The following is a 57671-nucleotide window of genomic DNA, read 5'->3' on the forward strand; positions in this document are numbered from 1 at the left end:
CCGCATCCTGCCACGCGCTGAGCGCTTCGAGGTTGTCATATTGACCGGGGCCGGAGGTCAGCAGTGTCTCTTCGCCAAGCGCAGGCGCGGTGAGGTTAAAGCTGCGGATGCGGCTGCGAAACCCCAGCGGCGTGATCGTCCGCTCCAGCAGGTAAAGCGTGCCGTCCTCGGCAAAATCGGCATCCACCGGCAGGAACGGCCCCCGGCGCGGGATCTCTGCGGTGATCGTCCAACTGCTGCCGTCAAAGGCATAGAGCGGGAAATCACCCGAGGCCGGGCCGCCGCCTTCGGGGTCGCAAAGAGCCGCCCATCGGGGTGGGCGGCCAAAGTCTCCATCCCCGCGTTTGGCTCGAACTTGGCGAAGTCGTCATGTCTGGGCAGCGGGGTGGTGACGCCGCTCTCGGGCGACAGCCGCGCGACATGGTGGTCGTGCTCGAATGAGACGTAGAGTTGCCCGCTGCCGTCAAGCGCCAGCGCTTCGGCATCGCGCATCTTGTCGCGCAGGGGCTTGCCGTCGGCATCTTTGAGCGGAGCATCCTCCACAATCTCAAGCGCGACCAAACGGCCCGCCTCGCGCAGCATGCGCGCTTGCACCACGCGGCCCCGGTCCGACACCGCCGTGAGGCGGGTGCCATCGGCATTCACCTCGACCCCGGAAAAGCCGCCGAACCACGGCGCCGGATGGCGCCATGTCAGCACGCTGTCCACCTGCACCACCGGCCCTGTCTGCGCGGCGGGGGCCACGCAGGCGATGAGCAGAAAGAACGGGAGGCAGGCGCGGATCAGTTTGCGTTCAGAACGGCGTTGCATTGGGCAGGCAGGTCCGCAAGCAGGATATCGCGCTTGGGCTTGGGTTTTACTTTGGGCGCGTTCGGATCCGGTTTCGGTGGGTTCAGGATGTTGGCCTGCCACTGGCGCGCATCGGCGCAGCCGTCACCGGGCGGGGGCGGGGCCTGATCCACACAGCCGCGCGCGCCTTTGGGGCAGCTGATGCGGATGTGGAAGTGATAGTGATGCCCGTACCAAGGCCGGATTTTGCGCAGATAGCTGCGGTCGCCTTTCTCATCGGCGCACATCTGCACCTTGGCGCCGGGGAAGACGAAGATACGCGCGGTGCGGGGGTCTTGGGCCGCAGCCTTGATCACCTCGTGATGCGCAGGGGTCCAAGAGGAATTCACATAGGCCCCGCTCGCCCGGCGCATGGAGATCGAGGAGATATTCTCGCGCTGCGCCCGGCTGAGGTTCAGGGATTTGGGCGGCAGCATCCAGATGTCGGCATCAAGCCCGATCTGGTGGCTGGCGTGACCGGTCAGCATCGGCCCGCCGCGCGGCTGGCTCATATCGCCGACATAGACGCCTTCCCAACCGGGCTGCTGCGCGGCCTTCCGGCTGAGCTTTTTAACCATGTCGATCATCTCGGGGTGGGCCCAGTTGCGGTTGCGCGACAGGCGCATGGCTTGCCATGTCGGACCCGTCTCGGGCAATTGCTCGGCCCCGGCAAGGCAGCCTTTGGAATAGCTGCCGAAAGCCGCCGGAGATTGCGCGGAGGCAAAGCTCTTGGCCCCGAAAAGCCGCTTGGCCTCGACCGTGCTCAATGCGCCGCCCGAAGAGCCGATGGTCGGCAGGGCGACCTTCTCACCGCTGATGTCGGTCTCGGTCCGGCCGCCCCCGCAAGAGGCAAGCGCAAAGGCCAGCGCCACGGAGGTGAGGGTGCGAAGCAGCGTCATGTGGCGAAATCTCCCTTGGGTTTGACCCAGGCTAACAGGATCACACCGACGATGAAAAGCCCTACGACAGGGGTGATGCCAAGCCGTTGGCTGCCGGTGAGGTCGCTGGTCAGGGCAATCAGCGCCGGTGCGAGAAAGGAGGTGGCTTTGCCCGAGAGGGCGTAGAGGCCAAACGCCTCGGTCATCCGATCGGGGTTTCCCTGCCGGGTCAGCATGTTACGCGATGACGCCTGGAGCGCCCCACCCGCCGCCCCGATAGAGGCCCCGGCGACGTAGAACAGAATATCGGGCAGGGCGGAGCCTTCGGGCAAAGAAACGCCCATGACCGAATTCGGCCCCAGCGAGATGATCAGGCAGGCGGTGGCGATGAGGATGACGCAGCAGGCCACGATCACCGGCATCGGCCCGATGCGCCGGTCGATCCGCCCGCCCAACACGCAGAACACCGCGCCCGAGATGGCCGCGAGGATGCCGAAGATGCCGATCTCTTGGATCGACCAATCCAGCACCCCAAGCGCATAGACCCCGCCAAAGGTATACATCCCGTTCAGCGCGTCGCGGTAGAACATCGACGAGCCGAGATAGGCCAGCAGAGACGGATGCTTCGGCAGCCCCCGCAGGGTGCGCGCCAAATCCGCAAGACCCGCGCCCACGCGATACTGCACGGCCCCGGGTTTCGGCCTGTCGCGCACATAAAGAAAGAAGGGGGTCATAAAGACCGCGTACCAGATGGCCGTCAGCGGCCCGACGATGCGGGTGTCGGCCTTTGTCGCCGGGTCGAGCCCGAAAAGCGGCGTCAGCCCCGCCATGGTGCGCCCATTCGCGCCGCTTTGAAACAGGGCGATCATCGCGATCAGCGCCAGCACCCCGCCCGCATAGCCAAAGGCCCAGCCATCGCCGGAAATGCGCCCCCGCTCATCCGCGTCGGGGTGCAGCTCGGGCAGGTAGGCATTGGTAAAGATCGTCGCGAACTCCATCCCGACCAAGCCGATGCCGAAAAAGAACAGCGCCCAAAGCAGAGAGAAATCCGCCGGGGCCGTCCACCACAGCGCGCCCGCGCCGACCACATACATGGCCGAGAAGAGCCGGATCCAAGGCATCCGCCGCCCCGAGGAATCCGCCACAGCGCCCAAGATCGGCGCCAGCACCGCAATCGCGACGCCCGCCAATGCCAGACCATAGCCCCAGTATGCCTGCGCTTGGGCTTTCGCGGCGCCAAGCTCCATCCCGCCTTCGACCAGCGCATTGGTCGCGGTCTGGGCAAAATAGGGGCCGAAGATGAAAGTCAAAAGCAGGGTGTTGTAAGGCTGGCTGGCCCAGTCAAAGAAATACCATCCCCAGATGCGCTTGCGCCCGCCTGTCTGTGCCATGTTGCGCCCCTTCGCGGCCTGCCCTTTTTCAAGTTAGAGCAGGGCAGGGCGCAAGGCGCAAGCGTCAGTAAGGGCAGGGGGCGAGGCAGAGGAGGGCGGTCGGCTCAGGCCGAAAGCGGCCCTGCCGCATCGGGGGTCGGGGCCGCGTCCTGCATTGGCGGCCAGGGGCGGTGCGCATCGGCGCGGATCCATTCGGCCACCCAGCCCGGCACCTCAGGCGAAGCTTGCTGCCGTCCCATCGCTTGCAAGACCTTTTCCGGCGGGATCAGCCCGTTACGATCGGTCACGGCGGAACGGTAGAGCACATGGCTCGCGCATTCGCCGTTCTTCTTCCACATGGATTGCTCAAGGTAGATGAACTTGTCGTCCCAACACAGGGTCCGGCTGCGCATCTCGAACTTCTCGAACATGCGGATGCGGCGGCGGAACCGCGTGCTGGATCCCGCGATGGTGATCGCCCATTTGTTCTGCCGCAGCAGCGTGATCAGCCCGGCCCGCTGCGCCATGGCGGTGCGGCCCAGATCATAGAGCGACAGCGCCCGCCCGTTGTTCAACTCCATCCAGATATCGAGGTCATGCGGCCAGCAGATGTGGTGGCTGACATGGGTGTCGGTCAGATTGTCCAGCGGCGCCTGCCGCGCGGCGACGATGACGTCTTTGGCCATGCGGATGATCGGGAACATGGGGCTTTCCTTTGTCGTGACGCCGCGGATCTGCGGCGGAAGCGCTGCGCGGTCAAGCATATACGTCGCGGCACTCTTGCCCTTTGAGGGCGGGGCGCTTAACTGTCTTGCGTCAAACCAAGGGGATATTCCATGACGTCGCTGTTCCAGATCCTGATGCTGCTTTTGAACATCGTTTGGTTCATCGTCATCGCCCATGTCATCATGTCTTGGTTGATCAACTTTCAGGTGCTGAACCTGCGCCAGCCGCTGGTGGCGCAGATCTGGGACGGGCTGAACCGCATTCTTGAGCCGGTCTATAGCCGCGTGCGCAATGTGATCCCGCCGATGGGTGGCCTGGACCTCGCCCCCCTGATCGTGCTGATCGCCGTCGCCATGGCGCGGATCGTGCTGACCAACAACGCAGCGGCCTTCTACTGACGCGTGGCTCGGCCCGCCCGCGCGCCGATGTCGCGGGCATCTGGCCTTGTTCACGCTTTGTTAGTGTGGGAGTCTGCATAAAAAGAGCAGACAATCTTACAGGTTCTCCATGACAGGCGCTGCCACGCTTCTTCGTGATGTATTCGGTTTCGACGGGTTCCGCCCCGGCCAGCAAGAGATTGTTGAGGCCGTGACCGAGGGCGAGAACGTGCTGGCCATCATGCCCACAGGCGGCGGCAAATCCCTGTGTTTCCAATTGCCTGCCCTGATGCGCGAGGGGGTGACGGTGGTCATCTCGCCGCTGATTGCCCTGATGCGCGATCAGGTCCGCAGCCTGCAAGAAGCAGGCGTTGCGGCAGGGGCGCTCACCTCAGGCAACACGCCCGAAGAGACCGATGCGGTTTGGGAGGCGTTGGAAGCTGGCACGCTCAAACTGCTCTACATGGCGCCGGAACGGCTGGCGGCAGGCTCCGCCATGGGGATGCTGCGCCGGGTTGGCGTGAACCTCATCGCCGTGGACGAGGCGCATTGCGTCAGCCAATGGGGCCATGACTTCCGCCCCGATTACCTCCGCATCGGTGAGCTGCGCCGCACGCTCGACGTGCCGCTGGCGGCCTTCACCGCCACGGCGGATGCCGAGACTCAGGCCGAGATCGTTGAGAAGCTGTTTGACGGCACCCCGCCGCGCGCTTTCCTGCGTGGTTTCGACCGGCCCAATATCCACCTCGCCTTTGCCGCCAAGAACAAGCCGCGCGACCAGATCCTCGCCTTCGCCGGGGCGCGGCGCGGCCAGTCGGGCATCGTCTATTGCGGCACCCGCGCCAAGACCGAGGGGCTGGCCAAGGCGCTGCGCGATCAGGGGCAGGAGGCGCTGCATTACCACGGCGGCATGGAGGCTGAGGACCGCCGCATCGCCGAGCGCCGCTTTCAGCAAGAGGACGGGCTCATTGTCTGCGCCACCGTGGCCTTTGGCATGGGGGTCGACAAGCCCGACATTCGCTGGGTCGCCCATGCCGATCTGCCCAAGTCGATCGAGGCCTATTACCAGGAGATCGGCCGCGCCGGACGCGACGGCGCGCCCGCCGAGACGCTGACGCTTTTCGGCCCTGACGACATCCGTCTGCGCCGCGCCCAGATCGACGAGGGGCTGGCCCCGCCCGAACGCCGCGCCGCCGACCACGGGCGGCTCAACGCGCTTTTGGGTCTGGCCGAAGCGCTGGAATGCCGCCGCAAGACCCTGCTGGGCTATTTCGATGAGACCGAGGTCACCTGCGGGCGCTGCGATCTGTGCGACAATCCGGCGGAGGTTTTCGACGGCACCACGGCGGTGCGCAAGGCGCTCTCGGCCATGTTGCGCACCGACGAATGGTTCGGCGCGGGCCATCTCATCGACATCCTCTTGGGTAATGAGACCGAGAAGGTCCGCCAGCGCGGCCACCAATCGCTGCCGACCTACGGCGTGGGCGGGGAATACAGCCGCAACGAATGGCAGGCGGTGTTCCGGCAGATGATGGGCCATGACCTCGTGCGCCCGGATGCCGAGCGTCACGGCGCGCTGCGCATGACCGACGCCGCCCTGCCGATCCTGCGCGGCGAGGCCAGCATCAACCTGCGCCGCGATACGATCAAGGCGGCGGGCGCGAACCGGCGGCCCGCGGTCAAGGCCATGGTCAGCGACGAGGATGCGCCGCTGCTCTCGGCGCTCAAGGCCAAGCGTCGCGCGCTGGCCGAGGCGGCCCGCGTGCCCGCCTATATCATCTTCACCGACCGGACATTGATCGAAATGGCCGAGGCGCGTCCGCAAGACCTCGACGCCATGGCGCGGATCGGCGGGGTGGGTGCCAAGAAGCTGGAAAATTACGGTGCAGCCTTCCTCGAAGTCATCAACGGCGAGGCGCAGCCGATGCACAAGGCGCGGCGCAAGCTGGCGGGGCGCGAGGCGGGCAATGTCTATGACCAACTCTTGCAGGTGCAGGCCGACCTCGCGCGCGGCGCGCAGGGCACCGAAAAGCCGCTAAGCTGTTCTGCCGCGATGCTGGCAAAGGTGGCGCAACTGCGCAGCGCCGACCCTTCGGCCATCGAACGATTGCTCGGCGACAAACGCGCCGAACGCTTTGGCCCCGCCTTTCTGGACGTTCTGCGCGACGCGGGCTAGATCACCCCGAAACGCCCCAAGGAGACTGCCATGCTCGTCGTTATTTCCCCCGCCAAACGCCTTGATTGGGCCGCGCGCGATGTCGCCGTCACCCAGCCTGATTTTCAGGAAGACGCCGTCCGGTTGGCGACGACTGCGCGCAATCTCAGCTTGGGCGATCTTAAAAGCCTGATGGGGCTGAGCGACGATCTGGCGCGGCTCAACCGCGACCGCTTTCAGGCGTTCGAGGCTGAGCCCACAGCCGAGGTCACCCGCCCCGCCGCGCTGGCCTTTGCCGGCGACACCTATCAGGGGCTGGAGGCCACGAGCCTTGATGCCGATGAGATGACCTATGCCCAAGATCACCTGCGCATCCTGTCGGGCCTTTACGGCGTGCTGCGCCCGCTCGACGCGATCCAAGCCTACCGGCTGGAGATGGGCAGCAAGCTGAAAACACGCCGTGGCGGCACCCTCTATGACTACTGGCGCGACAGTCTATCCAAAGCGCTGAATGCACAGGGTGAGGCGACCGGCAGCGATGTTCTGGTGAATTGCGCCAGTCAGGAATACTTTGGCGCGGTGGACCTCAAGGCGCTGAAACTGCGGGTGATCACCCCGCAATTCATGGAAGATAAGGGCGATGGCAAGGGGCCGAAGATTGTCAGCTTCTTCGCCAAGAAGGCGCGCGGTGCCATGGCCCGCTACATCGTGCAGCACCGGGTGAGCGACCCAGAAGGCTTGCAGGATTTCGACAGCGGCGGCTATGCCTATCAGCCCGATGCCTCGACGCCCGAGCGTCCAGTCTTTGTCCGGCCCTACCCGTCGAACTGATCCGCGGGCGGGGCGGCGATGCGCGCCTTCCCGCCGTGCGCCGCCCGCCGGGCGATTGCCGCGCTTGGCGAAGGGGCGTAGACCTAGCGCCATGAAGTACCCGCTCGTCACCGCCGCTGTCATCGCCTGCGCCACGCCGCTTGGCGCGCATCCGCATATCTTCGTCGATACCGGGTTCGAAGTGATCGTCGATGCCGAGGGACGGTTGACCCATCTGCGGATCACATGGGCCTATGACGAATTCTACTCTCTCCTGGTGACCGAGGATCGCGGCCTCGACCCCGATTACGACGGCGTGTTGACGGAGGCGGAAGTCGCCTCTCTCAACGGGTTCGACATGCAGTGGATCGAAGGGTTCAACGGCGATACGGTCTTGCTGGAGGGGGGCGAAGAGGTCGCGCTCTCGGGGCCGCAGGACGTGGAAACCCGCTTTGCCGAAGGCCGGATCATCACCAGCCATCTGCGCGCGGTCGAAGACCCGGCACCGGCGGCGGATGGGTTGGTCATCAAACCCTATGATCCGACCTATTACACCGCCTATGAGGTGACCCAGAAAGTGACCATCCAAGGCAGTGACACCTGCCGTGCGCGGGTCAAGATGCCGGATATGAATGCCGATCTGCGCGCCCTTCAGCAGGACTTGAGCGCGTTGGACGCCAATACCGACCCAAGCGATGTGGGCCTCCCGGAGATCGGCGAAGCCTTGGCCAATGAAGTGGTGATCACATGCGACGCATCATAGCGCTGGCGGCATTGGCGACCCTTCTGGCGCTGGCGGCGCTGTGGTGGTCGGGCGGGTTCAACGCCCTTGCCCATTGGGCCGCAGGGCAGCAGCGCGGGTTTCAAAACAGCATCGCCAGCGGGCTGCGCGCCACGCGGGGCGGCGATACGGCGGCGTTCTGGACGGTGCTTTTGGCGTCTTTTGCCTATGGCGTCGTCCATGCGGCGGGGCCGGGGCACGGCAAGATCGTGATCGGCGGCTATGGGTTGGCGCGGGCGGTGCCGGTGCTGCGGCTCTCGCTGATCGCGCTCGCGGCGTCCTTGGGCCAAGCGGTGACCGCCGTGGTTCTGGTCTATGCGGGGATCCTCCTCTTGGGTCTTGGGCGGGAGGCGCTGGTCGGCGTGACCGAAGACATCATGGCCCCGGCGAGCTATGGCGCGATTGCCCTTATCGGGCTTTGGCTGATCTGGCGCGGGCTGCGCCATGCGCGGCAGGACAGATCGGCGCATTCCGGTGAAGTATGCAGCCATTGCGGCCATGCCCATGGGCCCAGTCTGGCGCAGGTTCAGCGCGCGGGCAGGCTGCGCGACGCGCTGCTCTTGATCGGTGGGATCGCCATCCGGCCCTGCACCGGCGCGCTTTTCGTGCTGGTGATCACTTGGCATATGGGGATCGGCGGGGTCGGCATCTTGGGGGCCTTTGCCATGGCGCTCGGCACCGGCTTGATCACCATCGCCACCGGCTTGGCCGCAACGGGGCTGCGCGCCGGGGTCTTGGGCGGGCTGGCCGGATCGCCGAGGCTGGCCCAAGCCGCGGCGGTGGCCGAGCTGACGGCGGGCTTGGTGGTGGTGACACTGGCGGGCGGTTTGCTGCTGCGGGCGCTTTAGCGGCGGCCCTCGCGCAGCCATGCGGCGGTGATGAAGAGCGCCGAGAGCAAGAGCACCAGCCACCCCGGCAGCAGCGGCGTTTGCCGCACATCGCGCGTCTCGTAAGCGCCGCGCGGGGTCAGCCCCAGCCAGCCGCGCCCGGCGGCGGGGCGGCCAAGGCGCACGTCGCGCAGACGGGGGAGCCCATCCTCCACCCGTGCCACCCCACCGCGCAGGCTGTCGATTGCCGGGCGCAGGGCCGCATCGCTGGCGATGGTCTCGACAAACTCGCGCGGGGCGGCGGGGCCGAGGCCGATGACGGTCACTTCCTCGCCGTTCTCCAGCCGGTAGAGGCCGATCTCTTCGCCGGTATATTCCGCCTCGAACCGGCCCGGCCCGGCGGGGGCGAGGGGCAGTTCGGTCGTGCTGCCATCGGGGGCGGTGATCGTGACGGGGGCACGGTCTCGTCCAAGGTGCGTCGGGTGATGCGCATGGTCCGGCCTTGGGCAGAGGCCATCAGCGCCTCTTCCTCAAGCTCGGGTTCCTTCATCATCCAATGGGCCAGACGGCGCAGCAATTCCAACTGCGGGCCGCCGCCCTCATAGCCGCGGTTCCACAGCCAAGCGTGGTCAGAGGCGAGCAGCGCCACGCGCCCCTCATCCACCCGGTCCAGCACCAGAAGCGGGCGGTCGTCCGCGCCGGTCATGACCACGTCACCGCTGTCAGTCGTCACGTCGATCTGGCGTAGCCAGCGGCCCCAGTCGCCCTTGCCGGGCAGGTCGGCGGTGACGGGATGGCGCTGGCCGATGTCGGTGACGACCGGGGGAAGGCTTCCTCCAACACCCGCGCGGTGGGGGTGGCGGGCAGCACCGTGCCGAGCGGCGACCGGTAGAGACTGTCGGCACTGGCGAAATCCGGCCCTGCCGCGACCAGCACCGCCCCGCCCTTGCGCACATATTGCGCCACATTGTCGAGGTAGAGCGCAGGCAGGATGCCGCGCCGTTGGTAGCGGTCAAAGATGATGAGATCAAAGTCGTCGATCTTTTCCATGAACAACTCGCGCGTCGGAAAAGCGATAAGCGACAGCTCGTTCACCGGCACCCCATCCTGTTTGTCGGGCGGGCGCAGAATGGTGAAATGCACCAGATCGACCGCGCTGTCGGACTTCAGCAAGTTGCGCCACGTGCGCCCGCCGGGATGCGGCTCGCCTGAGACCAAGAGCACGCTGAGCCGGTCGCGCACGCCGTTCATCTGGATCAGCGCGGCATTGTTGCGGTCGGTCAACTCCCCCTCGGCTTCGGGCAGGGAGAAGCGGATCACGTTGCGCCCGCCGTGGGGCAGGGCCACGGGCAGTTCGAGGTCTTGGCCAATCGGCACGTTGAAGCTTTGTGGTTCTTCCCCATCGACAGAGATATCAAGCTGGGTCAGCCCGCCGCCCTCGGGCGCGGCTCCCAGATCGTCGATGCGCAGCGTCAGGGTCACCGGCTCTCCGATGATGGCAAAGGCCGGGGCGTTGCGCACGGTCAGGCGGCGGTCCCAATCCTCGGCCCGGCCGGTTTGCAGCAGATGCAGCGGCGCGGGCAGGTCGAGCGGCAGGTCCGCATCATGCACCCGGCCATCGCTAAGCGCCAGAATGCCCGCGATCCGCGCGCGTGGCTCTTCGGCCAGCGCATCGGCCAGCGTGGTCATCAGCCGGGTGCCGGCATCCTCGGCCCCATCCGGCACGGTGATCCGACGCAGCTCGGTGTTGGGGCGGGCGGCGATGCGGGCAGAGAGCGCCTCTGCCGCCGCGTCGGTCTGTGCGGCGCGGTCGGAGAGCCGCTGGCTGGCGCTTTCGTCTTCCAAGAGCAGCACGATGTCCGACAGCGGCGCGCGGTCTTCGGTCTGGTAGGATGGCCCGGCGAGCGCGGCCAGAACCACCGCCGCCGCCAAGCCCCGCAGGGCCCAGCCCGACAGGCCGCGCCACAGCGCCAGTAGCAGGCCGAGCGCGGCCAGCACCGCAAGGCCAATCAGCAGCGGCAATGGGATCAGCGGGTCGAAAAGCACGGTTCCGGTCATTGGCCCAACCTATCCAGCAGCGCAGGCACATGGACCTGATCGGATTTGTAGTTGCCGGTCAGCACATGCATGACAAGGTTCACGCCAAAGCGGTAGGCCAGTTCGCGCTGCCGCTCTCCGGCAAAGCCGCGCCCGATGGGCAAAAGCGGCGCGCCATCGCGGCGCACGGCCCAAGCGGCGGCCCAGTCGTTGCCCCGATCACCACCGGCGTCACCCCGTCATTGAGGTTGCGAAAGGGCATCCCCTCGATCCGTTCGGCATCGGGCGGCGCGGCCTCGACCCAGACATCGCGGCTGCTGTAGCGTCCGGGGTAATCTTGCAGCAGATAGAAGGTGCGCGTCAGCACATGGTCGCCGGGCAGCGGCTCAAGCGGCGGAATGTCGAGCGGCGCGGCCAGTTCCTGCAGCTTGCGCCCATTCGGGCTGGCGGCACCGTAGCTGGCGATATCCGCGTCCCGCGTATCGAACAGGATCAGCCCGCCCGAGCGGAGGTAGTCGTTCAGCTTGCCATAAGCCTCGGACGAGGGCTGTGGTTGGTCGGGGGTCACCGGCCAATAGAGGATCGGAAAGAAGGCCAGTTCGTCCTGCTCAAGATCAACGCCGGTGGGCAGGTCAGGCTCCACCGTGGTGCGGAAATAGAGCGTGTCCGACAGGCCGATCAGCCCGGCGCGGGCGATTTCGTCAACGTCGCTGTTGCCGGTCAGCACATGGGCCAGCGTCACCTCCGAGGCCGAGCGTATGGCAAAGCTTTCGGGGTCATTCTCTTGCGCGTCGCCCATTTGCGGGGCGATGGCCAGCCCCAAAGCCAGCGCCAAGCTGCCGGTGGAGCGGCGCAGCAGCAGCCCCGAAAGGGCGAGGGAAGCCAGCACATCGGCCACGAGCAAGAGGATGGCGAGGCTCAGAAGCGCCCCGGCGAGTGGCTGTTCCGGCGGCAGGGCAAGGCCGCGCAGCGGCACATCGGCGGGCCATGTGGCGGGGGTGAGGGCAGTCTCGGCGGTGAGCACATTGCGCGCAAGCCGCCGGTCTTCGGCGCCGTAGATGCCGGGCGGCAGGGCGGGGCCTGCGGGGGCCGAGATCAGGTCAGGCCCCGCAACGCCCGGCAGGTTGCCCGCGTCCGACAGGCTGCCGAAACCGTCCATCACCCGCATCGGGGTCCAGGTGGTGCCCTCAAGGCTCTCGGCCTCGGGGCGCTGGCACCCGATGACACGGCCAGTCGTTCCATCATCTGCACGAAAAGACCCGAAAGCGGCAGGGTGGACCATTCCGCCGTGGCGGTGACGTGGAACAGCACGATCTGCCCCTGACCCACGGCTTTGCGCGTGACCAGCGGGGTGCCATCGCTGAGCGCGGCGATCACGCGGTCAGCCAACGTCGGGTCGGGTTGCGCCACGACTTGGGCCGAAACGGTCACGTCATCGGGCACCGTCAGCCCGAAGAAAGGCGACCCGTTGCGGAAGGGGGCCAGCGCCTTGGGCTCCCCCCAAGACATCGCGCCGCCGACACTGCGGCCCCCGGCGCGCAGGCGCACGGGCATTAGCGGGTCTTCGTCGATGCGGCTGACATCGCTCGCCGCCACGCGCGGCCCGGCGAAACGGATGAGCATGCCGCCCGCGTCGATCCACTCTTGCAGCGGCTCGGCCTCAGCAGGGGCAAGGGTGGCCACATCCGCCAGCACGATCACATCGGGGTTGGCGGGCAGCACCTCGGTCAGGGTGCCGTCAATCAGATCGGCGCTCGGGGCCAGCGCCTGTTCGATGTAATGCAACGGCGAGAGCAGTTGCAGCCCCTCCTGCGCCCCGCGCCCCCGGATCAGCGCGACTTCGCGGCGGCGCAGCCCGTCATCGACCAAGCTGCGCGCCCCGGCGGAGCGTTGGCCCGCAATGTCGAAAGAGGTGAGCCGCGCGCGCATTTCGGCCGGCAGCGAAAGGGAGGTGCGGGCCTCGGTCGCGCCCGCTTCGAACGTCGCATTGGCGGTGGCGAGCACGCGGGCGTTGCCCGCCGGATCGCGGCCATGGGCTTGCACCACCGCCGCCCGTTCCGGTCCGGGCGCGGCGCGGCGCAGGGTCAGGTCGATCGCGCCGTCTTGGTAGACTGCGGGCGCGATGCCGATGACATTGCCCGCGGATTGGTGCACCTCGACCGCGCCTTTGGATTGCAGCGCGGCAAGCAACTCATCGCGGCCCGGATAGTCCAACCCGTCGCTGAACCACAGGGTGTCGAAGGCGGGCAGGGCCGCCATGATCTCGGTCGCGCGGGTCAGCTCTGCCGGGGCCGGTTGCCACGGCGCGGGGGTGAACCCGGCCAGACGGCTGCGCCACGCGTCGGCGGATTGGAAGGTCGGCACCTGCGGGTCGGTGAGGCTGAGGATACCCACCGTCCGCTCGGCCCGCCCGGCGCGGGTGAGTTGCGCGTCAACGGCGGCCATCTGTCGGTCCCAGCCGCTGGCCCCGGCCCATGAGCCGTCGAGCAGAATCAGCAAGGGGCCGCTGCCCTCTTCCGCCTCGGCCTGCGGGTTCAGCACCGGCCCGGCAAGGCCGATGATGATCGCGGCCACGGCCAGCATCCGCAGCAAAAGCAGCCACCACGGGGTGCGGTCGCTGGTGCTGTCGTCATCCGCCAACCCCAGAAGCAGCGCCACCCCGGGAAAACGGCGGCGAACCGGCGCGGGCGGCACGGCCCGCAGGATTAGCCAAAGGATCGGTAGCGCCAGCAGGGCCAGCAGCAGCCAAGGCGCGGTGAAACCGATGCCGCCAAAGACGCTCATGCCGCACTCCCCTGCCGCGCGTCCAGCGCGCCATAGAGCCAGAGCAGCGCCGACTGCGCCGTGGCGTTGGTGTGGTGCAGCCCATAGCGCCAGCCGGTCCGGGCACAGAGTTGCTGCAAGGCGCCTTTGCGCGCCGCCAGCCGGTCGAGGTAGCGATCACGCAGATCGTTCGCCTTGAGCGTCTCATGTCGCAGACTGCCGCCGACGCTTTCGAAGATGGTACGGCCCGCAAAGGGGAAAGCCTCCTCCGCCGGGTCGAGCAGGTGATAGAGCACGCCACGCACGCCGCGATCGGCGGCCTTGGTCAGGGCGGTCTGCACCGGGTCGAGATCGCCCATGAAGTCCGAGATGAAGACCGCCCGCGCATGGGGGATCATGCCGCGATGTTCGGGCGGGGCGTAGTCTTGGCCATCGTCTTGGCAGAGCAATTCGGCCAGTCGCAGCACCTGCGGATTGCCGCGCCGTGGGGGCAGGGCGGTGCCGGTCAGGCCCACACGCTCCCCCCGCGCAGCAGCAGGATTGCCAGCGCAAGGCCCAAAAGGCGGGCGCGGTCGGCCTTGTCAGGCAGCGCCTTGTCCGAGGCAAAGCGCATCGAGGCCCCTGATCGACCCAGAGCATGACGGACTGCGCGATCTGCCACTCGCGCTCGCGCACGAACTCCTGATCGCCGCGCGCCGAGCGGCGGTGGTCGACCATGCGGCGGCTGTCGCCGATCTGTGCCGGGCGGTATTGCCAGAAATCATCCCCGTCCCCGCGCGGCGGCGGCCATGGGCACCGGGCAGAACGGCACCGGCCAAATGCTCGGCCCGCGCCAGCAGGGCGGGCAGCCGGGCCGCTTCGCCCTCGGCGCTGGCTCTGAGGGACAGGGGGCTATGGGTCACGCGGCGGCCTTTTTCCCGATCAATTGACCGGCGGTGGCGTCGATCAGGCTTTGCAGGCTTTCGCCCCTCGCGCGGGCGGCAAAGTTCAGCGCCATCCGGTGGCTCAGCACTGGGCGGGCCATGGCGAGCACATCTTCGGCGGAGGGGGCCAACCGCCCCTCCAGCAGCGCACGGGCGCGCACGGTCAGCATCAGCGCCTGCGCGGCACGGGGGCCGGGGCCCCAAGCGACGCTGTCGCGCACGGGCTGGGTGGCCTCAGGCTCATCGGGGCGGAAGGCGCGGACAAGATCGAGGATCAGTTCCACCACGCTGTCGCCCACGGGCATCCGGCGCAGCAGGTTTTGGGCAGAGAGCAGATCTTCGGTGGTGAAGACCGGCCGCACAGTGCCCTCTTCGACACCGGTGGTGGCCAGCAGAATGTCCCGCTCTGTCGCGCGGTCGGGGTAGGCCACGTCGATCTGCACGAGGAAACGGTCAAGCTGCGCTTCGGGCAAGGGGTAGGTGCCTTCTTGCTCGATCGGGTTTTGCGTGGCGAGCACATGGAAGGGCTGGCCAAGCGGGCGGTCTTGCCCCGCGACGGTCACGGTTTTCTCTTGCATCGCCTGTAACAGGGCGGATTGCGTGCGCGGGCTGGCGCGGTTGATCTCATCGGCCATCAAGAGCTGACAAAAAATCGGCCCTTCGACAAAGCGAAAGGCCCGGCTGCCATCAGGCGCGGTGTCGAGCACTTCGGAGCCCAGAATATCGGCGGGCATCAGATCGGGGGTGAATTGCACGCGGTTGCCGTGCAGGCCCATGACCGTGCTCAATGTCTCAACCAGCCGGGTCTTGCCTAAGCCCGGCAGCCCGATCAGCAGGCCGTGCCCACCACAGAGCAGCGCCGTCAGCGCAAGGTCGACGACCTGCTCTTGCCCGACGAAACGCCCGGTGATCGACTGTTTCGCCGCGGCGAGCTTTTCGGTCAGCGCTTCGATTTGCGCGATCAGATCATCCGCTTCGGCCATGACATTTCTTTCCCCGGAGTTATATCTTTCAGGTGTAAGTGTATCGCGACCAAAGGGAATGGCAAAACCAATGAGCGGACAAAATACCGTGACACCCACGGCAGACAGTTTGATCGAAGCCGCCAAGGCCGCAAAAGCGCGCGGAACCCCGCCGCTTGAGAAGTGGAACCCGGAATTTTGCGGCGATCTGGACATGCAGATCAAACGCGATGGGACGTGGTTCTATCAAGGCACACCCATTGGCCGGATCGAAATGGTCAAATTGTTCGCATCGATTCTCTGGCGCGAGGGGGATGATTATTTCCTGAAAACCCCGGTGGAAAAGGTCGGCATTACCGTCGAAGATGCCCCATTCGTCGCCGTGGATTTCGAGGCCGAGGGCGCAGGCGAGGCGCAGCAGTTGCGGTTTTTGACCAATCTGGGCGATGTGGCCGAGGCAGGGCCGGCCCATCCGATCCGCGTGGTCCGCGATGAAGAGACGGGCGAACCTGCGCCCTATGTGCTGGTGCGCCGCAATCTTGAGGCGCTGATCGACCGCAAGAGCTTTTACCGCTTGGTCGATCTGGGCCAGCACCGCGATGGCTGGTTTGGTGTCTGGTCGGGTGGGGAATTCTTTGGCATCATCCCTTCGGAAGACCTGCCGTAAGTTCACCGAAAGACCCGAATGCCGATCACCGCCGCCGCCAACCTATCGCTGCTTTGGTCCGAACTGCCCTATCTGGACCGGTTCGACGCGGCGGCGGAGGCGGGGTTTGGCGCGGTCGAGGTTTTGTTCCCTATGACATGCCCGCAAAAGAGACGCAGCGCGCCTTGCTGCGCAATGGATTAGCGCTCGCCCTGATCAACGCGCCGCCGCCGAATTACACGGGCGGTCCGCCCGGTTTCGCCGCCCTGCCGGGAGGGGAGGCGCGTTTCGCCCATGATATGCGCCGGGTCTGGCGCTATGTGGAGGCGCTGCGACCCAGAATGGTGCATGTCATGGCCGGGGAGGCCGAGGGGCCAGCGGCGGCAAAGGCTTTCGTGGCGAACCTGCGCCATGCCGCGGCAGAGACGCCGCCGGGGGTCACCTTGATGATCGAACCGCTCTGCCCGCAGGCCAAACCGGGGTATTTCTTGAACGACTACGCCCAGGCGGCGGAGCTGCTGGCGGCGGTAGATGCGCCAAATGTAGCACTGCAATTCGACAGTTTTCACGCGCAGATGATCCATGGCGATGCCGTGGCGGTTTTCGAGGAATATCGCTTCCTTATCCACCATGTGCAGCTAGGCGACGCGCCAGAGCGCGGGGCGCCGGGCAGCGGTGATGTCGACTTCGACGGGCTCTTTGCCGCGCTGCGGGCAGGCTATGACGGTTTTGTCAGCGGGGAGTATTTTTCGGGCGGCCCGACGGAGCAGTCCTTGGGGTGGGTGTCCGCCTTAGGGGAATGACACCGGCGTATCTTCGGGCTGCCATTGGGGGTATTTGTCCATCACGCTTTCAAAGCGGGGCGAGGCGAGGAAGCGGTCGAGCCAGCCGCGCAGCGCGGGCCAGTTCTGCGCGTCGAACCAAGCGCGGTCGATAAAGGCGAACTGCCGAACGAAGGGCAGGATCGCGTAATCCGCCAGCGTGGGGCGGTCAAAGATCCAGTCCCCCAGTTGCGCGTCGAGGTCATGGAGGAAGGTTGCCGCCTTGGCGCGTTGCTCTTCGGGGTCCGCCTCGGGGTAGCGGGTGGCGTATTTGGTGCGGTCCAGCGCGTCTTTGAACGGGCCGTCGGCGCGGGCGATCCAGTCGTGGCCTTCGGACGGCATGTCGCGCCAGCCTTCGGGATCGTTCTGGGCCAGCGCCCATTTCATGATGTCGAGGCTTTCGTCGATGGGGCCGGTTTCGGTGACGAGGCAGGGCACGTGGCGGTGGGCGAGGCGTCGAGGAAGGCTTGCGGTTTGTCGCGCAGGACGACTTCGCGCAGGTGGACAGGGGTTTGCGCGGCAGCAATGGCGAGGCGGGCGCGCATGGCATAGGGGCAGCGGCGGAAGGAGTAGAGGATCGGGGTCATGCTGCATGATCTAGCGCATGGGGGACGCGTGTACAAAGGGCCATCGCCCGAGAATGGAGGCGGCCCGGAATCAAGCCGCAGGCGCCGGGCCATCGCCTGCCCGCCCCACCGGGTAGGCGATTTGGTGAGGCTGGGCGTAACCTTGAGGCCCCACATCATGGCTGAGAGATAAAGTGGCAGGAACTGAGCTTGGATCGCCAACCCGCGGGCAGGCGATGGCCCTCCACCCTACTGAAACGGCGTCGGCGGCAGCCCCTTGCCGGCAAAGCGCGCCACGTCATCCACCCGCTTTGACCGCGCCGTCGTGGTCCGCGCCGCGTCGATCCACGCCAGCGCATCGGCGCGCAGCGCGTCGCTGTAGCTGTCCCAACCGGCCTGCGCGCCGGTCTCTTCCAGCGCTTGGGCGAGGTCTGCGGGAAGGGCCGCGTCTTCCATCAATGCGCCTCCGCCCAATTGGCACCCACACCGGCGTCGACGATCAGCTTCACGTCGAGCTTCACCACCGGATCGTTGGCATTCTCCATCACCTCGCGCGCGGCGGCGATCAGCGCATCTTCGGCACCCTTTTCGACCTCGAACAGCAGTTCATCGTGCACCTGCAACAGCATGGTCGCAGGCAGATCGGCGATCGCCTCGGGCATCCGCACCATGGCGCGGCGGATCACGTCGGCGGCGGTGCCTTGGATCGGCGCGTTGATCGCGGCGCGGGCGGCGAAACCGGCCTGCGGCCCCTTGGCGCCGATGTTGGGCGTGTTGATCTTGCGGCCAAAGAGCGTCTGCACATAGCCATGCTCTTTCGCAAAGGCTTTGGTGTCGTCCATATAGGTCCGGATGCCGGGGAAACGCTCGAAATAGCGGTCGATGAAACCCTGCGCCTCGGCCCGCGGAATGCGCAGGTTGCGCGCAAGGCCGAAGCCCGAGATGCCGTAGATCACGCCGAAGTTGATCGCCTTGGCGTTGCGGCGGATCTCAGGGGTCATCTGATCCATCGGCACGTCGAACATCTCGGACGCCGTCATGGCGTGGATGTCATCGCCACGGTGGAAGGCTTCCTTGAGCGCGTCGATCTGGGCGATATGCGCCAGAATCCGCAGCTCGATCTGGCTGTAGTCCAACGCCACCAGCACCTTGCCCTCGGGGGCGACGAAAGCCTCGCGGATGCGGCGGCCTTCTTCGGAACGGATCGGGATGTTTTGCAGGTTGGGGTCTGTCGACGCGAGCCGTCCCGTCGCCGCCCCGGCGATGGAATAGCAGGTGTGCACGCGGCCCGTCTCGGCGTTCACATGGTCTTGCAGCGCGTCGGTATAGGTCGATTTCAGCTTGGACAGCTGCCGCCAGTCCAGCACCCGGCGGGCGAGGTCATGTTCGGTCGCCAAGTCTTCCAGCACATCCGCGCCGGTAGAGTATTTCCCGGTCTTGCCCTTCTTGCCGCCCGGCAGCCCCATTTTGCCAAAGAGGATTTCGCCAAGCTGGGCGGGGGAGCCGACGTTGAAGCTCTCGCCCGCCAACGCGTGAATATCCGCCTCCAGCCCGGCCATTTTCTGGGCGAAGGCGTTGGACATGCGGCTGAGCGTATCGCGGTCGACCTCGATGCCTGACCGCTCCATCTGCGCCAAGACCGGCACCAGCGGGCGCTCCAGCGTTTCGTAGACCTTGGTCACCTCGGCGCGGTGCAGCTGTGGCTTGAAAAGCTGCCAGAGGCGCAGGGTGACATCGGCATCCTCAGCGGCATAGGGTACGGCATCGGCCAGCGGCACCTTGTCGAAGGTCACGGCGGATTTGCCGCTGCCCAAAAGCGGTTTGATCGGCATCGGTGTGTGACCGAGGTAGCGCTCAGACAGCGTATCCATGCCGTGGCCATGCAGGCCCGCGTGCATCGCATAGGACATCAGCATGGTGTCGTCGATGGGCGCGACTGCGATGCCCAGTTGGGCGAAAATCTTGCTGTCGTATTTCATGTTCTGCCCGATCTTGAGGATCGCGGGATCCTCAAGCATCGGGGTCAGCAGTTGCAGCGCCTCTTCGACCGGCATCTGACCGGGGGCCAGCCCCTCTCCGCCGAAGAGGTCATCGTCGCGGCTGGCTTTGTGGGTCAGCGGGATGTAGCAGGCCTGCCCGGGCTCCACGGCCAGCGAAACGCCGACCAGTTCCGCGGTCATCTCATTGAGGCCGGTGGTCTCGGTGTCCACCGCGACATAGCCCCGCTCGTAAATTCGGTTGAGCCAGACGCGCAGCGCTTCGGCGTCGCCGACCTGTTCGTACTTGCTGTGGTCAAAGGCCACGTCGGCCACCTGCGGCGCATCGGCCACGGCGGGGGCGGGCGCTTCGGGGATGGCCGGGGCCTCGCGGCCCAGCACCTCGGCCACGCGTTTCGACAGGGTGCGGAACTCCATCTCGGACAAGAACCCCAGCAGGCGGTCCGCATCGGGGTCGCGCACTTCGAGATCGTCGATGGTGAAGTCGAGCGGCGTGTTCTCATCCAGCAGGACAAGATTGCGGCTCAGGCGGATTTGCTCGGCGTGGTCGATCAGGGTCTGGCGGCGCTTGGGCTGTTTGATCTCGCCCGCGCGCTCAAGCAGCGCATCCAGATCGCCATATTCATTGATCAAAAGCGCCGCCGTCTTGATCCCGATGCCGGGCGCGCCGGGGACGTTGTCGACCGAATCGCCCGCCAGCGCTTGCACGTCGACCACGCGTTCGGGATAGACGCCGAACTTCTCGAACACCCCATCGCGGTCGATGGTCTTGTTCTTCATCGCGTCGAGCATTTCCACCCCGTCGCCTACAAGCTGCATCAGATCCTTGTCGGAGCTGATGATGGTGCAACGCCCCCGGCGGCGCGGGCCTGTACGGCGAGGGTGGCGATGATGTCATCGGCCTCATATCCCTCAAGCTCTTTGCAGGCGATGTTGAAGGCTTCGGTCGCGGTGCGGGTCAGCGGGATCTGCGGGCGCAGGTCTTCGGGCATCGCATCGCGGTTGGCCTTGTACTGATCGTACATGTCGTTGCGGAAAGTATGGCTGCCCTTGTCAAAGATCACGGCAACATGGGTGGGCGCGTTGGGGCCGGTGTTACCCTCTACATAGCGGTGCAGCATGTTGCAGAAGCCCGCCACGGCGCCAATCGGCAAGCCGTCGGATTTGCGCGTCAGCGGCGGCAGGGCGTGATAGGCGCGAAAGATGAAGGCAGAGCCGTCGATCAGATGCAGGTGGTGGCCTTTGCCGAATGTCATAGGAATGCTCCGCTGGGTTGGCGACCCTTTTGCCACGAAGCATGGCCCACGGCCAGACGCCAATGCGCCGCGCGGGCAGGTTCGTGCCGTCGGTTCAGATGTTCAGATGGGGGCCGGGAAGGCTCAGACTTTGCCTTCGAAATCCGCATGGACGAATTTGCAGTCGCAATAGCCGCATTCGACCCAGCCGCGATCCTGGGGGATTTGCAGCCAGACGCGCGGGTGGCCAAGCGCGCCTTCGCTGCCGTCGCAGGCCACGCGCCAAGTGTTCACGATGCGGGTTTCGGGCGCTTGCAGGGTCATGGAGTTGGTCCTCGGCTCAGGCGAAAGTTGCCACTCGTTATGACCAAAGCAGCCGCGCGGGGCAAGGGCTCTGCGCGGGAATGGGGGGCTTGTGCACAAAGTGGTTCAAGTGCCAGCCCACAAGGGGTAAAAGGCGCTGAACAGCCACCAATCCGGAGCAACAGTCTGATGAGCGCCCCCAAACCTGTCGTATTGTGCATCCTTGACGGTTGGGGCTTGAGCGAGGTGCGGGAAGGCAACGCGCCCCTGCTGGCCAAGACGCCAAATTTCGACCGGATCATGCAGGCGGGGCCGCAGGCGCAGTTGATCACCCATGGCCCCGATGTGGGGCTGCCGCGCGGGCAGATGGGCAATTCCGAGGTCGGCCACACCAATATCGGCGCGGGCCGGGTGGTGGCGATGGATCTGGGGCAGATCGATCTGGCCATCGAAGAGGGCAGCTTTGCCAAGAATGAGCGCCTGCAAGATTTCATCGCCAAGCTCAAGGAAACCGGCGGCACCGCGCACTTGATGGGCGTCGTCTCGGACGGGGGGGTGCATGGGCATCTCAGCCATATGATCGCCGCCGCCTGCGCGCTGGATGCGGCAGGGCTGCCGGTGGTGATCCATGCGGTGACCGATGGGCGCGACGTGGCGCCGTCCTCAGCCCTTGGCTATTTCGAGACGCTGAAGGCGGCGCTGCCCGAGGCCGTGAAGGTTGTCACCGTGACGGGGCGCTATTTCGCGATGGACCGCGACAACCGTTGGGACCGGGTCGGCAAGGCTTCGGCGGCGATCCTGCATGGCGAAGGGGAGAGGTTCCCCGATCCCCGCGCGGCGGTTGAGGCGGCCTATGGGCGGGGCGAGACGGATGAATTCATCACCGCCAGCGTGATCGAGGGCTACGCGGGGGCGGCTTCTGGCGACGGGTTCTTCTGCCTCAACTTCCGCGCTGACCGCGCGCGGGAGATTATGGCGGCTTTGGGCGATCCGGGCTTTGACGCCTATGACACCGGCCCGCGCCCCGATTGGGCGGCGCAGATGGGCATGGCGGAATACTCCAAAGACCACGCCGCCTATATGACCACGATGTACCCCAAGCCGGACATCAAGAACACGCTGGGCGATTGGGTGGCGCAGCAGGGGCTGCGGCAGTTCCGGCTGGCCGAGACCGAGAAATATCCCCATGTGACCTTTTTCCTCAATGGCGGGGTTGAGACTCCGGCCACGGGGGAGGACCGCAACATGCCCAAATCGCCTAATGTGGCGACCTATGACATGCAACCGGAAATGTCCTCTGCCGAGGTGACGGATCAATTCGTACAGGCGATCGAGGCGGGCTATGATCTGATCGTGGTGAACTACGCCAACCCCGATATGGTCGGCCATACCGGCGATCTGGAGGCGGCGATCGCGGCTTGTGAAGCGGTGGATGCGGGGCTGGGCCGGGTGCTCAAGGCGCTGGAGGCCGCAGGCGGCGCGATGATCGTCACCGCGGATCACGGCAATTGCGAGATGATGATCGACCCCGAGACCGGCGGGGCGCATACGGCCCATACGCTCAACCCCGTGCCGGTGGTGGCGGTGGGCGCGCCCGAAGGGGCGGCGCTGCGCAATGGGCGGTTGGCCGATCTGGCACCCACGGTGCTTGATTTGATGGGCCTGCCGCAGCCCGAAGAAATGACCGGGAAAAGCCTGCTTTCATGAAACATCTTGCCGCGGCTGTCCTTTTTGCCTGTCTGCCCCTGATGGCACAGGCACAGGCCGATGAGGCCGCCGCGGAGGCACGCGCAGCCGCGACCGCCTTGGAGGCGGCATCGGCGCGGCTGGACCAAGCCGATGGCGCGCGCGACCGGGTCAAGGCGCTGACCGAGACGATTCAGGCGTTTGAGGCAGGTCTGGCGGCGATGCGGGCCGGGCTGCGGCAGGCGGCGATCAACGAGGCGCAGCTCAGCCGCAAGCTACAGGCGCGCGAGGGTGAGGTGGCGCAGTTCTTGGGCGTCTTGCAAAGCATCGGCGGTGACCCGTCGCCCGTGGTGCTGCTGCACCCCGATGGCCCGATGGGCACCGCCCGCGCGGGCATGTTGCTGGCTGAATTGACGCCTGCGCTGAACGCCCGCGCCGATGCGCTGCGGCAGGACTATGAGGACATCAAGACCCTGCGTGCGCTCCAAACCGACGCAGCGCAGCGCCTGCAAGACGGGCTGACCGAGCTTCAGGCCGCGCGCACCGCGCTCAATCAGGCCATGGCCGCCCGCACCGATCTGCCGATGCGTTTTACCGAAGATCCGGTGCGCACTGCGATCCTTATCGCCTCGACCGAGACGCTGGACGGCTTTGCCAGCGGCCTGTCCGAGATCACCACCGGCGCGGTTGAGCCTGCGCCGGTGAACCTCGACGGGCAGGTGGGCGATCTGCCCTTGCCCGCACAGGGGCTGGTGATCCGCAAGGCCGGAGAGACGGATTCGGCGGGCGTGACGCGGCCCGGTATGATCCTTGCCACCCGCCCGCGTGCCATCGTCACCAGCCCCTCGGCGGCGACGATCCGCTATGTTGGGCCGCTGCTTGATCTGGGCAATGTCGTGATCCTTGAGCCGCAGGTCGACACGCTTTTCGTGTTGGCGGGGCTGGATGTGGTTTACGGCCAAGCCGGGCAGGTGATTGCCGGTGGCACCCCCATCGGGTTGATGGGCGGGCCGGAAAGCGGCACAACTTCTCAGATGTCACCAAATGGTGAAGCCACTGGCACTGACCGGACGGAAACGCTCTATATAGAAGTCAGGCAAGACAACACACCTCAGGATCCGGCAGACTGGTTCCGCACCGACAAGGATGGATAGCAGATGAAGAAATTCGTGATGGCAGCCGTTGCAGGCACGGTGGCGGGGGTGGTCGCCACCACCCAGATCGCCGGGCCGCTGCTGGCGCAAGAGGCCGAGAAGACGACCAATGTTTACGAACAACTCGATCTTTTCGGTGATATTTTCGAACGCATCCGCGCCCAATATGTCGAAGATGTCGATCCCGGCGACCTGATTGAAGCGGCCATCAACGGCATGCTCACCTCGCTTGATCCGCATTCGTCCTACCTCTCGCCGAAAGACGCCGAGAAGATGCGCGAACAGACGCGTGGGGAGTTTGGCGGCCTTGGCATTGAGGTCACCCAAGAAGAGGGTTTTGTCAAAGTCGTCTCCCCCATCGACGGCACGCCGGCTGCTGAGGCCGGGATCGAAGCGGGGATTTCATCACCCATGTCGATGGCGAAAGCCTGCTGGGTCTTGGCCTCGACGATGCGGTTGAGATGATGCGCGGGCCGGTCGGGTCCGAGATCCTGATCACCGTGGTGCGGGAAGGGGAGCCTGAGCCTTTTGACGTCTCCATCGTGCGTGACACGATCCAATTGACCGCCGTGCGGGCCCGCACCGTGGGCGATACCGCCGTGCTGCGCCTGACCACCTTTAACGAGCAGACCTATCCGAAGATGAAGGAAGGGTTGGAGCAGCAGATCGAAGAGGCGGGCGGCATTGAGAATCTCAACGGCATCGTCATCGACATGCGCAACAACCCCGGTGGCCTGCTTAATCAGGCAATTGCCGTCTCGGATGCCTTTCTTGAGGAAGGCGAGATCGTCAGTACCCGGGGTCGGGATATCGAAGACGGTGACCGGGTGAACGCCACGCCGGGTGATCTGGCGATGGGCAAGCCGATTGTCGTGCTGATCAACGGCGGTTCGGCCTCGGCTTCCGAGATTGTCGCGGGCGCTTTGCAAGACCACCGCCGCGCCATCGTCATCGGCACCAAGAGCTTTGGCAAAGGCTCGGTCCAGACCGTGATGCCGTTGCGCGGGGACGGGGCCATGCGCCTGACCACGGCGCGCTACTACACGCCCTCGGGCCGGTCGATCCAAGCGCTTGGCGTATCGCCCGATATCGTCGTGGCCCAGCCTCCGGTCACGCCAGAGACTGAGGAAGATGACGACGCATTGTCGGCACGCCCCCTCCGCTCCGAAGCCGATCTGCGGGGCCGGTTGAACAACGACAGCCTGACCGACGATCAGATCAAGCAGATCGAAGACGACCGCGAAAAGGCCCGCAAAGCGGCAGAGCTGCGCGAAGAGGATTACCAGCTGGCCTATGCCATCGACATCCTCAAAGGTCTGTCGGCTCTGGGTCCGAACGAGTGATCTCTTTCACATAGATGCACAAAGCCCCGCTGGAGACAGCGGGGCTTTTTGTTGGGTGCGGTGCCTGCGGGAGGGCGTTTCGCTTATTCCGTCTCGCGGCAATGCCGCCGAAAGGCGCGTTTCAGCATGTCGAGTTCGGCGCGCAGCAGGTCCATCTCGGCCCGTATGTCATCGCCGAGCGCTTCATCCGCGATCAGGGTCACATGACCCAAATGCGCTCCGCTGGCCATTTCGGTAATGACGAGGGTCTGGACCCCATCGGCAATCGCCTCTGCCGGGACCGGGAAGGAAAGATGCCAGCGCCCATCGGACCCTTCGGCCTTTAACGTGATATCTGTCACCTCCTTGCCTTCATGGGTCACGCTGATCTGCGGCGTGTCTGCCCCCTCTTTGGCGGTCAGCAGGCCCTGCCAGACGCCTTGGCGCAGCACGGTTTTGGTCAGGTCATATCGGCTCATCACGGGGTCCTAGATCTGGGCGCGGGGGGAGCGGGAAAAAGTGAGGTCGCGCAGCACGACTTGGTTCATCTCCGGCCCTTCAAAGATCAGGTCGACCCATGCCGCCTCGATCCGCTTCTCGTTGAGCTTGCTATAGGCCAGATCGAATTCGACGCTGATGCTTTCCTGACCGGCGGGCAGTTCGCGGACGATCTGTTCGGTGTTCGGCCCGTGGCGGATGTTGAGCCGGGCAAAGATCTCCAGCGGGTGCTCCAATTCCACAATCGTATCCATGCGGATCAGGTGGCGGCGTTTCAATCCGGTGATCGCCTCGGTCGGCAGATCGACCACCAGCGACAGGAATGACCCGTCGAATTTGAACACGTCGAGTTGCAGGCCAAAGGGGGCCAGATCGGCCTCGCGCAGGTTGCGCAGTTGGCGCAGGGTCAGTTCCGACTGCGCGCAATCGTGGAACAGGGTCACCTCTTCGCCCAGTTTGGATTTGGTCGCGACCGAGGACAGCCCCGGCGTGGCAAGCGGGCCGCGCCACAACTCGGGCCGCCATGCCCAATCGGCGTTATGTGGTTTCGGGAAGCCGCTGGCCCCGATGGCAGGCAGGGCAAGGCGGTCTTCGGCGCGGTGGATCAGCCGGTTCAGTTCGGCGCGCAGCAGCCGGGCGCGGCTGCGTTGGCGGCGCAGGGTGGCAAGGTCAGCCGTGGCCGCTTTGCGGGCCGCAACCGCCCAGCGTTGCAGCGCGCGGGCAAAGAGCTTGCCCTCAAGATAACCGCTGCGGAAGTTGACCATGGACCTGCGCCTCTCGTTTGCTCGCAGTCTATGCAAGGCGGGGATTTCGTTCAAACGAATAGCCCCCGTGATTGTTTCCGGCCCCGGGCAGTGTTGCCGATTTGGAAACAAAGGCCGGTCAACTGCCGGGGGCGGTGGGCGTTGCGCTTTTGCTGCGGCTTTGCTGGATCAGCTCTGCCACCAGCGCGCGGCCCTCTTCGGAAATGGCGCGGCTTTGCGGCGCGCCATAGAGGGTGACGCTGGCGACATGGCCGCCGATCCGCGCTGTGCCGCGCCAATGGCGGGGGGACATGCCCTCGGCGGGCACCGGCCCTTGAGCCACAAAGATTGATGCCCCTTCGATGCGACCGGCCTCTTGCAACTGGCTTAGCCCCGCCGCTTCGGCAACCTGTTGCGGGGTCGGCAGGGGCGCGTCGGCCTCGGCTTCGATCAGCGCGAGGGTGAGAATGCCGCGCGGCGCGGCGCTGACCGCATCAGGCAGGCCAAGCGCATCGCAACGCGCCATCAGCGCAAAGCGACGTTTGAGGCTTTTGGGGTCGATGCAATAGCCCTGCGGCGGCACCACCTGCACCGCGCCCCCGGCCAAAGCTGTTTGCAGCAGCGGTTTCTCAGGTGTGGCGGGTCTGCCGCCAAAGGAAAAACCCTGACCGCCTTCGCAGGCGGACAGGGTGAGCATCGCAAGCGCCGCAAGCGGGCTTTTAGAGGTCCATGTAATCATGGGTCTCCGCCTTGGCGCCGGGATGTGTTACCGCGCCAAGGTAGGTGGGGCCGACGAGTTTCGCGTATTTCCACAGCGCGCCGCTTTCGTAGTTGGTGGCACGCGGGCCAGCCCATGCCTTGCGGCGCTCGGCCAGTTCCTCGTCCGAGAGGTCCACGGTGATGCTGCCCTTGACCGCGTCGAGGGTGATCATGTCGCCGTTCTTCAGCAGCGCGATCGGGCCGCCATGTGCCGCTTCGGGGCCGACGTGGCCAACGCAGAAACCGCGCGTCGCGCCAGAGAAGCGTCCGTCGGTGATCAGCGCCACCTTCTTGCCCATGCCCTGACCCGAAAGCGCCGCTGTGGTCGCCAGCATTTCGCGCATCCCGGGGCCGCCTGCAGGGCCTTCGTTGCGGATTACGAAGACGTCGCCTTCCTTGTAGGCGCGGTTTTGCACCGCCTCGAAGGCGTCCTGCTCGCATTCGAACACCAGCGCCGGTCCGGTGAAGACGATGTCTTCCTCGGCCATGCCCGCGATCTTCACGATGGCGCCTTCGGGGGCGAGGTTGCCTTTCAGGCCCACGACGCCGCCGGTCTTGCTGATCGGGGTGGCGACCGAGTGGATCACCTTGCCGTCGGCCTCGCGGTCGATGCGGTCCAGTTCTTCGCCGATAGAACGGCCCGTGGCGGTCAGACAGTCGGTGTGCAAGAGGCCCGCCTTGCGCAGCTCCTTCATCACCACCGGCACGCCGCCGGCGTCGTAGAGGTCCTTGGCGACGTACTGACCGCCCGGCTTCATATCGACGAAGTAAGGCGTGTCGCGGAAGATCTCGCAGACGTCTTCGAGGTAGAATTCGATCCCCGCCTCATGGGCCATGGCCGGCAGGTGCAGGCCCGCGTTGGTGGACCCGCCGGTACAGGCCACGATGCGCGCGGCGTTCTCAAAGGCTTCGCGGGTGCAGATGTCGCGCGCGCGGATGTTCTTCTCAATCAGGTTCATCACCGCCGCACCCGAGGCCTCGGCATAGGCGTCGCGGCTCTCGTAGGGCGCGGGCATGCCGGAGGAGTTCGGCAGCGCTAGGCCGATGGCTTCGGAGACGCAGGCCATGGTGTTGGCGGTGAACTGGCCACCGCAGGCCCCGGCAGAGGGGCAGGCGACGCGTTCGAGCACGTCGAGGGCAGCCTGGGACATGGAGCCGTTCTGGAAGCGGCCCACGGCCTCGAACATGTCCTGCACGGTCAGGTCGCGGGTGGCGAAATCTTCCGGCACATCGGCGCCCGCAGGGGCTTTGCCCGGCAGGATCGACCCGCCGTAGAGGAAGACCGACGGCACGTTCAGCCGCAGCATCGCCATCATCATCCCAGGCAGCGACTTGTCACAGCCCGCCAGCCCGACGATCGCGTCATAGCAGTGGCCGCGCATGGTCAGTTCCACCGTGTCGGCAATCGCCTCGCGCGAGGCCAGCGAGGAGCGCATGCCCTCGTGCCCCATGGCGATGCCGTCGGTGACGGTGATGGTGGTGAACTCGCGCGGGGTGCCCTGTTCGGAATGCACGCCAACCTTCACCGCCTGCGCCTGACGGTTCAGCGCGATGTTGCAGGGGCGGCTTCGTTCCAGCAGGTGGCGACGCCCACCAGCGGCTGGTGAATCTCTTCTTCGGTCATGCCCATGGCATAGTAGTAGGACCGGTGCGGCGCGCGGGCGGGGCCTTCGGTCACATGGCGGCTGGGCAGCCGGGATTTGTCGAAGCGGGGCGTGGTGGACATCGGTGGGCTCCTTGAAACGTCTTGAATGGAATAGTCGGGCGGCGGCTATGCTGCAAGGCTTTGGCGCGTATGAGGCGGGGGAACTGTTGTATTGCAGCGTGTTAGGGCATAGGTTCTGACCTTCTGGCGCGGTCGGTTCGGCCCGCCCGCAAGCGTGAAGGCCCGGCATATGCTCTGCAAGCACCACCCCCGATTTGAACGGCGCCGCTGATGAACTGGCGGCCCGATTACAGCGCCCACGCGGCCTTTGTCGCGCCCGCGCGCAAGACCTCGGCACTGTGGCGGTTTTTTCTGGGGCTGTTCGTGGCCGTGGTGGCCTATGTCGCGCTGAACGAGCTTTACTTTCAGACGGTCTATGGGCTGGCGGGATCGGCGGCCCCGTCGCTGCATGGCGATCTTCTGAAAGGGGCCACGCCGCAGGCGATGTATCTGCTGCTGTTCAGCTTTGGCACCATGGCGATGGCCGTCGCCGTGACCGTGCGGATCGTGCACCGGCGCAGCGCGGGGAGCCTTTTTGGCCTGCCGGGGCGGCTCTGGCCCGGTTTTCGCGCGGTTTCGGGGGCGATGTTGCTGCTGGGCGTCGCATTGGCGGTCCTGCCGCCTTGGGACATGGGCGGTGAGTTGACGCCGAACCTGCCCTTGGGCCGCTGGTTGCTGCTTTTGCCGCTGTCGTTGCTGGCCGTGTTGGTGCAGGTCAGCGCCGAAGAGATCGTCTTTCGCGGCTATGTGCAGCAGCAACTCGCGGCGCGGTTCAACGCGCCGCTGATCTGGATGGTGCTGCCGTCGGTACTGTTCGCAGCGGGCCATTACCTGCCTGCCGAGGCGGGGGAGAACGCGCTGATGGTGGCGCTTTGGGCCGGGGTTTTCGGCATCCTGATGGCGGACCTCACCGCGCGCTCCGGCTCGCTTGGGCCCGCCATCGCGGTGCATCTGTGGAACAATGTCTCGGCCATTCTCATTGTCTCTTTGCCGGATGATCTTTCGGGGCTGGCGCTTTATCTCACGCCCTTTTCGATGGATGACGCGGCGGCGTTGCGCTCATGGTTGCCGGTGGACTTCGCCTTGATGCTGGTCTCATGGCTGGCGGCGCGGCTGGCGATACGCCGCTGATTGCAATTTCCCCATGCGGGGATTATCTGGGACGGAACCACAGCAGAGGCCTGCCAATGAACTGGATCACGAACTACGTCCGCCCGCGAATCAACTCGATCTTCTCGCGCCGCGAGACGCCGGACAATCTGTGGACCAAGTGCAACGAATGCGGCACCATGCTGTTTCACCGTGAGTTGGCGGACAATCTGAACGTCTGCACGAACTGCGGCCATCACATGCACATCAGCCCCCGCGCGCGCTTCAAAGCGCTGTTCGACGGTGGCATCTTTACCGAGGTGAAGGTCCCGGCGCCCACACCCGACCCGCTGCATTTCAAAGACCAGAAGCGCTATCCCGACCGGATGAAGGCCGCGCAAAAGCAGACCGGTGAGCATGAGGCGATGCTGGTCGTGACCGGCGATATTGGTCGCACGCCGATCGTCGCCTGCGCGCAGGACTTTTCCTTCATGGGTGGGTCGATGGGCATGTATGTCGGCAATGCAATCATTGCCGCCGCCGAGGAAGCCGTGAAGCTGAAGCGCCCGCTGGTGCTGTTCTCCGCCGCCGGTGGCGCGCGGATGCAGGAGGGCATCCTGAGCCTGATGCAGATGCCGCGCACCACCGTCGCCGTGCAGATGCTGAAAGAGGCGGGGCTTCCTTACATCGTCGTGCTGACCCATCCCACCACCGGGGGCGTCACCGCGTCCTACGCGATGCTGGGCGATGTGCAGATCGCCGAGCCGAATGCGCTGATCTGTTTTGCCGGGCCGCGCGTGATCGAACAGACCATCCGCGAAAAACTGCCCGAGGGCTTCCAGCGCGCGGAATACCTGCTCGACCACGGGATGCTCGACCGGGTGACCAAGCGGACCGAGATGCGTGATGAGTTGATCACCATCACCCGCATGCTGATGGGCCTGCCCCCTGCCGTGCGCGGCGACTTGCCCGCCCCCGAAGAGCTTGAGGTGGCCGAGGCCGCCGCCGCCGTTCAGGCCGCAGCAGATCTGCCCGCCGACACGCCAGAGAAGAAATGAGCACGCCTTCATCCGACGTCATCCTTGAACGGATGATGGCGCTGCACCCCAAGATCATCGACCTGACGCTCGACCGGATGTGGCGGCTGCTCGATGCCTTGGGCAATCCGCAGAACGACCTGCCGGCGGTGATCCATATTGCGGGCACCAATGGCAAAGGCTCGACCCAAGCGATGATCCGCGCCGGGCTGGAGGCAGCGGGAAAGACGGTGCACGCCTATACCTCGCCGCATTTGGCGCGGTTTCATGAGCGCATCCGGGTCGCGGGGAATTGATCTCGGAGCCGGACCTCGCCGCCGTGCTGGACGAATGCCATGCCGCCAATGGCGGCGAAGAGATCACCTATTTCGAGATCACGACCTGCGCCGCGATCCTCGCCTTTTCGCGGGTGCCTGCCGATTATACCCTGCTCGAAGTCGGCCTCGGAGGACGGCTCGACGCGACGAATGTGGTCGATCCCGCCTTGACCGTGATCAGCCCGGTCTCGGTCGATCATCAGCAATATCTGGGCGAAACACTGGCCGAGATCGCAGGGGAAAAGGCGGGTATCATCAAGCGGCTTGTCCCTTGCGTGGTCGGCAAGCAGGAAGACCCCGCGCTTGAAGTGATCGAAGACCGCGCTGCGAAACTTGGCGCACCGCTCTTGGCCTATGGTCAGCAGTGGCATGTCGCGCCCGAAGCCGGGCGCATGGTCTATCAGGATGAGCGCGGCCTGCTTGATCTGCCGCGCCCCAATCTGCCCGGCGACCACCAGATCATGAACGCCGGGGCCGCGCTGGCCGCGCTGCGCCAACTTGGCGTCGATGCAGAGGCCTGTGAGGCTGCCGTGACGCAGGCGCAGTGGCCCGCGCGGATGCAACGGCTGTCAGACGGGCCGCTTGCCGATATGGCGCCCGAGGGCGAGTTGTGGCTCGACGGCGGCCATAACCCGGCTGCGGGGGCGGCATTGGCGGCCACGCTGGCGGCCCTGCCGAAACGCCCGACGCATCTGATTTGCGGCATGTTGAACACCAAGGACATTGCCGGATACCTGCGCCCGCTGGCGGCAGAGGCGGCAAGCCTTACCGCCGTGTCGATCCCCGGCGAGGCGGCGACCCTGCCTGCCGAGACGACGGCGAAGGTGGCGCGCGATGTGGGGTTCGAGACCGCAGAGGCCGAGACCGTCACCGAGGCGCTCAAGGCGATCATCGCCCGCGAACCCCATGCGCGTGTGCTGATCTGCGGCTCGCTCTACCTTGCCGGTAGCGTGTTGCGTGAAAACGTCTAATTAACCATATTTGGGTGTGCCGCTGCTGCGAGGTGCAGATTTGGTATATCTTAGTCACGGAAGTCTCCCCTTTCGAATTTGACCGAGGTGTCCCCATGCGCAGTTTCAGCCGGTCCGCGCGTCACGATCAGGATAATGCACGGAAATTTCAATTTATCTTCATGGCCGTAGGTCTCGCAATTATCGCGGGTGGCCTGTGGTGGCTTTATGAGGTCGAACGGCCCTACCACCCTTTCCTGCAGGGCAATGACCTGCATATGCAGCCGGTCAGTGATTCCTGATCGGTTGGCCGGGGGCGGTCAGCGTCCCCAGTCTTCCCCCTGCATCTCCCGCAGGCGGGAGGCTGTACGCTCAAATTCAAAGGTGCCTTCACCTTCGAGGTAGAGCATTTCCGGCGCGGCGGCGGCGGAGCAGATCAGCCGCACCTTCGCCTCATAAAGCGCGTCGATCAGGGTGACGAAACGCTTCGCCTCGTTAAAATTCGACCGGCCAAGGGTGGGGATGTTGTCTAGCAGCAGTACCCGCACCGCCTGCGCCAGCGCGAGGTAATCCGCCGCGCCCAAGGGCTGGCCGCAGAGCGCGTGAAAACCGGCGCGGGCCATGCCGTTGTGATATTGCGGTATGGTCACTTCGCGGCCCTTGACGTGTAGGGTTAGCGGTTCGCCCTCGGCCCCTGCAAGATCGTCCCAGACCGCGTCCATCGCGGCGCGGCTTTCGGCGTTGACGGGTGTGAAATAGACTTGCGACCCTGCCAGCCGGTCTTGGCGGTAGTCGGTCGGGCTGGCCAATTCATGCACCACCATCCGCTCTTTGATGAGGTCAATGAAGGGCACGAAAACCTCGCGGTTGATGCCGTTTTTGTAGAGGTCATCGGGCAGGCGGTTCGAGGTGGTGACCACCACGACGCCCGCGGCGAAGAGCGCCTCGAACAGGCGGCCCACGATCATCGCGTCGGTGATGTCGGTGATCTGCATTTCGTCGAAGGCCAGCAGGCGGACGCTTTCCGCCACGTCGCGGGCCACGGGCGCGATAGCGTCATCCACGCCGGTCTTGCGGACCTCATGCATGGCGTTGTGGATTTCCTGCATGAAGGCGTGGAAATGCACGCGCCGCGCAGGCACGTCTGGCAGATGCGCCACGAACATGTCCATCAGCATGGATTTGCCGCGCCCGACGCCGCCCCATAGGTACAGGCCCTTGGGGGGCTCTGGGGCTTTGCGGAAAAAGCTTTTCTTCGGCGGGTTGGCCAGCGCATCGCGGATGCGGTCGAACTCGGCCATGACGGTTTCTTGGGCCGGGTCGGCCTGTAGTTTGCCCTCGGCGACAAGCCGGGCGTAGGTTTCGCGCATGTTGCTCATGGCGAGAGAGATAGCGTGCTGGTGGGGGAGAGGAAAGGTGGTCTTGTGAGAGGGCCATCGCCTGCCCGCGGGTCGGCGATCAGGCGGTATGGCGTTGCCACTTTATGGCTCAACCATTGTGTGCGTTCGCAAGGTCGTACCCAGCCTCGCCCAATCGCCTACCCGTCCGGGCGGGCAGGCGATGGCCCGGCGCCTACGGCTTGATTCCGGGCCAAGTGGCAATCGCGGCTGTTACCAGTCCGCCGGCCCCTTCTCGGCAAATTCATGCACCAGAAAGTCGATAAACGCCCGCACCTTGGGCTGCGTGAAACGGCCCGGCGGATAGACGGCGTAGATGCCCTGCGTCTCCAGCGGCAAATCGGGGATCGCGTCCTCGACCAGACCTTTCTCCATCGCCTCGGCGTAGAGGAAGCTCGGCAGGTAGGCGATGCCCAGCCCCGAAATCGCGGCGTTCAAAAGGCTCTGCCCGTCATTGACCGACAGCCAACCGGCGGTGCGCACCTGCCGCTTCTCGCCCGAGGGCGCGGTCAGTTTCCACACGTTGCCCGACGACTGGTTCGAGTAATGCAGCAGCTTGTGATTGTTCAGATCGTCGATCTTTTCCGGCCGCCCGTATTGCTCGAAATACTTCGGGCTGGCGATCATGCGTTTGGTGGTCTCGGTCAATTTGCGGGCGCGCAGGGTGCTGTCTTCCAGCTCCCCGATCCGCACGGCCATGTCGAAGCCTTCCGAGATCAACTCAACGTAGCGGTTGTTCAGCACCATGTTCACGGTGATATCGGGGAAGTCCTGCAAGAACTCCGACAGGGCGGGGGACAAATGATTGACGCCGAAATCCGTCGCGACCGAAATCCGCAGCAGCCCCGAGGGCGCGGATTGCATCGAAGTGACCAAGGCATCGGCCTCGCCCGCGTCGTTCAGCACCCGGCGGGCGCGGTCGTAGTAAGCAAGGCCAATCTCGGTGGGCGAGACGCGGCGGGTGGTGCGGTTCAGCAATCGTGCGCCCAAGCGCGCCTCAAGCGAGGAGACATGCTTTGAAACGGCGGATTTCGAGATCCCCATCTTCTTGGCAGCATCTGTAAAGCCGCCTTGATCCACCACAGTGGCAAACGCTTCCATTTCCGTAAGGCGGTCCATTGCCTGTCCCTTCGCATTGATCTTGTTGCGGTCAGGTATGGGCGCCAATTCGGGCAGGATCGGGGCGGAGGCAAGACAGTCCCGTGGTCTTTGCGGGGATCGTTCATGGCATGGAAACGGCAGAACAATCCGTTTCCCCGCCTGTCACAGCCAGCGCAGCCATTTCAGCACGGCCAGCATGATGGCGGCGAGGCCGACCATGGCGAGGCAAAGGATCGCGAAGGCCTGCGGATCGTCCACCCCGGGCATCCCGCCCACGTTGACGCCGAAGAGCCCCGTCAGGAATCCCAGCGGCAAAAAGACCGCGGCGGCGATGGAGAGCATGTAGCTGTGCCGCGCCTGTCGCTGCGCGACCTGGTTGTCGTGTTCGTCCTGCACCGTGACGATGCGTTCCTGTAGCGCGTCCAATTCCTCGACCACGATGGCGGTGCGGTTGGCCAGTTCGCGCAGCTTCATCGCGTCGACGTCCGGCACCAGCGGCAGGTCCAGCGTGGCCAGCCGCTCCAGCGCGTGGCGTTGCGGGGCGAGGTAGCGTTCCAGCCGGATCGCGCTGCGGCGGGTCACCGGCAGTTCCTTCGGCGGCGGTGTGCTGTGGTCTTCGAGGTCGGCCTCATAGAAGGCCGTCCGATCCGCCAGCCGCGCCACTTCGACCTGCACCCGGGCGGTCAGCCGAGAGACCAGCGCCTCGACAAAGGCCGAAGGCCGGGGTGGCGCGTTGTTCTCGGCAGCCAGCGCGCGCAGCTCATCTATGGCAAAGACCCGGCGCATCCGCACGGTGATCACCACCGCATCCGTCACCCACATCCGGACGGAGACCATTTGGTCGGCCTGTTGCCCTTCGTTTAGGTTGATGCCGCGCAGGTTCAGGATCAGACCGTCGTCATATTCATCACAGCGCGGGCGGGTTTCGGGCTGTAGCAATGCGCCCGCCGGGATCTCGGGCAGGTGTTTGGCCAGCCACGGCGCCAGCGCCGGATCGGCCATGTCGTAGTGCCACCAGCGGTAGCGCCCCGGCCCGGTGAGGTTGTCGTCGGAGGGCACCTGCGCGGTGCCGTCCTCATAGATGTCGAAGACGCAGAGGGGCATGGAGACCTTGGATCGTTTTGGCAATCCTGCGGCGATCTAGGGCGGGGCGCAAGGGGCCAAGCGCCCGCCCCTCGCTTACAGCCCTGCGGCCAGCCGTGTGCCTTGGTTGATGGCGCGTTTTGCGTCCAGTTCCGCCGCCACATCCGCGCCGCCGATCACATGGCAGGTCTGCCCCCGCGCCTCCAGTGCGTCAGCGAGACTGCGCTCGGACAATTGCCCGGCGCAGAGCACGATGGTGTCGGCCTCGATCACCGTGGGGTTCTCGCGCGCTTCGCCAAAGGAGATATGCAGGCCCGCGTCGTCGATCTGTTCGTAGTTCACGCCGGCGATCATCTTGACGTTGCGCATGGTGAGCGAGGCGCGGTGAATCCAGCCCGTGGTCTTGCCCAAACCCTTGCCGGGCTTGCTGGTCTTGCGTTGCAGCATGGTGATCTGCCGCGCCGGCGCCGGGGGTTGCGGCCCTTCGGGGCGAGGCCGCTGCGGTGCGCGCCCGGATCGGTAACGCCCCATTCGCGCATCCATTCAGGCAGGTTCATCGTGCTGCTCTCGCCGTCGTGGACCAGATGTTCCGACACGTCGAAGCCGATCCCGCCCGCACCGATCACCGCGACCCGCTGGCCGACCTTCGCGGTGCCGTTCAGCACGTCGATGTAGCTGACCACGTTGCCGCGGTTCTGGCCGGGAATCTCCGGGTCGCGCGGCACGACGCCGGTGGCGATGACGACCTCGTCGAAGCCTGAGAGCGCCTCGCTCGTGGCTTCGGTCTCAAGCTGCACGGTCACGCCGTGGACCTCGAGCATGGTGCGGTACCAGTCGACGAGGCCCCAGAACTCCTCCTTCCCCGCGACTTGTTTGGCGAGGTTGAGTTGCCCGCCGATCTCGGAGGCGCGGTCCATGAGGGTGACCTTGTGGCCCCGCTCCGCCGCCGTGATCGCTGCCGAGAGCCCGGCAGGCCCGGCGCCGACAACGGCGATGGATTTCGGGCTTGCGGCGGGTTCGATCCGCAACTCCGTCTCGTAACACGCCCGCGGGTTCACGAGGCAGGTGGAGATCTTGCCGCCGAAGGTATGGTCGAGGCAGGCTTGGTTGCAGGCGATACAGGGGGCGATCTGGTCGGCCTGACCGGCCTTCGCCTTGGCGAGGAAATCGGCATCGGCCAGCATCGGACGGGCGAGGCTGACCATGTCGGCGCAGCCTTCGGCCAGCACTTCTTCGGCCACTTGCGGCGTGTTGATCCGGTTCGATGTGATGAGCGGGATGCCCACCTTGCCCATCAGCTTTTTCGTGACCCATGCAAAGGCCGCGCGCGGCACCGAGGTGGCGATCGTGGGGATGCGCGCCTCGTGCCAGCCGATGCCGGTGTTGATGATATTGGCGCCCGCCTTCTCGACCTCTTGGGCCAGTTGCACGACTTCTTCGAAGGTCGAGCCGTTGGGCACGAGGTCGATCATCGACAGCCGGTAGATCAGGATGAAATCCTCGCCCACCGTCTCGCGCACGCGGCGCACGACTTCCAGCGGCAGGCGCATCCGGTTCTCGTAAGACCCGCCCCAGCGGTCTTCGCGCTTGTTGGTGTGGGTGACGAGGAACTGATTCAGGAAATAGCCCTCGGAGCCCATGATCTCGACCCCGTCGTAGCCCGCCTCGCGGGCGCGCAGGGCGCAGGCGGCGATGTCGCTGATTTGTTTCTCAATGCCTTCCTCGTCCAACGCCTTGGGCGCGAACATGGAGATCGGGGATTTCACCGCGCTCGGGGCCACGCATTCAGGCGTGAAGGCATAGCGGCCCGCGTGCAGGATCTGCATGGCGATCTTGCCGCCCGCCTCATGCACCCGCTGGGTGATGATGCTGTGGTTATCCACGTCCTTCTGGCTGACCATCATCGCCGCGCCATGGGCCACGGCGCCTTCGCGGTTCGGCCCGATGCCGCCCGTGACCATCAGCCCCACGTCGCCCCGCGCCCGTGCCGCATAGAACTCCGCCACGCGGTTCCAATCGCCCGTCTCCTCCAACCCGGTGTGCATCGAGCCCATCAACAGCCGGTTCTTCAGCGTGGTGAAACCAAGGTCGAGCGGGGCAAGCAGGTGGGGATAGTCGGACATGGCTTTACCTTTCTGGGTGGGCTGGGTCACTGTGACACCATCGGAAACGGCAGGGCAAGTCACGCGAAACGCCGCGTCAACGATGTCGCTGGCGAAACGTCATAGCCGCGATGTGATCGCTTTGAGCCGCGCCTTGGTCGTGCTAACTCCCAAATGAACGCCATTCAGGAGACCTGCCCCCATGACCCCCGAAGAGATTGCCAAACTGCCCTACCGCCCTTGCGTCGGCGTGATGCTGGTGAATGCCGAGGGGGAGGTCTTTGTCGGCCAGCGGCGCGACCGGGATCAGGACGCTTGGCAGATGCCCCAAGGCGGGGTCGACAAGGGCGAGGCCGCGCGCGATGCGGCCCTGCGTGAGTTGGAGGAAGAGACCGGCATCCCCAGCAATCTGGTGCGGGTCGAAGCCGAGACGACAAGCTGGCTGCCCTATGATCTGCCCCATGAACTGGTGCCCAACATTTGGAAGGGCCGCTACCGGGGCAGGAACAGAAATGGTTCCTCATGCGTTTTCTGGGGCAGGACGATCAGGTCAATATCCAGACGGCTGAGCCTGAATTCTCCGAATGGCGCTGGATGCCCGCAGATCAACTGGTCGCGCATATCGTGCCGTTCAAACGTGCGGTCTATGCGGCGGTTCTTGAAGAGTTTGAGGAGAAGTTATGACACGGATCATCGCCTGCGCCCTCGCCACTTTGGCCCCGCTGCCCGCTCTTGCGCTCAGTTGTCTGCCCCATTCGGTCGAGGCGACCTATCAACGCGCGGCCAAGGCCGAGGAAAGTTATGTCGTGGTGCAGGGGCGTCTGACCTTTGACGCCAGCGCCCTGCCAAAGGGCGGCACCATCGGGATCAATCCGCCCGAAGAGACGCCGATCCGGGCGCAGATCAGCGGCAAGGCGCTATCCGAAGGGGGCTTTGACGTGCCCTTTGACCAGCCCTTGACGCTCAACGTTCAGTGTTTTGGCCCTTGGTGCGGCTCTGCCGAAGAGGGGGATGTTCTGGCCTTCCTCGAACGCAAGCCGGATGGGGCCTATGCGTTGGAAAGCAATCCCTGCGGGGGCGACCTTTTCGGCTCTCCGAAGCCTGCCATGGTGGATAAGGTGATCGCCTGTTTCCAAGGGGCGGAGTGCACGCCGGTTCGGTGATCCGGCGGCAGTCTTATGCCTCGATAAGCGGCACTTGCGGTGCCGCATCGCGGGGCAGCAGCCCTGTGAGACGCGGATCATCATCGATCTCAACCTGACGGCGCACCGGGATGAAGCCTGACCGCACATAAAAGCCAAGCGCCTGCGGGCTGTCGTTGGTGCAGGTATGCAGGTGCAGCCGGGTGATCGGCTTTTCCCATGCCAGCGTGATCGCTTGGTTCATCAGATACCGCCCCGAGCCGCTGCCGATCAGTGCAGAGGTCAGCCCGAAATAGGCCAATTCGCAGCTGCCATCTTCGGGGAAGTTCAACTCAAGCAGCGCCTCGTCCTTGCCATCGCGGGTCAGCGTATAAAAGTCCCGCGCCGGGTCTTGCAGCAGCGCAGAGAGGGCCGCGTCATCCAGTTTGAGCCGCCCGTACCAGAGCCAATCCATCCCGACACGCCGGAAAATGTCCCGAAACCAGTCGGGCGTCGGTGTGACCTTCCGAAAGGTGACACCCTCGGGCAGGGGCACCTCCCGCAGGCTGGGTTTGGCGTCCATCTCAAGATGGGTCACCACCACGGCCAGTTTGCCGGGCGGGACATCGTGAAAACCGTTCTCGATCATAGTCAGACCAGCCCTTCGGCCTTGAACAGGGCCATGATGTCAGTCTGGGGGCGGGGGCCGATGTGGCGGATCACTTCGCCCGCGCAGATGTTGCCCATGCGGCCACAGGTCTCAAGATCGCGGCCCGTGGCAAGGCCATAGAGGAAGCCCGCCGCGAATTGATCGCCCGCGCCCGTGGCATCCACCGGCACGACCTTTTCGACCGGCACGTCGACCCGTTCTGCGCCCCGGACCAGTGTGACCCCGTCGCCCGAGCGGGTGCAGACCACCAGCGGGCAAATCTCGGCGGTTTTGGCCAGTGCGGCTTCGGTGTCGTCGGTTTCCCAAAGGGCGCGAATCTCGGCCTCATTGCCGATGACATAGCCCAGATCGTTTTCGATCAGCGCGAGGAAGTCGTCGCGGTGACGCTCCACGCAGAAGGGGTCGGAGATGGCGATGCCCGCCATGCCGCCGCCCGCCGTCGCGGCCCGCGCGGCCTCGCGAAAGGCGGTTTTGCCGGCCTCATGGTCAAAGAGGTAGCCTTCGAGGAACATCAGCTTGGCCTTCTCAGTCACCGCCTGCGGCACATCGGCCGAGGTCAGCCCGGTCGAGATGCCGAGGTAGGTGTTCAGCGACCGCTCCCCATCGGGGTGACGAAGATCATGCAACGCGAGGTCGGGTTCTCGCCCTCCGCCACGGGGGCGTTGACGAAGTCGATCCCGATATCGGTCATCGCCTTGGCATAGAACTGGCCCAACTCATCATCGCGCACCCGCCCGATAAAGGCGGTCTTGAGGCCCAGCGCGCCCGCGCCTGCGACGGTATTGGCGACCGAGCCGCCCGGCGTCTGCACCCGGTCTTGCATCGCGGCATAGAGGTCTTCGGCGCGGTCACGCTCGATCAACTGCATGATGCCTTTCTCGATACCGTTGTCGGCAAGGAAATTGTCATCGGCATGGGAGATCACGTCGACGACGGCGTTGCCGATGCCAACCACTTCGTATTGGGTCATTCTGTCTTGTCCTCGTATTGGCACAGGTCACGGATGATGCAGGTGCGGCACAGGGGTTTGCGGGCTTTACAGTGATAGCGGCCATGCAGGATCAGCCAGTGATGGGCATGGCGCTGGAAATCGGCGGGAATGTTGTCTTCGATGGCGCGCTCGACCGCGTCGACCGTCTTGCCCGGTGCGATCCCGGTGCGGTTGCCGACGCGGAAGATATGCGTGTCCACCGCCTGCGCGGGCTGGCCCCACCACATATTGAGCACCACATTCGCGGTCTTGCGCCCGACGCCCGGCAGCGATTGCAGCGCGGCGCGGGAATTGGGCACCTCGCCGTCGTAATCGTCGACCAGGATTTGGCTTAGCTTGATGACGTTCTTGGCCTTCTGACGGTAGAGGCCGATGGTCTTGATATGGTCGATCAGCCCTTCAAGCCCCAGATCGAGCATCTTTTGCGGCGTGTCGGCGATCTTGAACAGGTCGCGCGTCGCCTTATTGACGCCCGCATCGGTCGATTGCGCGCTCAGCGCCACGGCCACGACGAGCGTATAGACATTCACATGCTCCAACTCGCCCTCGGGCTCAGGCTCTGCCTGTTGGAAGCGGGCGAAGATCTCGCGGATGGTATGATAATCAAGTTGGCGGGCCATGGCTCAGGGTATGCGATGAATGGCGCGGCAGGGCAAGCGGGGGCGGGGCTTGGGGGGCGATGGCGCAAGAAACGGGTCGCACGGGGGCAGGGGCGCGGCTAATCTGGTGGCATGACACAGATCGCACAGCTCTCTCCCGCGCCCGAAGATCAGGGGTACCACTATCAGGTGATGCGCCGCGCCATCGCCCTGATCGACGAGGCCGAAGACCCAAAGCAACTCGATTGGATCGCGGGCGAGATGGGCATGTCCGCCGCGCATTTCCAGCGGCTTTTCTCGCGCTGGGTGGGGGTCTCGCCGAAGCGATACCAGCAGTATCTGATGCTGGATCAGGCCAAGGTCATGCTGCGCGACCGTTTCACCACGCTGGCGGCGGCGCATGAATTGGGGCTGTCGGGCAGCGGACGGTTGCATGACCTTTTCCTGCGCTGGGAGGCGATGAGCCCCGGTGAGTTTGCCCGCAAGGGCGCGGGGCTGACGATCTACTGGGGTTGGTTCGACAGCCCCTTTGGCCCGACACTGGTGATGGGCACCGACAAGGGCATCTGCGGGCTCGCGCTGTCGTCGGAAGTGGGGGAGGATGCGGCGATGGTGGATCTTTGCAGCCGCTGGCCGCTCGCCGATTTCGTGGAGGCCCCCGCGCGGTTGCAGGCATGGGTCGACGCGGCCTTTGGGCGGCGGAAAGACCCCGAGGCGAAGGCGCCGCTCTACCTCATCGGTGCGCCCTTTCAAATCAAGGTTTGGGAGGCGCTGCTGAGCATCCCCTCAGGGCAGGTGACCACCTATTCCGAAATCGCGCAGAGCATCGGCAGCCCCCGCGCCGTGCGTGCCGTGGGCACGGCAGTAGGGCGCAATCCGGTGAGTTGGCTGATCCCCTGTCACCGGGCGCTGCGCAAAAGCGGGGGCTTGGGCGGCTACCACTGGGGGCTGCCGGTGAAACGCGCAATGCTCGCCTTCGAGGCGGCACGGGCAGAGGCGCAAACAGCTCCCTCTGGGCGGGTTTCTGCCGAATAGCGGTTATATGTAATGTTTTTGGGAACTTTGCGTGCCTATATTGCGTTCACGTCAAGATGCCCCGCCCGAACGGGGCCGCAAACATGAAGGCAGTAGACATGATTTCTTCGAAGATGACTTTGGCCGCCGCTCTGGCTGGCGCGATGACACTGGGTGCCTGTACGCAGCCGATGCAGCCGGGCAATGGCGATCCCAACCAGCGGACCAAGAATGGCGCTTTGATCGGTGCGGGCGTCGGGGCCCTTGCCGGTGCGATTTCCGAAGGTGACGGCAAAGGCGCGCTGAAAGGCGCTTTGATCGGCGGCACGATCGGCGCGGGCGTCGGCTATTCGCTCGATAAGCAAGAGGCCGAGTTGCGCGCCGCGATGGACAGCCGCGTGGTGATCACCAACACCGGCGACCGTCTGATCGTGACACTGCCGCAAGACATCCTCTTTGCGACCGACAGCACCAGCGTATCGCCCGCCCTGCGTGACGATCTGGCCGCGCTGGCGCAGAACGTGAACATCTATCAGAACTCCACCCTGCAAGTCGTGGGCCACACCGACAGCGATGGCGAAGCGGCCTATAACCAGCAGCTTTCCGAGCGTCGCGCGCAGGCCGTGGGTAACATCCTGCTGTCCAACGGCGTGCCGCAGCAGCGTTTGCAGACATTCGGCCGTGGCGAAAGCCAGCCTGTGGCAAGCAACCTGAGCGCCGCTGGCAAAGCGCAAAACCGCCGGGTCGAGATCGTGATCCTGCCCAACGCGCGCTAAACCGCACCTTAGACAGTGACAGTGAACCCCGGCCAGTGGCCGGGGTTTTTTGTTGGCCTAGAGGTTGTCCTCGACCCTGAAACCCTTGGGGATGGCATCGCGCCCTTCGAGCAGAAGATCGGCCATGACCTCTGCCACTTTCGGGCCATGCCGAAGCCGATTTTGAAGCCGCCATTGGCGATGTAATGCCCCGGCTTGCCGGGCCACGGCCCCAGCATCGGCGCGCGGCTGCGGCTGCGCGGGCGCAGCCCGGCCCAGCGTTCGACGACCGGCGCGTCTTGCAACGCGGGCACCGCCGCGCGGGCCTTGGCGATCACCGCGTCGAGTTGTGCATCGGTGTTGTCGGGGCTGTCGTACTCTCGCTCAGTCGTGCCGCCCACGGCTATCGTGCCATCCAGATGCGGGATCACATGGACCCCATCGGCAAAAAGCTGCGCCGCACCGCCCCGATCCAGCCGCAAGAGCGCGGCCTGCCCTTTGATGCCCGCGCCAACCAAACGCGGATGGCCCGCATTCAGCGCCTCCAGCCCCGCGACCCCAGTGGCCCAGAGGGTCAGACCTATATCGGGGCCTCGGCCACGATCTCAGCGCCTTTGGCCGCCAGTGCCGCGACCAGTGCCGCGCAGGCGTGACGCGGGTGGACGAGGGCGCTTAGCGTGTCCCGGATCAGCCAGCCCGTGGGGCTCTGCGGGGCCCAATCGTCGCTCTCGGCGCGGATCAACTCCCACCGGGCGCGGCCTTGCCAAAGCGCGGCTGCCGTGTCCTGCCGTTGCCGTGCCAGCGCGAGGGCCGCGTCATCCGCCACCGGCTGCAAGCGCCCGCTGCGGATATAGCCGGGCGCGCGACCGCCCGCAGCCTCGACCTCGGCCCAGAAGGCTTCGGCGCTGAGTAGGCTCTCAAGCTGAAAGGCTTTCTTGGCGTTCCAATTTTCCGGCACATGCGGCGCCAGCGCGCCCACGATCCCGCCCGACGCCCCCGCCGCCGGTCCTGACGGATCGACCACGCGCACCACCGCCCCGCGCCGGACGCAGGCCCAAGCCACCGACAGGCCAAAAATCCCGGCCCCTCTTACGGTTACATCCACCATTGCCATTCCCTGCCAGCTTGCGCAGTGTCTGCGCGACTTCTTCCCCCTCTAGCAGGACGTGCCGTGCCAGACCAGAATGCCCAGATCACGTGGCGCGCGGGCCAAGTGCCCGTTTCGACCCAGTTCGATGACCCCTACTTCAGCTTGGAAGATGGCGCGGCTGAGACGGCCTATGTCTTTCTGGCAGGAAATGACCTGCCTGAGAGGTTCCGCCCCGGCTTTCACATTGCCGAGCTTGGCTTTGGCACCGGGTTGAACCTGTTGCTGGCATGGGATGCTTGGATGCGGGCGGGCCATGACGGGCCGCTGCATTTCACCAGTTTCGAAGCCTACCCGATGCGGCCCGAGGATATGGCGCAGGCCCATGCGGCCTTTCCCGCGCTCGACGGGCGGCGCGATGCGCTGACGGCGGCGTGGGATGGCGCGGGTGGCGTGTTGGAACTGCCCGGCCTGCGGGCCGAGATTATCATCGGGGACGCGCGCGAAACCCTGCCCGCATGGCAGGGTCAGGCCGATGCTTGGTTCCTTGATGGGTTTTCACCGGCCAAGAACCCCCAGCTTTGGGGCGATGATCTGATGGCCGAGGTGGCACGCCATACCGCACCGGGCGGCAGTGCCGCCACCTATACCGCCGCGGGCTTCGTGCGCCGGGCCCTCGCGGCGGGCGGTTTTGAGGTTTCCCGCATCCCCGGCTATGGTCGCAAACGCCATATGACCCGGGCGCGGATGCCCGCATGAGCCAGTCCAACAATATCCCGCTCGGCATCATGCTGATGATCGCCACGACGATGGTCTTCGCCGTCCAAGACGGGCTGTCGCGCCATCTGGCCGAGAACTACAACGTGCTAATGGTGGTGATGATCCGCTATTGGTTTTTCGCGGCCTTCGTGATCGCGCTGGCAATGCGCAAGGCAGGCGGCATCCGCCGCGCCGCCGCCACGACACAGCCCGCGGTGCAAATCCTGCGGGGGTGCTGCTCTCGGCGCAGATTTGCATGATGGTGCTGGGCTTCACCATTTTGGGCTTGGTGGAGAGCCATGCGGTCTTTACCTGCTACCCGCTTTTGGTGGCGGCGCTGTCTGGTCCGATCTTGGGCGAGAAAGTCGGCTGGCGGCGGTGGGCCGCGATTGGTGTGGGCTTTGTCGGGGTGCTGGTGATCTTGCAACCCGGTCTTCGGGTGGTGGATCCTGCCGCCGCGATCCCGCTGGCAGGGGCGGCGATGTTCGCGGTCTATGGCCTGCTGACCCGCTATGTCGCGCGGCGCGACACGACGGCGACGAGTTTCTTTTGGACGGGCGTCACCGGCGCGGCGGTCATGACGGCGGTCGGCATCTGGTTTTGGGAGCCGATGACGCCGGGCAACTGGCTGTTGATGGGCACGCTTTGCATCACCGGGGTCACCGGCCATTGGCTGCTGATCCGCTGCTACGAGGTGGCCGAGGCCAGCGCGGTGCAGCCCTTCGCCTATACGCAGTTGATCTTTACCGTGATCATCGGCCTGTCGGTCTTTAACGAGGTGCTGCGCCCCAGCGTGGTGCTGGGCGCGGGCATGATCGTGGCAGCGGGGCTGTTCACCCTATGGCGCGAACGCCTTCAACGTCGACCCGGTTAACTCTGCGCTAAAGGGGATCGGCAGCGGGTCTTTGCCCAGACGGGCGCGATAGACCGGCAGGCTTTCGGTCACCCGCATGACGTAGTTTTGCGTTTCTCGAAAGGGGATCATCTCGATCCAATCGACGATGTCGATCTCACCCTTGCGCGGGTCGCCATAGGTCGACATCCAGCGGCGCGGACGGCTGGGGCCCGCGTTATAGGCCGCCGACATCATGGAGACATTGCCGTCGAAAAGCCCAGCCATTTGTGACAGATAGGTCGCGCCAAGCCGCGCGTTGTAATCGGGGTCGGCGGTCAGCCGGTCCGTCGTGTGCTGGCCTGAGATGCCCAGATCGCGCGCCACATCCCGCGCCGTGGCGGGCATGATCTGCATCAAGCCGCGCGCGCCGACGCCGCTTTGCACGTTCGGGTCAAACTCGCTTTCACGCCGCGCGATGGCGAGGGTCATCTCGGTCGCCATCGGCAGGTCTTTCTCCACCAGACTGTGCAGCGCGTAATAGGGGGCGGGCACCTCCAGCCCCCGCTGCGCGGCGCGTTTGCCGATCATCACCGCGATATGCGGCTGGCCCACGTCGATGGCGGCTTGCCCCAGCAGGGCGATGTCTTCGGGGACGAGTTGCTCGGCCAAATGGGTCCAGAACCGCTCGGCGGCGGACAGCTCGCCCGAGGCTTGCAGCAGCAGTCCGGCCTCGAACAGGGGCGCACGGGCCAGCGGAGAGGTGCGCCAGTCCTGATCAGGTGCCGGGCCCGCGAGCTTTTCGTCAAAGGGGATGCCGCCCCGTTCGGCGGCCAGCAGCCCGTAGAAGGAGGTTTGGTATTCCGCCCCCATGGCATAGGCTTTCGCCGCGCCCTCAGCATCGCCCATCGCCTCTAACGCGCGGCCCTGCCAATAGCCCGCGCGGCCTTGGCTGATGGGGGATTCCACGGCGTTGTCGTGGTTCTGGAAATGGCCCAGAGCGGTGGTGGGATCGTCCAAGAACCGCAGCGCGATATAGCCCGAGAGCCATTCGAGATCGGCATAATTCGAGCCATCGGTCAGAAAATGCTGCGACGCCAGCCGGTAGGCCCTCTGCGCATCGCCATTGCGCATTTCATCCCGCGCCAAGGCCCGGCGACGGTTGGCCCATCTGGGGGCTGGCCGAGAGCCACAGCCGAGGTCGAGCGCGCCAGCATCAGATCCTTGGCATCTTCGCGCAGCCCCTTGCGGATGCGCCATTCAAAGCGGTCATGCGCCAGCCCCGGCGCATCGGATTTGGAGGCGGGGAGCGCGTCGATCTTGGCGTTCACGTCGCTTTCCAGCTTTTGCAGGGCGATGCGGGTTTCCGCCAGCGCCCTATCGGCGCTTGAGACCAGATCGAACATCTGCCGCGCTTCGGAATGTTCGCGCTGCCAGAGCATCTCTTCCAGCCGGGCCGCGTGGTGCGGGGCCAGAAGGCTGCCATGCGCCTCGGTGAAAAGGGCCTGACTGCTGGCGTTCATCGGCATGGTGCGCCACGCCAGAACGAGGTTCGCCTCGGCCTCACCGCGCTGGCCGCTGTTGATCAGCGCCTCCGCATGGGCCAGCACGCCGCGCGGGGTCTGCGGGGCCATGGCCGAGAAGAAATCCAGTATCTCGCTCTCACCCTGTTTGATGACCGCCGCTTCGCTCTGCCGGCGCAAATAAGCCTCACCGGGCCAGTCGGGTCTGCGGTTCAGGAAATCGCGCGTGTCGGCATAGGTGCCGCGCCCGGCGCGCAGCCGGTGCCATTCGATCACATCGGCGGCGACTTGCCCGTCACGGGCAGCCAGCGCCGCGGCGGCGTCCCAATTGCCGCTGCGCATCGCATCCATCGCCCAGCCCAAAGGCCGTGGCCGCTGCGCCTCCGCAGGCACGGTCAGGATAAAAACACTCATGAGGATCGCCATCAGGCGCGTCATCGCTTGCATTTCCCACGTCTCCGAGGCTAGAGCCTTGCAACATATGGCTCGGGCGCCGTTTATCAAACCGTAGCGCCCGCAAAAGCCCTCATCCAGTCCGGTTTTCCACCGGCCAGCACTTATTAAGGAGCGTGCACATGTTCAAAGGCTCTCTGCCTGCCCTCGTCACGCCGTTTCGCAACGGCGCGCTGGATCTGGATACGCTCAAGAAACTTATCGAATGGCACATCGGCGAAGGGTCGAGCGGGCTTGTCCCCGTCGGCACCACCGGCGAATCCCCAACGCTGAGCCATGCCGAGCATGAGACCGTCGTCGAAGAGGTGGTCAAAGCCGTCGCGGGCCGCATTCCGGTCATCGCGGGCGCCGGGTCGAACAACACGGTCGAAAGCATCCGCCTTGCCCGTCACGCCGAAAAGGTCGGCGCGGATGCGCTGCTGGTGGTGACGCCCTATTACAACAAGCCGACGCAGCGCGGGTTGGTGGCGCATTTCACTGCCGTGCATGACTGCTGTGAGTTGCCGATCATCATCTACAATATCCCCGGCCGTTCGGTGGTGGATATGATGCCCGAAACGATGGGCGAACTGGCCCAACTGCCGCGCATCGTCGGCGTCAAGGACGCCACCGGCGATCTGGCCCGTGTCTGCGATCAGCGCATCACCTGCGGCCCGGATTTCTGCCAACTCTCCGGCGAAGACGCCACGGCGCATGGGTTCAACGCCCAAGGCGGCGTTGGCTGTATCTCGGTCACCGCCAATGTCGCGCCGCGCCTTGTGGCGCAGATGCAGGCCGCCTGTCTTGAGGGCGATTATGCCAAAGCGTTGGAGCTTCAAGACCGTCTGATGCCGCTGCACAAGGCGATCTTTACCGAACCGGGGCTTGTGGGTGTGAAATACGCCATGTCGCGGCTCGACCTCTGCTCGGACGAGGTGCGTCTGCCGCTCACGGAACTGACCGACCCGACCAAGGAACTGGTCGATGCGGCCCTGCGCCATGCGGGTTTGATGAACTAAGCCTACTGTAAACAGGTTGGTCGATACGAAGAGGGGTGGAGACACCCCCTCTTTTGCGTTCAGCGTTTGCCGTAATAGAAGCCGACCACATGTTCGGCTTGGGCAAAGAACAGCCAGCGCGCGGTCAGCACCCCTGCCGCATGGCTGAGCACCGCAAGACCGGCGGCAAGGTGGTGAAACACGGGCGAGAGCAACAGCAGAAGCGGCAGCAGCACCATCAGCGCAATCGCGATCACCCGCAGCTTCAGCGCATGTTTGCGCCCGATCTGATAGACGAATTCCCGTAGCAGATAGTTGTTGCCAGTATGGGGCGGGTCGAAGGCGCGGACGCTGCCCTGCGGCCCCAGCCGCGTCGCCGTCGCGATATCGCTGTTTGAGGCCGCAAGCGCCCGATCCCCGCGCCACCATGTGGCGATCTGCACCGCCCCGGCCAGCGCCAGCAGGATCATCGCCGCCGTCACCTGCCCCGCCAGCAGGGCACCGCCCGCGATGCTGAGCGACAGGAAATTCAGCGGCGTCATCACGCTATGCCAGCGCGGCACGGTTTTCATCTGGGTATAGATCATCGCCGTGGTCAGCACCGTCAGCAGCGACAGCGCCGCACCGATCACCCCCAAGGGCCAAAGCCGCGTGTCGTAAAACACCAGCCCCGCGCCATAGGCGGCCATGGTCAGCAAGGCCGCGACCGAGGCCCAAGCCTCCCGGCTGAGCCAAGAGCTGCGCCATTGGGTGAAGGCTTTGAGCGCACGCTCCGGGTGGCCAAGGTGGAAGGTCGAGGCGATGAGCCCGCCCACGGCCAAGAGATAGGCCAGCGCGAAGAAGACGAAAGCCACCCAGCCGGTCACCGCAGGCAGGCCGATCCCGAGCCACGCAAGCAGGCCAAATCCCATGCCCGACAGGCTGCTGAACAGAATAACGGAAGGCGCCGGATGCATCAGAGCTTCTCCAAAGTGCGGTCGAGCCAGCCGAGAAAACCCTTCGGCCCTTCGTCCACTGGGGCGAGGAAGGGGGCCAGCACGTCGATCTCGCCCTCGGGAGGGCCAAGCGTGTCGCGCGGGCGCGGCGGCAGGTATTTGTTGACCGGTTTGGTGCCCTGCTCGGGCATCAGGTCCACGCCGCCACGCTCGGCCACAAGCTGGCTGACAGCGCTGTCGGGATCGCCCAGATCGCCGAAATGCCGTGCGCCCGCGGGGCAGGTGCGCACGCAGGCGGGTTGGCGGTCTTCTTCCGGCAGGTTCTCGTTGTAGATACGGTCGACGCAGAGGGTGCATTTCTTCATCACACCGGCCGCCTGATCCATCTCGCGCGCACCGTAGGGGCAGGCCCAGGCGCAGAGGCCGCAGCCGATGCAATCGCTTTCGTTGACCAGCACAATGCCGTCCTCGACCCGCTTGTAGCTCGCGCCAGTGGGGCAAACGGTGACGCAGGGCGCGTCCTCGCAATGCAGGCAGGATTTGGGGAAATGGACCAGTTGCGCCGCGCCCGCCTCGGGCTGGACCTCGTAGCTGTGCACCCGGTTGAGGAAGGTGCCCGACGGGTCGCCGCCATAGGCGTCTTGGTCCGACAGCGGCGCGCCGTAGTTCTCGGTGTTCCATCCTTTGCAGGAGATCACGCAGGCATGACAGCCGACGCAGGTATCAAGGTCGATCACGAGGCCGAGTTTACGGTCGGTCTGTTGCGGAAGCGTGGTCATGTCTGGCGGTCCTGAAGGGTCGTTCTCACGGCGCGCGGGGCGAAGGGGGTCATTTGCCCACCTTCCACGCGATGTCGCGCGGCGCGGGCGGAACAGGCGAGCGTTGCGGCGGGATCTCCGGTTGTGCCTCGGCAGGGGCCGCGGTCTTTTCAATATGGACCTTGAGGTCGAACCACGCGGCCTGTCCGGTGATCGGGTCGGAGTTCGACCAGCGCAGGCCGTCGCCCTTGGGCGGCAGAAGCTCGTGGATCAGGTGGTTCAGCAGGAAGCCCTTCGTCGCCTCCGGCGCGTCGCGGTCCAGCGCCCATGCGCCTTTGCGCTTGCCGATGGCGTTCCATGTCCAGACGGTATGCGGGTTCAGCGCGGCCATCTCCATCACCGGCACGGTGATCCCCCCATGCGGGGAGGTGACGCGCGCCCAATCGCCGTCCTTCAGACCCTTCGCGCGCATGATCGCGCTGGGCAGGTAGAGCGGGTTGTGCCCGTGCAACTGCCGCAGCCAGGCGTTCTGGCTGCCCCATGAATGGTACATCGCCATGGGGCGTTGGGTGAGGGCGTGAACATCGTAGCCCTGTGTGCCCTCGGGTCGCTTTCGTACCAATGGGGTAGCGGCGTCATGCACTGCTTGATGCGCTCGCGCAGGTGGTCCGGGGGCTGACGGTCGCCGTGGCCCTCGGCGGCCAGCTGGAAGCGGCGCAACGGCTCCACGTAGAGCGAGAAGAGATAGGGTTGCGGTGCGTCGTAAATCCCCATGCCCACGGCCCAGTCCTGATAGGCGGCGTTCCACGGCTTGTAGTACTGCGCCTCGGCGGGAATGTGGTGGGTCGAGAAGCCGCCGTTCTCGATGTAGCGCGCGATCTGGTCAGGGTTCGGGGCGCCGCGGCCGCTCTGGTTGCCGTCCTCCCCGCGAAAGCCGGCCAGCGGGCCGATGCCGGGGCGGCGTTCGTGGTTGGTGATGTAATCGGCGTAGTCGCGGTACTTTTGACTACCGTCCTCGGTCACGAAACCGGGCAGGTCCAGCCGCGCGCCAAGATCGCAGAGCACCGATTGGAAGCCACGCACGTCGCGGTTGGGTTCCACCACAGGCCAGCGGATCGCGTCGGCGGCGGCGTCGGCCTCGCTGATCGGACGGTCGAGGAGCGAGATGCAATCGTGACGCTCCAGATAAGTCGTGTCGGGTAGGATCAGGTCGGCATAGGCCACCATCTCAGACGAATAAGCGTCGGAATAGATGATGCGCGGGATCACGTAGTCGCCGTTCTCATCCGTATCGGTCAGCATCTCCATCACCCCGCCGGGGTTCATGGAGGAGTTCCACGACATATTGGCCATATAAAGAAACAGCGTGTCGATCTTGTAGGGATCGCCCGCATGGGCGTTGGAAATCACCATATGCATCAGCCCATGGGCCGACATCGGGTTCTCCCATGTGAAGGCCTTGTCGATCCGCGCGGGGCTGCCATCGGGGCACAGTGCCAGATCGTCGGGGCCTTGCACGAAACCCAGATGCGGCCCGTCGAGCGGCCCGCCGGGCGTGGCCTTGCAATGGGGTTTGGGATGCGCCGTGGCGGGCTTGGGGTAGGGCGGTTTGAAGCGGAAGCCGCCGGGCACTTCCACGGTGCCGAGGATGATCTGCAGCACATGCAGCGCGCGGCAGGTCTGGAAGCCGTTGGCATGGGCTGAGATGCCGCGCATGGCGTGGAAGGACACCGGGCGGCCGGTCATCTTCTCGTGACGCTCGCCGCGGAAATCGGTCCAGGGCTGGTCGATCTCGAAGGCCTCGTCGAAGGCCACGCGCGCCAGTTCGGCGGCGATGGCGCGGATGCGCGGCGCGGGGATGCCGCAGCGCTCGGCCACGGCCTCGGGGTGTAGTCCTCGCCGAGGTATTCTTCGGCCATCCGGTGGAACACCGGGCGGTGGGTGATCCCGCCCGCGCGGTAGGTAGCCGATAGGTCGGGGCGCACGCCGGGCTGGTCGAAGGGGGTGAGCTTGCGGGTCTTGCGGTCGATCACGAGCGCTTTGCCGTCCGCGTCGCGCAGTTGCAGGCCAAACTCGGGCGACTTCGGGTCCCCGTTCAGCAGCACCGGCGCGTCGGTGTAGCGCGCGAGGTAGTCGAGATCGATGCGCCCGGCCTTCATCAGACAGTGGATCAGTGACAGGATGAACAGCCCGTCGGTCCCGGGCGTGATGCCGACCCAATCGTCGGCGATGGCGTTGTAGCCGGTGCGGATGGGGTTCACCCGATCACCCGCGCGCCGCGTTTCTTGAGCTTGCCCAGTCCCATCTTGATCGGGTTGCTGTCGTGATCCTCGGCCACGCCGAACAGCATGAAGAGCTTGGTGTGGTCCCAATCAGGCTGGCCGAACTCCCAAAAGGCGCCGCCCATGGTGTAGATGCCCGCCGTCGCCATGTTGACCGAGCAAAAGCCGCCGTGGGCGGCGTAATTCGGCGTGCCGAAGGCCTGCGCCCAGAGGGAGGTGAAGCTTTGCGACTGGTCGCGCCCGGTGAAGAAGGCGAGTTTCTCTGGCGCCTCGCGGCGCAGCGGCTCCAGCCAGCCGGTGGCGATCTCAAGCGCCTCGGCCCAGCTGATGTCCTCGAATTCGCCCGAGCCGCGGGGCCCACGCGTTTCATCGGGTTGCGCAGCCGCGCCGGGGAATTGTGCTGCATGATGCCTGCCGAGCCCTTGGCGCAGAGCACGCCGCGGTTCACCGGGTGGTCGCGGTTGCCCTCGATATAGGCGACCTTGCCCTTCTTCATATGCACGTTGATGCCGCAGCGGCAGGCACACATGTAACAGGTCGTGCGGCGGACCTCGTCCGAGACCTTGGGCGACAGATCGAGCGGCGGCTGGGAATGCGTCATGAGGGGGCGGGGGCTTTCAGCAGGGCAAGCGCTTGGCGCGCGATATGTTTCTCTTCGGCGGCGGGGATGACCCATGAGGGAATATTTCCCGCCCAGCGGAGGTTTGCAAGAACCTTTTCCCTCACCGCGGAATCGTTCTCGCCAATCCCGCCGGTGAAGGCGATGCCGTCGATCCCGCCCATGGCGGCGATCATCGACCCGGCCTGACGGGTGATCCAGTAGCAAAAGTGGTTGCGGGCAAAGCGGGCGCTTTCGCTGTCGCTTTCCGCCAATTGCCGCATGTCGGCGGTCTGGCCCGACAGGCCGAGCAACCCGCTTTCGTGGTGCAGCAATCTCTGCGCGGCTTCCAGTCCGAGATCGCCCACCAGATGCAGCACCGCGCCCGCGTCGATCTCTCCCGCGCGGGTGCCCATCGTCAGCCCGCCCAAGGGTGAGAATCCCATGGTGGTGGCGACCGAGCGGCCCTCGCGGATCGCGCAGAGCGACGCGCCATTGCCCAAATGCAGCGCCAGCAGGCGGTCGGGCAGGGGGGCGCCGGTTTGGGCGGTGAAATTCCGCACGAGGCTCTCGTAGCTGATGCCGTGGAAGCCGTAGCGGCGGAGGGCGGCGGTCTCGGACTTCTCGGGCAGCGCGTAGCGGCGCGCCACGTCCGGGTTGGTGCGGTGAAAGCCCGTGTCGAAAGCGGCGAATTGCGGCAGCTCCGGCATTAGTGCGGCAAGGGCGTCGATGGCGCTGAGGTGATGCGGATTGTGCAGCGGGGCCAGCGGTTGCGCCGCGGCGATGGCGGCGCGCACGGCGGGGGTGACTTCCGTCGTCTCGGCCAAGTCCGGGCCGCCGTGCACCACGCGATGCGCGGCGGCGCTGAGGTCGGCGCTCGCGATCCCCGCGTCACGCAGCCCCGCCAGAATGGCGGTGAAGGCGGTGCGGTGATCGGGCAGGGCAAGAGCCCGTGCCGGAGCCTTCCCCACACGCAGGGCGCCGGACTGGCTGATGCCCTGCGCTTCAATCCGCAGGGTCTCAGACAGCCCGCCGTCAAAGACCGCCGCCTTGATCGACGACGAGCCTGCATTGACGACGAGCACCAGCGCCATGGCTCAGACCCGTTGCGGGCGCATGTCATCCCGGCTGATCCCGGCGACGGAGACGGGTTTCTTCATCGCGTCGCGGCGGAAGGGCTCACCCAGTTCCTGGTTGAGCAGCACTTCGATGAAAGTGGTCTTGCCGTCATTCATCTGCGCCTTGATCGCGCGGTCCAAGGCCTCGGTCAGTTCCTCCATCGACGAGACCTGCACCCCTCGACCCCGCAGGCATTGGCGATCCCGGCGTAACTTACCTCCTGCGCCAGTTCGGTGCCGACGAAGTTGTCGTCGAACCAGAGCGTGGTGTTCCGCTTCTCCGCGCCCCATTGGTAGTTGCGAAAGATCACCATGGTCACGGCGGGCCAATCCTCGCGGTTCACGCTGACCATTTCGTTCATGGAAATGCCGAAGGCGCCGTCCCCGGCAAAACCCACGACGGGCGTATCGGGGCAGGCGATCTTGGCGCCGCAGATCGCCGGGAAGCCGTAGCCGCAGGGGCCGAAGAGGCCGGGGGCGAGGTATTTGCGGCCCGCTTCGAACGTCGGGTAGGCGTTGCCGATGGCGCAGTTGTTGCCAATGTCGGAACTGATGATCGCCTCTGTCGGCAGCGCCTTCTGGATCGCGCGCCACGCCATGCGGGGCGACATCTTTTCCGGCTCGCGGCTGCGGGCGCGCTCGTTCCACGTGGTGCCGGGGTCGTCGTCTTCGTGGTCCATCGAGGTCAGTTCCTGCGCCCATGCCGACTTGGTCTGGGCGATCAGGTTGCGGCGTTCCTCGCGGCCCGCGTCACCGGCGCTCTCGCTCAGCCGGTCGAGGAGGCTGCGCGCCACCTTGCCCGCGTCGCCGACGATGCCGACGCTCACCGGTTTGGTCAGGCCGATGCGGTCGGGGTTGATGTCGACCTGAATGATCTTGGCCTCTCGCGGCCAATAGTCGATGCCGTAGCCCGGCAGGGTCGAGAAGGGGTTGAGCCGCGTGCCAAGCGCCAGCACCACATCGGCTTTGGCGATCAATTCCATCGCCGCCTTGGACCCGTTGTAGCCCAGTGGCCCGACCGATAGCGGATGCGAACCGGGGAAGGCGTCGTTGTGCTGGTAGCCGCAGCAGACCGGCGCATCCAGCCGCTCGGCCAACTGCCGCGCGTCGTCGATCGCGCCGCCGATCACCACGCCCGCGCCGTTGAGGATCACTGGGAACTTGGCGTTCGAAAGCAGTTCCGCCGCCTCGGCAATGGCGGTCTCCCCGCCCGAGGGGCGTTCGAACTCGACGATGGCGGGCAACTCGATGTCGATCACCTGCGTCCAGAAATCGCGGGGGATGTTGATCTGGGCGGGGGCAGAGTGGCGCTTGGCTTGCAGGATCACGCGGTTCAGCGTCTCGGCGATGCGGCTGGGGTCGCGGACCTCCTCCTGATAGGCGACCATGTCGCGGAAGAGCGCCATCTGCTCGACCTCCTGAAAGCCGCCCTGACCGATGGTCTTGTTCGCCGCCTGGGGGTCACCAGCAAAAGCGGCGTGTGGTTCCAGTAGGCGGTTTTCACCGGCGTCACGAAATTGGTGATGCCCGGCCCGTTCTGGGCCACCATCATCGACATCCGCCCCGAGGCGCGGGTGTAGCCATCGGCCATCATGCCCGAATTGCACTCATGCGCGCCGTCATAAAAGGTGATCCCGGCGGCGGGGAAGAGGTCGGAAATCGGCATCATGGCCGAGCCGATAATGCCAAAGGCCGTGTCGATCCCATGCATCTGAAGGGTTTTGACGAAGGCTTCTTCGGTGGTCATTTTCATCGCGCGATCCTTTGGGCATGGGGCAAAGCTATCGGCAAATTACGGGCAGGTGCAGGCCGAGGTTAGGGCCAGAACTGCGCCAGCCCTAAGGCCAGATCAGCGCAGGCGGTCAATCTCTTGCGCGATCAGCCCGACGCCCTCTTCGATCCGCGCGGCGGGGATCGAAGAATAGGCCAGCCGGTAGTAATTCGTGGCCTTCTCGGCCCCGGCGAAAAAGGCATGTCCCGGCTCCAGCAGCACATCCTGCGCGCGCAGGTTCTCGGCCAGTTCCGCCGTGTCCACGCCCTCCGGCGCGCGCATCCAGAAGGACGATCCGCCATAGGCCCCCGGCCCGACACGCGCAGACCATGGGTCTCTAGCGCCGCGTCCATGACCCGGCGGCGTTCGTGCAGCGCCAGCCCCATGCGGCGGATCTGGGCGTCGTAATGGCCAAGCGACAAAAAATAGGCGGCGGTGCGCTGGATATGCCCCGGCGGGTGCCGCAGGACCGAGGCGCGCAGTGCGCGGGCCTCACGGATGAAGGGTTCGGACCCCACCAGATACCCCAGCCGCAGCCCCGGAAAGAGCGATTTGGAAAAGCTGCCGACATAGATCACCCGCCCCTCGTCATCGAGTGATTTGAGCGCGGGCGAGGCGGGTTTGAGAAAGGACATCTCGAACTCATAGTCATCCTCGACGATCAGCGCTTCCAGCGCGCGGGCGCGGGACAAGAGCGCGCGGCGGCGGTCCATCGGCATGGTCGCATTGGTCGGGCATTGGTGGCTTGGGGTTGCGAAAATCACATCCGTATCGGGGGGATCGCCTCGGGCGGGAGGCCGTCTTGATCCACCCGCACGGGCGTGATGTGGCAGCGGGATTGGCTGAGAATACCGCTCAGCGCCGGATAGCACGGGTCTTCGAGCACGGCGCGGCGGCGTTGGGTCAGCAGTACCTGCGCGGTCAGCCAAAGCGCGTTTTGCGCGCCGAGGGTGATGAGAATCTGCTCGGGCTGGGCCGAGACGCCGCGCCGGGGCAGGATGTGGCGGGCGATGAACTCGATCAGCTGCGGGTCGTCCTGATCGTAGTAATCAGTCGTCATCGAGGTGAAATCGCGCTGGCCGAGGGCTTGCAAGGCGCAAAGCCGCCAGTTGGCGTGATCAAAGAGCGTCGGGTCAGCTTGGCCATAGATGAACGGGTAGCGGTAGCTGGCCCAATCCTGCGGTTTGGCGGCCAACCCATTGGCGCTGAACCGCTGCCCGATGGCGCGGGTCCAGTCGATGGCGTCCTCCGCCTCGGCCCGGGGGCGAAAGCGGGCGGGGCGGGCGCGTTGTCCGAGACGAAATAGCCAGACCGCCCGCGCGAGGTAAGGTAATCATTCGCCAAAAGCTCGGTATAGGCGATGGTCACGGTGATCCGGCTGACGCCGAGATGCGCGGCGAGCCTGCGGGTCGAAGGCAGCTTCTCCCCCCGCTGGAACCGACCCGAGAGGATGCCTTGGGCGATCATCTGCTGGATCTGC

At 65.4% G+C, this 57671-nt stretch carries 33 protein-coding genes and 19 pseudogenes (2 of these 52 only partly in view); 20 read left to right on the plus strand and 32 right to left on the minus strand.

The window, feature by feature from the left end; all coding sequences use genetic code 11:
- The 5 genes and pseudogenes from CUR85_RS20135 to CUR85_RS08785 all read right to left on the minus strand — a co-directional run.
- Positions 1–187, minus strand: partial view of an esterase-like activity of phytase family protein gene (locus tag CUR85_RS20135; protein ID WP_343245424.1) — the 5' portion only. It extends 104 nt beyond the left edge of the window; the window shows 187 of its 291 coding nt (coding positions 1–187); its start codon is at positions 185–187; the stop codon falls past the left edge of the window.
- A 107-nt stretch (positions 188–294) separates the two neighbouring features.
- Positions 295–810, minus strand: a pseudogene (locus CUR85_RS08770) (esterase-like activity of phytase family protein); the annotation flags it as partial.
- The gene (gene mepA, locus CUR85_RS08775) at positions 783–1727 is read right to left on the minus strand and encodes a penicillin-insensitive murein endopeptidase (protein WP_067267832.1); all 945 of its coding nucleotides are present in this window, start codon (positions 1725–1727) and stop codon (positions 783–785) included. The pseudogene CUR85_RS08770 and the gene mepA, both read right to left, overlap by 28 nt.
- Positions 1724–3097, minus strand: a complete 1374-nt coding sequence (locus CUR85_RS08780; protein WP_067267830.1) for an MFS transporter — start codon at positions 3095–3097, stop codon at positions 1724–1726. Before CUR85_RS08780 ends, mepA begins: the two co-directional genes overlap by 4 nt.
- A 104-nt stretch (positions 3098–3201) precedes the next feature.
- Positions 3202–3780, minus strand: coding sequence for an acyl-CoA thioesterase (locus tag CUR85_RS08785; protein ID WP_067267849.1), 579 nt, complete (start codon positions 3778–3780; stop codon positions 3202–3204).
- 132 nt (positions 3781–3912) lie between these two features.
- Here CUR85_RS08785 and CUR85_RS08790 point away from each other — a divergent pair, with 132 nt between their 5' ends.
- From CUR85_RS08790 to CUR85_RS08810, 5 genes are all read left to right on the plus strand, one after another.
- Positions 3913–4200 (plus strand): YggT family protein, encoded by a 288-nt coding sequence (locus tag CUR85_RS08790; RefSeq protein ID WP_067267829.1) that lies wholly within the window; start codon positions 3913–3915, stop codon positions 4198–4200.
- 109 nt (positions 4201–4309) lie between these two features.
- On the plus strand, positions 4310–6355 hold the full coding sequence (gene recQ / locus CUR85_RS08795) for a DNA helicase RecQ (protein WP_067267827.1): 2046 nt from the start codon (positions 4310–4312) through the stop codon (positions 6353–6355).
- A 30-nt stretch (positions 6356–6385) separates the two neighbouring features.
- Complete coding sequence (yaaA, locus tag CUR85_RS08800; protein ID WP_067267825.1) at positions 6386–7165, plus strand: peroxide stress protein YaaA; 780 nt, start codon at positions 6386–6388, stop codon at positions 7163–7165.
- Between the two features lie 91 nt (positions 7166–7256).
- Positions 7257–7907: a DUF1007 family protein gene (locus tag CUR85_RS08805; protein ID WP_067267823.1), complete on the plus strand. Its 651-nt coding sequence runs from the start codon at positions 7257–7259 to the stop codon at positions 7905–7907.
- On the plus strand, positions 7892–8773 hold the full coding sequence (locus CUR85_RS08810) for a nickel/cobalt transporter (RefSeq protein ID WP_067267822.1): 882 nt from the start codon (positions 7892–7894) through the stop codon (positions 8771–8773). Before CUR85_RS08805 ends, CUR85_RS08810 begins: the two co-directional genes overlap by 16 nt.
- Here CUR85_RS08810 and CUR85_RS08815 read toward each other — a convergent pair.
- The 4 genes and pseudogenes from CUR85_RS08815 to CUR85_RS08830 form a co-directional block, all read right to left on the minus strand.
- Positions 8770–10810, minus strand: a pseudogene (locus CUR85_RS08815) (hypothetical protein). The gene CUR85_RS08810 and the pseudogene CUR85_RS08815 overlap by 4 nt on opposite strands.
- Positions 10807–13573, minus strand: a pseudogene (locus CUR85_RS08820) (DUF4159 domain-containing protein). Before CUR85_RS08820 ends, CUR85_RS08815 begins: the two co-directional pseudogenes overlap by 4 nt.
- Positions 13570–14454 (minus strand): annotated as a pseudogene (locus CUR85_RS08825) (DUF58 domain-containing protein). Before CUR85_RS08825 ends, CUR85_RS08820 begins: the two co-directional pseudogenes overlap by 4 nt.
- Positions 14451–15458, minus strand: coding sequence for an AAA family ATPase (locus tag CUR85_RS08830; RefSeq protein ID WP_067263018.1), 1008 nt, complete (start codon positions 15456–15458; stop codon positions 14451–14453). The pseudogene CUR85_RS08825 and the gene CUR85_RS08830 overlap by 4 nt, the downstream one beginning before the upstream one ends.
- 70 nt (positions 15459–15528) lie before the next feature.
- Between CUR85_RS08830 and CUR85_RS08835 the strand changes: the two genes are divergently transcribed.
- Both CUR85_RS08835 and CUR85_RS08840 read left to right on the plus strand, forming a co-directional pair.
- Complete coding sequence (locus tag CUR85_RS08835) at positions 15529–16104, plus strand: DUF1285 domain-containing protein (protein WP_067263017.1); 576 nt, start codon at positions 15529–15531, stop codon at positions 16102–16104.
- Between the two features lie 18 nt (positions 16105–16122).
- Positions 16123–16886 (plus strand): annotated as a pseudogene (locus CUR85_RS08840) (hydroxypyruvate isomerase family protein).
- Here CUR85_RS08840 and CUR85_RS08845 read toward each other — a convergent pair.
- The 4 genes and pseudogenes from CUR85_RS08845 to CUR85_RS08860 form a co-directional block, all read right to left on the minus strand.
- Positions 16875–17491 (minus strand): annotated as a pseudogene (locus CUR85_RS08845) (glutathione S-transferase). The pseudogenes CUR85_RS08840 and CUR85_RS08845 overlap by 12 nt on opposite strands.
- A 228-nt stretch (positions 17492–17719) precedes the next feature.
- Positions 17720–17926 carry a YdeI/OmpD-associated family protein gene (locus CUR85_RS08850; RefSeq protein ID WP_067263012.1) on the minus strand — a complete coding sequence of 69 codons (207 nt, stop codon included), beginning with the start codon at positions 17924–17926 and terminating at the stop codon, positions 17720–17722.
- Positions 17926–20723, minus strand: a pseudogene (gene polA, locus CUR85_RS08855) (DNA polymerase I). Before polA ends, CUR85_RS08850 begins: the two are co-directional and overlap by 1 nt.
- Positions 20724–20846: 123 nt before the next feature.
- The gene (locus CUR85_RS08860; protein WP_067263007.1) at positions 20847–21026 is read right to left on the minus strand and encodes a zinc-finger domain-containing protein; all 180 of its coding nucleotides are present in this window, start codon (positions 21024–21026) and stop codon (positions 20847–20849) included.
- Positions 21027–21194: 168 nt separating this feature from the next.
- Between CUR85_RS08860 and gpmI the strand changes: the two genes are divergently transcribed.
- From gpmI to CUR85_RS08875, 3 genes and pseudogenes are all read left to right on the plus strand, one after another.
- Positions 21195–22712 (plus strand): 2,3-bisphosphoglycerate-independent phosphoglycerate mutase, encoded by a 1518-nt coding sequence (gene gpmI / locus CUR85_RS08865; RefSeq protein WP_067263004.1) that lies wholly within the window; start codon positions 21195–21197, stop codon positions 22710–22712.
- Entirely contained in the window at positions 22709–23845 is a 1137-nt protein-coding gene (locus tag CUR85_RS08870) for a murein hydrolase activator EnvC family protein (protein WP_136720229.1), read from the plus strand. Before gpmI ends, CUR85_RS08870 begins: the two co-directional genes overlap by 4 nt.
- A 3-nt stretch (positions 23846–23848) precedes the next feature.
- Positions 23849–25188 (plus strand): annotated as a pseudogene (locus CUR85_RS08875) (S41 family peptidase).
- Between the two features lie 83 nt (positions 25189–25271).
- On the opposite strand, the gene CUR85_RS08880 reads toward CUR85_RS08875, so the two are convergent.
- From CUR85_RS08880 to ilvD, 4 genes and pseudogenes are all read right to left on the minus strand, one after another.
- Positions 25272–25646 carry a hypothetical protein gene (locus tag CUR85_RS08880; protein WP_067268039.1) on the minus strand — a complete coding sequence of 125 codons (375 nt, stop codon included), beginning with the start codon at positions 25644–25646 and terminating at the stop codon, positions 25272–25274.
- 9 nt (positions 25647–25655) lie between these two features.
- Positions 25656–26429, minus strand: coding sequence for a DUF6478 family protein (locus CUR85_RS08885; protein ID WP_067268041.1), 774 nt, complete (start codon positions 26427–26429; stop codon positions 25656–25658).
- A gap of 118 nt (positions 26430–26547) precedes the next feature.
- Positions 26548–27147: a hypothetical protein gene (locus tag CUR85_RS08890; RefSeq protein ID WP_067268043.1), complete on the minus strand. Its 600-nt coding sequence runs from the start codon at positions 27145–27147 to the stop codon at positions 26548–26550.
- Positions 27128–28893 (minus strand): annotated as a pseudogene (gene ilvD, locus CUR85_RS08895) (dihydroxy-acid dehydratase). The gene CUR85_RS08890 and the pseudogene ilvD overlap by 20 nt, the downstream one beginning before the upstream one ends.
- Before the next feature lie 210 nt (positions 28894–29103).
- Here ilvD and CUR85_RS08900 point away from each other — a divergent pair.
- The 3 genes and pseudogenes from CUR85_RS08900 to CUR85_RS08910 all read left to right on the plus strand — a co-directional run bounded on the left by CUR85_RS08900 (position 29104) and on the right by CUR85_RS08910 (position 32286).
- A complete protein-coding gene (locus CUR85_RS08900) occupies positions 29104–30003 on the plus strand; it encodes a CPBP family intramembrane glutamic endopeptidase (protein WP_067268047.1) in 900 nt (299 codons plus the stop codon).
- A 56-nt stretch (positions 30004–30059) separates the two neighbouring features.
- A complete protein-coding gene (gene accD / locus CUR85_RS08905) occupies positions 30060–31019 on the plus strand; it encodes an acetyl-CoA carboxylase, carboxyltransferase subunit beta (protein ID WP_136720227.1) in 960 nt (319 codons plus the stop codon).
- A pseudogene (locus CUR85_RS08910) lies at positions 31016–32286 on the plus strand (bifunctional folylpolyglutamate synthase/dihydrofolate synthase). The gene accD and the pseudogene CUR85_RS08910 overlap by 4 nt, the downstream one beginning before the upstream one ends.
- 299 nt (positions 32287–32585) lie before the next feature.
- On the opposite strand, the gene zapE reads toward CUR85_RS08910, so the two are convergent.
- From zapE to CUR85_RS08930, 4 genes and pseudogenes are all read right to left on the minus strand, one after another.
- Entirely contained in the window at positions 32586–33644 is a 1059-nt protein-coding gene (gene zapE / locus CUR85_RS08915) for a cell division protein ZapE (RefSeq protein ID WP_067261145.1), read from the minus strand.
- A 231-nt stretch (positions 33645–33875) separates the two neighbouring features.
- A complete protein-coding gene (locus tag CUR85_RS08920) occupies positions 33876–34781 on the minus strand; it encodes a LysR family transcriptional regulator (RefSeq protein ID WP_067261147.1) in 906 nt (301 codons plus the stop codon).
- Positions 34782–34925: 144 nt separating this feature from the next.
- A complete protein-coding gene (locus tag CUR85_RS08925; RefSeq protein WP_067261148.1) occupies positions 34926–35867 on the minus strand; it encodes a zinc transporter ZntB in 942 nt (313 codons plus the stop codon).
- A 75-nt stretch (positions 35868–35942) separates the two neighbouring features.
- A pseudogene (locus CUR85_RS08930) lies at positions 35943–37969 on the minus strand (FAD-dependent oxidoreductase).
- Positions 37970–38150: 181 nt separating this feature from the next.
- Here CUR85_RS08930 and CUR85_RS08935 point away from each other — a divergent pair.
- Both CUR85_RS08935 and CUR85_RS08940 read left to right on the plus strand, forming a co-directional pair.
- A pseudogene (locus CUR85_RS08935) lies at positions 38151–38632 on the plus strand (RNA pyrophosphohydrolase).
- Positions 38629–39111, plus strand: coding sequence for a hypothetical protein (locus CUR85_RS08940; protein ID WP_067261152.1), 483 nt, complete (start codon positions 38629–38631; stop codon positions 39109–39111). The pseudogene CUR85_RS08935 and the gene CUR85_RS08940 overlap by 4 nt, the downstream one beginning before the upstream one ends.
- A 13-nt stretch (positions 39112–39124) precedes the next feature.
- On the opposite strand, the gene CUR85_RS08945 is transcribed toward CUR85_RS08940, so the two are convergent.
- From CUR85_RS08945 to nth, 3 genes and pseudogenes are all read right to left on the minus strand, one after another.
- The gene (locus CUR85_RS08945; protein WP_067261154.1) at positions 39125–39718 is read right to left on the minus strand and encodes a GNAT family N-acetyltransferase; all 594 of its coding nucleotides are present in this window, start codon (positions 39716–39718) and stop codon (positions 39125–39127) included.
- Positions 39719–39720: 2 nt separating this feature from the next.
- Positions 39721–40709, minus strand: a pseudogene (locus CUR85_RS08950) (adenosine kinase).
- A complete protein-coding gene (nth, locus tag CUR85_RS08955) occupies positions 40706–41350 on the minus strand; it encodes an endonuclease III (RefSeq protein WP_067261161.1) in 645 nt (214 codons plus the stop codon). Before nth ends, CUR85_RS08950 begins: the two are co-directional and overlap by 4 nt.
- A 111-nt stretch (positions 41351–41461) precedes the next feature.
- Between nth and CUR85_RS08960 the strand changes: the two genes are divergently transcribed.
- Both CUR85_RS08960 and CUR85_RS08965 read left to right on the plus strand, forming a co-directional pair.
- A complete protein-coding gene (locus tag CUR85_RS08960; protein ID WP_067265676.1) occupies positions 41462–42364 on the plus strand; it encodes a methylated-DNA--[protein]-cysteine S-methyltransferase in 903 nt (300 codons plus the stop codon).
- Positions 42365–42462: 98 nt separating this feature from the next.
- Positions 42463–43119 carry a YiaD family glycine zipper/OmpA-like lipoprotein gene (locus tag CUR85_RS08965; RefSeq protein ID WP_067265672.1) on the plus strand — a complete coding sequence of 219 codons (657 nt, stop codon included), beginning with the start codon at positions 42463–42465 and terminating at the stop codon, positions 43117–43119.
- 57 nt (positions 43120–43176) lie between these two features.
- Here CUR85_RS08965 and CUR85_RS08970 read toward each other — a convergent pair.
- A pseudogene (locus CUR85_RS08970) lies at positions 43177–44212 on the minus strand (NAD(P)/FAD-dependent oxidoreductase).
- 57 nt (positions 44213–44269) lie between these two features.
- Between CUR85_RS08970 and mnmC2 the strand changes: the two are divergent.
- Together mnmC2 and CUR85_RS08980 are read left to right on the plus strand one after the other, a co-directional pair.
- On the plus strand, positions 44270–44944 hold the full coding sequence (gene mnmC2, locus CUR85_RS08975; protein ID WP_067265668.1) for a tRNA (5-methylaminomethyl-2-thiouridine)(34)-methyltransferase MnmC2: 675 nt from the start codon (positions 44270–44272) through the stop codon (positions 44942–44944).
- Positions 44941–45818 (plus strand): annotated as a pseudogene (locus CUR85_RS08980) (DMT family transporter). Before mnmC2 ends, CUR85_RS08980 begins: the two are co-directional and overlap by 4 nt.
- Here CUR85_RS08980 and CUR85_RS08985 read toward each other — a convergent pair.
- Positions 45783–47746 (minus strand): annotated as a pseudogene (locus CUR85_RS08985) (lytic transglycosylase domain-containing protein). The pseudogenes CUR85_RS08980 and CUR85_RS08985 overlap by 36 nt on opposite strands.
- A gap of 128 nt (positions 47747–47874) precedes the next feature.
- On the opposite strand from CUR85_RS08985, the gene dapA reads away from it, so the two are divergent.
- On the plus strand, positions 47875–48750 hold the full coding sequence (dapA, locus tag CUR85_RS08990; protein WP_067265665.1) for a 4-hydroxy-tetrahydrodipicolinate synthase: 876 nt from the start codon (positions 47875–47877) through the stop codon (positions 48748–48750).
- Between the two features lie 59 nt (positions 48751–48809).
- On the opposite strand, the gene CUR85_RS08995 is transcribed toward dapA, so the two are convergent.
- The 6 genes and pseudogenes from CUR85_RS08995 to pdxR all read right to left on the minus strand — a co-directional run.
- Entirely contained in the window at positions 48810–49685 is an 876-nt protein-coding gene (locus tag CUR85_RS08995) for a dimethyl sulfoxide reductase anchor subunit family protein (protein ID WP_067265663.1), read from the minus strand.
- Positions 49685–50443, minus strand: a complete 759-nt coding sequence (locus CUR85_RS09000) for a 4Fe-4S dicluster domain-containing protein (protein ID WP_067265660.1) — start codon at positions 50441–50443, stop codon at positions 49685–49687. The genes CUR85_RS08995 and CUR85_RS09000 overlap by 1 nt, the downstream gene beginning before the upstream one ends.
- A 49-nt stretch (positions 50444–50492) precedes the next feature.
- Positions 50493–53305 (minus strand): annotated as a pseudogene (locus CUR85_RS09005) (molybdopterin oxidoreductase family protein).
- Entirely contained in the window at positions 53302–54396 is a 1095-nt protein-coding gene (locus CUR85_RS09010) for an acetate/propionate family kinase (protein WP_067265654.1), read from the minus strand. Before CUR85_RS09010 ends, CUR85_RS09005 begins: the two are co-directional and overlap by 4 nt.
- Before the next feature lie 3 nt (positions 54397–54399).
- A pseudogene (gene xsc, locus CUR85_RS09015) lies at positions 54400–56173 on the minus strand (sulfoacetaldehyde acetyltransferase).
- 96 nt (positions 56174–56269) lie between these two features.
- Positions 56270–57671 (minus strand): annotated as a pseudogene (pdxR, locus tag CUR85_RS09020) (MocR-like pyridoxine biosynthesis transcription factor PdxR); it runs 59 nt beyond the window's last position.

The organism is Sulfitobacter faviae, assembly GCF_029870955.1.
GTDB lineage: Bacteria > Pseudomonadota > Alphaproteobacteria > Rhodobacterales > Rhodobacteraceae > Sulfitobacter > Sulfitobacter faviae.

Bases quoted from the DNA above. Each gene is read 5' to 3' on its own strand.
- CUR85_RS08925 (WP_067261148.1), bottom strand. From the start codon at position 35,867: ATGCCCCTCTGCGTCTTCGACATCTATGAGGACGGCACCGCGCAGGTG.
- CUR85_RS08885 (WP_067268041.1), bottom strand. From the start codon at position 26,429: ATGGTCAACTTCCGCAGCGGTTATCTTGAGGGCAAGCTCTTTGCCCGC.
- CUR85_RS08900 (WP_067268047.1), top strand. From the start codon at position 29,104: ATGAACTGGCGGCCCGATTACAGCGCCCACGCGGCCTTTGTCGCGCCC.
- CUR85_RS08940 (WP_067261152.1), top strand. From the start codon at position 38,629: ATGACACGGATCATCGCCTGCGCCCTCGCCACTTTGGCCCCGCTGCCC.
- CUR85_RS08790 (WP_067267829.1), top strand. From the start codon at position 3,913: ATGACGTCGCTGTTCCAGATCCTGATGCTGCTTTTGAACATCGTTTGG.
- yaaA (WP_067267825.1), top strand. From the start codon at position 6,386: ATGCTCGTCGTTATTTCCCCCGCCAAACGCCTTGATTGGGCCGCGCGC.
- CUR85_RS08780 (WP_067267830.1), bottom strand. From the start codon at position 3,097: ATGGCACAGACAGGCGGGCGCAAGCGCATCTGGGGATGGTATTTCTTT.
- CUR85_RS08965 (WP_067265672.1), top strand. From the start codon at position 42,463: ATGATTTCTTCGAAGATGACTTTGGCCGCCGCTCTGGCTGGCGCGATG.
- CUR85_RS08785 (WP_067267849.1), bottom strand. From the start codon at position 3,780: ATGTTCCCGATCATCCGCATGGCCAAAGACGTCATCGTCGCCGCGCGG.
- nth (WP_067261161.1), bottom strand. From the start codon at position 41,350: ATGGCCCGCCAACTTGATTATCATACCATCCGCGAGATCTTCGCCCGC.
- recQ (WP_067267827.1), top strand. From the start codon at position 4,310: ATGACAGGCGCTGCCACGCTTCTTCGTGATGTATTCGGTTTCGACGGG.
- accD (WP_136720227.1), top strand. From the start codon at position 30,060: ATGAACTGGATCACGAACTACGTCCGCCCGCGAATCAACTCGATCTTC.
- gpmI (WP_067263004.1), top strand. From the start codon at position 21,195: ATGAGCGCCCCCAAACCTGTCGTATTGTGCATCCTTGACGGTTGGGGC.
- CUR85_RS08805 (WP_067267823.1), top strand. From the start codon at position 7,257: ATGAAGTACCCGCTCGTCACCGCCGCTGTCATCGCCTGCGCCACGCCG.
- mepA (WP_067267832.1), bottom strand. From the start codon at position 1,727: ATGACGCTGCTTCGCACCCTCACCTCCGTGGCGCTGGCCTTTGCGCTT.
- CUR85_RS09010 (WP_067265654.1), bottom strand. From the start codon at position 54,396: ATGGCGCTGGTGCTCGTCGTCAATGCAGGCTCGTCGTCGATCAAGGCG.
- CUR85_RS08890 (WP_067268043.1), bottom strand. From the start codon at position 27,147: ATGATTACATGGACCTCTAAAAGCCCGCTTGCGGCGCTTGCGATGCTC.
- CUR85_RS08830 (WP_067263018.1), bottom strand. From the start codon at position 15,458: ATGGCCGAAGCGGATGATCTGATCGCGCAAATCGAAGCGCTGACCGAA.
- CUR85_RS08835 (WP_067263017.1), top strand. From the start codon at position 15,529: ATGAGCGGACAAAATACCGTGACACCCACGGCAGACAGTTTGATCGAA.
- zapE (WP_067261145.1), bottom strand. From the start codon at position 33,644: ATGAGCAACATGCGCGAAACCTACGCCCGGCTTGTCGCCGAGGGCAAA.
- CUR85_RS08870 (WP_136720229.1), top strand. From the start codon at position 22,709: ATGAAACATCTTGCCGCGGCTGTCCTTTTTGCCTGTCTGCCCCTGATG.
- dapA (WP_067265665.1), top strand. From the start codon at position 47,875: ATGTTCAAAGGCTCTCTGCCTGCCCTCGTCACGCCGTTTCGCAACGGC.
- CUR85_RS08960 (WP_067265676.1), top strand. From the start codon at position 41,462: ATGACACAGATCGCACAGCTCTCTCCCGCGCCCGAAGATCAGGGGTAC.
- CUR85_RS09000 (WP_067265660.1), bottom strand. From the start codon at position 50,443: ATGACCACGCTTCCGCAACAGACCGACCGTAAACTCGGCCTCGTGATC.
- CUR85_RS08995 (WP_067265663.1), bottom strand. From the start codon at position 49,685: ATGCATCCGGCGCCTTCCGTTATTCTGTTCAGCAGCCTGTCGGGCATG.
- CUR85_RS08945 (WP_067261154.1), bottom strand. From the start codon at position 39,718: ATGATCGAGAACGGTTTTCACGATGTCCCGCCCGGCAAACTGGCCGTG.
- CUR85_RS08920 (WP_067261147.1), bottom strand. From the start codon at position 34,781: ATGGACCGCCTTACGGAAATGGAAGCGTTTGCCACTGTGGTGGATCAA.
- CUR85_RS08860 (WP_067263007.1), bottom strand. From the start codon at position 21,026: ATGACCCTGCAAGCGCCCGAAACCCGCATCGTGAACACTTGGCGCGTG.
- CUR85_RS08850 (WP_067263012.1), bottom strand. From the start codon at position 17,926: ATGGAAGACGCGGCCCTTCCCGCAGACCTCGCCCAAGCGCTGGAAGAG.
- CUR85_RS08880 (WP_067268039.1), bottom strand. From the start codon at position 25,646: ATGAGCCGATATGACCTGACCAAAACCGTGCTGCGCCAAGGCGTCTGG.
- CUR85_RS08810 (WP_067267822.1), top strand. From the start codon at position 7,892: ATGCGACGCATCATAGCGCTGGCGGCATTGGCGACCCTTCTGGCGCTG.